Source organism: Leuconostoc citreum (assembly GCF_004354555.1).
In the GTDB taxonomy this organism is placed as follows: Bacteria; Bacillota; Bacilli; order Lactobacillales; family Lactobacillaceae; genus Leuconostoc; species Leuconostoc citreum.
The window spans coordinates 172,725-230,395 of the sequence record NZ_PUFH01000005.1 but is presented as its reverse complement, the minus strand read 5'-3'; the positions used below and the strand labels follow the sequence as shown (position 1 = coordinate 230,395).

The window sequence follows — 57,671 nt, the reverse complement described above, 5'->3', positions numbered from 1 at the left end:
ATTTGATGAATTTTATTGAGATCTTTTAATGTAACAGCACGTATCATTATTACTCCTATTCCTATTTTTATAACTTGGCGTCATTGATTGGTGACAAAAATTTTAATTCGATTTAATATGATCAAGATGATAGCTGTGACACAAAGGTTTCACAATAATCTAGATAATTTTTATCAATTAAATAGTATTTAGGCAGTATCACACCCACGAGATTAATTAAAAAATCTGAATTAGCTATATCAGGATTGATCATTCGATGTTCAACATTGGGAATCGTTTTTATCCTAAGTTGTTTAGCGTCTATCACTTTTGAATAAACATTTTTTGTTTCCACTGAATCAACATTTTTATCTTTTGCAGCTAAGACGAGACCTATCTTCCCATGAACTTGAGATAAATCGGCAGTGGCATCTTCATTCAACAGTTTACGAACAAAGCGATATCTGTCTGCACTAATCTTTTCACTACCCCCATGCATTTTGTATTCCTGATAAGTATTATATTTTTGAATTAAATAACTATCGTTGATAAAATTTCTTTTGATTCTGTTTATTTCTTGATTCGTAGCGCCCGATTTTTTTGCCTGCCAGACGTTATAATATATACCCTGTCGCATGACATTAATGGCTGGCGCTGCCAAGAGCGCAAAGCTAATTTTATTTTCCTGTTTCATTACTTTAGGGATAACCCACCCGGCTTGACTAGCGCCCCATAAGCCTATCCGATAGTTTGCATTCGGATAGGCTTTATGAACCCAGTCAATAACTTCGGTCACCTCATTTGCCCTATCAGTCATCGATTGATGAAGCCAATTACCCGTTGATTTCCCAACACCAGGTTTATCCCAAGAAATTGAGACATAACCCTGCTTAGCAAATCTTTCCATTAACGGCTTGTAACCATCGTCTTGCGTTGCATTTTGAGCCCCGTCGCCGTGTACAAATACAATAAAACCCTTAATTTTTTCATGTTTTGGAAAAGTCATAATAGTTGGCAAGTTGTTAGTTTTTGTATGAATCATTACCTTTTTTTCTGACATTTGGTAATCATTACCAAAAATAAATATTCCAATCATCAGAACTAGCACTATAAAAATAGCAGCAAATATTTTTTTCTTCATTACATCTTTACCTAAAGTTAATTTTAAAAAATAGCAAATTTAACGCCTAACTGAATCAAATTGCCCAGTGTACTTATTCTATTACTGCAGCTGTGCCTCTAGCTGTGACAACAATTAGCATGATATCAGAATTGACAAATTGATTATAATCCACACAAACATCAATAATGATATTAGCAGACAAAAGCGCCGCTTGGCTTTTTAACGCTACAAGTGCTAGTTCTCGGCCTTTGCTGAATTCTTCTGAGTAACTATTAGATTTGCCCCCCAAAATACCCTTGATACCACTTATGGCATCCTTAACGATATTTACTGACAATACTTGTTCACTAAAAACCGCTTCCTTGACTTCGACAATATCTTTATTACTAAACATTTCGGTCGTAACAATCTTCATTTGATTTCTTCCATACCATAAAACACCATTTTTCATGGTTAACACAAATTCTGGAAAGCATGCTATGTTGAACTTTCCGAACGACAAAATTATTTTTTTGATATAACTTAATGGCTCTTGTATTTTCCGCAGCAACATATAGCGTTAGTTTTTTGGTTAACAGTTGCCTTTGACAATATTTTATTAATTGCGTGCCCACGCCCTGCCTTCTACATTTATTTGAGACTACCAGAAACTCAATATAAGTTTCATTGCTTAGTGGTTTGTATCCTAGTATCAAAAAGAACAAAATCACTTTAAGGCGCGTCGTACCAGAGTAAAATTTTTTTATTGCATCATAAAGTGAGGAACCTGCTTCTTTGCTTGAGTAAAATAAGCAACCGTAAATGTTAGTATTTTGATGTGCAATAATTAATTGGTTATTATTTTCACTGACATAACGCGCTAAAAATTTAGCAATGTCTTTAGCAACATTAACGTTAAAAAGTTTTACTGTAAATTTACGTTCAAAACCATCCAAAATTAGCATACTCAGTTGCTGACGCATGTCTTCTGAAAACATGTCACGTTTGCTGAGTGTTTCAACAATCATAATTTAACCTCTAACGTAAAAACTGTCGCCTGATTATAAGCTAAGGAACTAAAAATATTTTCATAGCATAGTATTACACTATTGTCAGTAGATAAGGCATTTTTTATAAAACTATCGTTTTTAAATGATTCAATTTGATTATACAGCTCCTGTTCTTCCTGAATCAATACATTTTTATATGCATAATCTCCCTTTGGCATAACATAATGATAGTCATCTGATTTACCAAGAAAGCATGTGTCATAATTGCCATTACTTTTGATAAGATAACATACATTCTCTGGTTGATAAGAATCAAATTTAGCAATTTCTAATAAATTTAACTGTTCCTCTGCCAACAAATTGTCTGGCACTTGTTTGAAGAAACGACCATCTCTTTCTGCAAAGGCAATTTTGTCAAATTTTGTATTTTCTTGTGCCTGAATAATCGTATGAATAATCCGTTTAGTTGCCAATAGTGAATTAATTTGATCTTGAACTTTAGCTTCAGCAACCCTAAAAACGTCAGTAAAATTATCTTGTTCTAATAATTTTTTGATATCTTTAACAGCATAGCCAATTTTTCTAAATGTCAAAATTTGATATAACCTATAAAGATCAGTTTCTGAAAATGTATAGTAACCGCTAACAGAATTTTTTTCGGGTGAGAGTAATCCTTCATCAACGTAATGCCTAATGGTATACTTTGTAATTTTAAAAATACGAGCTAGCTCGGAAATGGAATAGTTTTGCATAAGCTTCCTTTCTTGAATAGTTAAGTTGATTATATTGTACACTGTGTGGTAACCACGCAGTCAAGTAGTTAGAAAATAAAACTGTATTAAAAATACAGAGATGTTGATTTATCAACATGCCAAACAAAAAAACACTACCTTAATGTAGTGCTTCCAATAAGAAATGATTATGAACTATATGATATAGCCATTACTGAAAATGCTACCCCACTATAATTTACAGAAAAACGTGTCATTAGACATACTGTTAATTCATTGAAAACAAAAAGTGTATTAAATAATTTTGATTTAATACACTCTTCTTGAAATGATATAATTAACAATTACGTCAGGAACGGAATTTAGTTTCTCCCAACTACCTTAATTAACATGCGTATTAATGACCAAGACAAGGTAAATACCACAGAAAAGACAACTAAAACGAATGCAGGTTTTAACATTGGTGGTTCAAACCGCAAAGTAATGGTTTTTGGCACGTGCGATGCGGGTACCTCAATTTGAGTCAAATACCCCCGTAAGGGAGTGATTAACTTAGCACTGTGCCCTATAACATGATAACCCGGCCAGGCAGTTCGTGAAAAGACGACCTTTTCATTTTTATCATGAGCTGGGACATAAATTTTAACTTGATAATTATTGTTAGCAACTTGCTTAATACTATTTAAGCTACTCCAAGCAACACTGCCAACTTGACCAACCGAAACATTACGTTGAATTACGGCAAAATCGCGATTATAAGACGTTAAACGCCAACCATTAGGCACATTTTTTCGATGGATAAGGTTTTGATAAATCTTTTTATCATCTTCGTTACCAACTGCTATCGTATCAATCTTGAGCAAATCAACCAATGGTAATTGCGTTGTCTTATCTAGTGTAAAGAGCTTATTATAGTGCTTTACTGGAATGCGCGTGGGATCTCCACCACGAAAATCGTCGCTAAACTTTTTAAAGCCAACGGGCGTATATACATTCATTGAATCATTGTCAGTAACATACCAATCATTTCCCATAATGATATGACTGCTATTTCCTAATACAACTGTATTGCCTTTGTACTTTTTAGCCATATTTAAAATATCAGCTTTTTTTGCTGGCATATCATAGTCAACATATCGATAGGTAATGTGTTGCTGCTGTATACTATCCCGTTGTCTGCCTATGGTTCTTTGCTGAACAATCATCGAAAAAAATGAGATAACAATAGCTAGCGATAAGATAGTAATTGCCGGTTTTTTGATGTTAAACCGATGATTTTTATACTGAAACTTCTTGCCACCACTACTTATATAAGCAATTGCAATAATTACCAAACCAATAATTAAATTAATAACTAAAACTGATTTCAATCTGGCTGGTGTATTGGACACTTCTAAATATGTGCCAAGCAAAACTATTGATGTGAGGAACCAAATACGTGCTTTATTAAAAGTCAAGCCTACTTGTGAAATCACCATCACCAACATTAGCAATAGTAATTGTCCAAAATAAGCCATCATACGAACTGGAAAGCGTAGCGGACCAACACTGTCTGGGCCAAATAGCAGCAAAAACGCTATTAAGAACGGTACCACCCACTGTATTAAATCAGTCTTATGGTTATTAATAAACGACCGAATAGCCTTGAAGTTAAGAAAAGCGATTAATAACAAAGGCCAACCTATGTACATAAATGGCATGTATGTAACACCGCCTGCGGTCCACCAAGAGTTCATTTCAGAGTAGCCGACTGGTGAAAACGAAAACAACAAATCAGACAAATTGGGCGATAAGAAGTTATTATTAAAGATGCCTGAAGTATTTCTTAATGTCACTGTTGCTATAGCAATACCAGGTAAATAAACAGCTATTGTCGCAGCAGCTAAACTAACACCTAACAATACAGTTTTTTTAACGCTTTGCCAATGTTTGTTCATTATAAATGCGATTAATGAGCCAAGCATTGTCATAATTAGCATAATCGTACCGAACACATAACCTATTGTTATGATGGAATAACCAATCAGGAAAACAAGTATTGGGCCTGTATTCTTTTCTAAAAAGCGACGGAATGCCCACCAAAACCATGGAAATAGCGCAGAAACCATTAAATCAGTGACCCACGATGCTGCGCCTGCAAAAAGTGTAAAGCCAACAAATGGGGTGATAAACCCGTAAATAATTGCGTACTTTTTGTCAACGTGCATGGAATGGGCTAAAAAGAAAGCGCCCAAACCTAAAACAACTAATAAAATAATTTTAAAAACAGTTGAGAATATTACAAAATTAGATGAATGATAAACTGTGAAAGCAATTAACCACACCAAAGGGCTAAAGGTCCCCCATTGACCTTCAGCAAGGTAATTACCTGAGCCCTGCGCTGCAGCATTAAAAATAGGTAAGTGACCTTGTGATAATAGTTTGCCGACTTCATACCACTGACCGATTGCACCACGCTGCGTATCGTCTAAAAAATAAAAACGATGGAAAAATATTAAAGGTATGAGACTTAAACCAACGATGACTAAGGTAATTAGACCAACATTTTTAAAGGTAATAGGCCATTCATTCTGCTTATGCTTGTTCATCATAATCATTCAACTCTTCTGCAATAATATATCTTGGACGATGCTTGACTTCCATGAAAATTTTACCAATGTATTCACCTATAATGCCAATTGCCACTAACTGTAAACCACCGAGCATCCATATTGATACCATCAATGTTGGCCACCCAGTTGACGTTTTACCAAAAGCCCAACCGAAGAAAATATAAATTAAAAATAAAATACTAATACCAAAAATACCAATTCCCAAATTGCGTACAAAAGTAATTGGTGATATTGAGAACGAAGTAATCCCTGTTGCCGCAAACTGTATCATTTTCCTTAATGGATATTTTGTTTCGCCAGCCTCGCGCTCAGCACGCGCGTAATACACGCGGCCTTCATTGAAGCCAATCAAGGGGAAAATGCCTCTCAAAAACATTTCACGCTCTTGATATGCTGAAAATGCTTTGAGCACTTTTTGATTAACCAGTCGAAAATCTGCATGATTTGGAATAGAATTCACTCCCAAAGCACTCATAACTTTGTAAAAGCCCTGCGCCGTGTAACGCTTAAAGAGCGTATCTGTTGTACGGTCATTTCGTACACCATAGACAATGTCTTTCCCTGCGTTAGCCAAATCTACCATATCAACAATGGCTTCCGGATCATCCTGCAAATCAGCATCAATGGTAACCACATAATCAACATCTGTACCTGTTAAATGTGTCATACCGGCAATTAGTGCGTTCTGATGACCAAAATTAGTACTAAAACGAATACCTTGTACTTGGCCGTACTGTGCACGCAGTTGATTAACTAATTCCCACGTTCGATCCTTGGAACCGTCGTCAACATACATAATAAAACTGTCAGATGTGATCTTTTTATTTTCAATCATTGACAACAGCAAGCCATGTAGACGTGCTGTTGTCTTCTCGATAACTTCTTCTTCGTTATATGCAGGTAAAACAATTGCTAATTTTTTCGCTGCCATTTCACTTCATTCCTTTTACTTTATAAACCATTAAACGAGCCAATTGCATGACTTGAGACATAACATTACCACGCCATAAAACGGCGTTTGTCACAATTGTAGGATAGTCTCGATGCATCGCTTTGTTCATGCTAATGACGTGCTGGCTTTGAACATCTTGTAATTCTGCTGTCCACTGCCCCGAACTAACACGGAATTTAACCCCAATTTGATTGTCTGGTACAAAATCACCTTGAGCAAGAACATGTAAATAAGAAGCTAAATCAACAACATAGGGATTTGAAAAATCCCAACCACCGCCTTGCTCAAATGCGTCTCGTCTCATCATGACGCCGCCGGGTTCGCCAAGAGCATTCATGCCTAAGCCAATAACATGCCGCATCACTGCAGTACCACTCATTGGTTTAGTGATTCCCATCAGACCCCATGATTTTTTTAAAATCGTATTTTTATCATCAATGACTTGCCTTAGGCTAGCAGTTAGCACTGCTTGTGGATTTTCTTCAAGCAAATCAAACTGACGTTTTAATGTTCCAGGCAATAAAACATCATCCTGAGGAATTAATTTAATATATTTGCCGGTAGCCTGCTGTGAGACATACTGCCAATTTTCTTTAGCTGCACCAGTTGGGGCATTAAAAATTTTTAATCGCGAATCAGTTTTCGCAATTTCAGCTAATAATTCACGTGTACCATCTTCTGGACCTTGTAATGCTATAGATAAATCAAATGCTACATCACGCTGAGACAAAACAGACAGCACAGTCTCCTCAATAAACGGCCTACCTTTATATACGGGAATAACAACGGATACATCTAGCATTATTTTGTTCTCCTAAATGAAAAGAATTTATGACCAACGAAACTAATCATGGTTGTAACGAGCAAAATTAGGAATTGTGCAATAAGCGGATTCATATGAGTGACGTTGACCAAGAGCGGTAAGACTATTAAATTAATTAAATAGCTCACTGCATTAACCATCGTAAACCTAATAAAGTCAGTCATTGCGTGTCCCTTAGCCTTAAAAGTCACTTTACGATGTAAATAGAAGGCAACAAAATTGGAAACGAATTGAGAAACAATTAAACCAATCATATAACCATGTGGCACATGTTTCAGCATAAGTGTAATGCTGGTAAATATAAGAAATCCAAACGCTGTATTAAAACCTCCAACGACTAAAAAACGGATTCTTTCATCGGCAGCAATTTTTTTGATATTTTCAATCATCTATATTAAAAAGCCTTTCATTAATTGACGCTCTTTTTATGTACTCAGGAAAACCTGATAATTTAAAATGAACAATTCTGTAACCTATAAACCAAAGTCGAACCACTTCACTCATATTACTAGTAAAGTGGTTCGCTATGCGATAGTTTTATAAGTCGTTATGTGATTGTTACCGTTCAGTAGCAACTAAGCGCAACAGATATTGGCCGTAATCATTTTTTTTCAATGGTTGTGCTAATGCTTCTAATTGCGTTAATGTAATATATCCCATGCGGTATGCTATTTCTTCTAAAGAAGCAACCTTTAAATTCTGCTGTTTTTGTATTGTTGCAATAAAACTCGATGCTTCCAATAAAGAATCATGTGTACCAGTATCTAGCCAAGCAAAGCCCCGGCCCATGACTTGTACATCAAGATCACCACGATCCAAATATGCTTGATTAACATCTGAAATTTCTAGTTCACCACGTTCTGAAGGTGAAATTGACTTAGCAATATTAATGACATCATTATCATAAAAATAAAGACCTGTTACCGCATAATTACTTTTTGGTTGTTCCGGTTTTTCAACAATAGAAACTGCTTTCTGATTTTCATCAAATGCAACTACACCAAAACGTTCTGGGTCGCGTACTTGGTAACCGAAAACTGTTGCACCATTTTTTTTGGCAGCAGCAGCTTGTAGCATTTCTGATAAGTTTGCCCCGTAAAAAATATTATCACCAAGTATCAGTGCAACTGAGTCATCCCCAATAAATTCTTCACCAAGTATAAATGCCTCTGCCAATCCGTTCGGCTGAGGCTGTACTTTATATTGAATGTTTAAGCCCAAGTCACTACCATCATTAAAAAGTTGTTCAAATTGGTTCGTGTACTCTGGAGTTGAAATAATCAAAAAATCTTTGATACCTGCTAACATTAGAACAGACATGGGATAATAAATCATAGGTTTATCATAAATTGGGACCAATTGTTTAGAAGTCGACTTTGTTATAGGGTATAACCTTGTACCTGAACCACCCGCTAAAATAATGCCTTTCATGATAAAAGCTCCTTTGATTAACTTTATAATTATTTGGTAACTGACACATTATCTGACAATAAATTACTAGTACATACTCGTTCATTATACCACAATCCCCTCTCTTTTCTATCCTTAAATATCAGCAAGTAACGTGTGATGAAGAAACGGTGCAGAACTAGTGAAATAAATGTTTAAACATGATAAAATGACATTATGAAAGCGTTTACAAAAACAACTGAATGGGACTGGTTAGCGGTTAAAAATGTACCTATCAAACCACTTGAAGAAGATCTTGTGCCAATTAATTTTTTTCCAGAAAAAATACAGATTAGTCCACAATACTTCTTGCAAAAATTACCAGGTGCCATACCCGAACTATATCTCAGACAAGGAGTTTATGAAAAATTAATTACAGCAAGTAATGATTTACCTTCTGGCTATAAGTTCTTAATTTATGATGCTTGGCGTGATATAAAAACACAACAGGCTTTATTTGATATACTCTACGAACGCTATCGGCAACAAAATCCAAACATGACTGTTAATGAGTTACAACAATTGACGCTTAAAATTGTTGCATTACCCTCTACTAACTTGTTGAAGCCGTCTCCTCATAATACAGGCGGTAGTGTTGATTTGACTATTATCGATTCTGTTGGCCGTTTGCTCAATATGGGTACGCCCTTTGATGAAGCAAGTGTTCGTGCCCAAACAACTTATTTTAATGATCCATTAAATGTTATAAGAAAAAACCGACAACTACTATACGACATTATGACACGACATGGCTTTACGAATTATAGTGAAGAATGGTGGCATTATGACTACGGTAATCAAAATTGGGCATGGGTATCAGGTCAATCCTATGCTGTGTATACCGGTACTTCTCCTCAGTTTGCTTGGCACTCACCTTTTTAATCAATAAAGAAACGGTAATCACAATGATTACCGTTTCTTTATTGATTAATAGCCTGTCCCTGAACATATTCACGATACAATGGATGATTTGACATCAGTTCTTGGTGTGTACCAAAGCCACTCACACGACCGTGCTCAATGAAGTAAATTTGATCCGCTCCGACAATAGTTGATAAGCGATGTGCAATCACTAACGTTGTACGATTAGCCATCAATCTCTCCAAAGCTTTTTGCACCATCGCTTCTGATTGTGAATCTAAACTAGCCGTTGCCTCATCCAACATTAAAATCTTAGGGTCTCGTAAAAAGGCACGTGCTATAGCTAAACGCTGACGCTGGCCACCCGAAACTTTAATACCACGCTCCCCTACTTGGGTTTCCAATTGCGCTGGCATTTCAGCCACAAATGTTTTAGCATAAGCTAATGACAAGACATGCCATAGCTGCTCATCAGAGTATTCCCCAGACAAACCAAATGTTAAATTATCACGAATAGTTCCCGCTAAAATAGCCGAATCTTGAGAAACAAAACCAATTTGTGAACGCCAACTGGCAAGATTCACTTGATTTAATGGACTATCGCCTATGCTAATAATGCCTGAAGTGGGTTCATAAAAACGTTCGACAAGACTAAATATTGTTGACTTACCGCCACCAGAAGGGCCGGCAAAGGCAATTACCGTATTTGGTTTCGCTTCAAAAGAGACATCTGTTAAAATATTTTCTTCTGTTGTATACCCAAAGTCTACATGTGACGCCCTAAGTGTTTGCCCTTCAACATTTATTGAATCACCAGCCGTGAAGTCTTCCTGCGGTTCACGTAAAATTTCCCAAATTCGTGTCGTTGCACCTGCAGCTTTGCTCATTTCACTAAATACAGTACCTAACAGAGGTACTGCACCAATCAAATTAAAGATGTACATCAAAAATGATGTGAGTGTGCCAATAGTCATAGCGCCATGAGACACACGATAAATACCAAATGCTAACAACCCAAATACCATCCCCATCATAATCATCATCATAATAGGACCCATAGCTGCATCGTAAACCGTTTCACGTAAGCCGATTTGGTATAAACGACCAATAACACCATTTGTTGATTGCGTTGCTTGTTTTTCAGCATTAGAAGATTTTACTAAGCGAATTTCTCCCAATACTTCTGATGCACTACCATTAAAGTCAGCGATAGCATCTTGCCGCTTAAGCGATAACCGACCCGCATATAGCATCAAGGGTGTCAATAAAACCACTGCCACTGGTACCGAAGCAACCACAACCAGTGACATATGCCAATCCATTGTAAACATCATAAAGACTGCACCGATAACTGTTAATATAGCAGATAGCGCACTTGGTATTTTTGAAGCTAATAGTTCTTGTACTTGAGAGGAATCATTCACAAGTCTCGAAGACATTTCACCCGCTTTGACCTCATCAAAATAACTCACGCGTAAGATCATTAATTGGGCCCATATTTTCTGACGCAACTTTGATACAACATCTTGGCCGAAAAAGCCTAGTAACGCACCACCCACAACAGAAAGCGCGCTTGACAAAATGAATAATATGATAACAGTTAATAATAAATGATAATCAATTCCTTTAGAAAAAGTATTGATTAGATTAGCTGCAATTTTAGGCACGACTAAGTTAATGGCCGTGCCGACCAAACCGATCAATACGCCGATGCTCATCAGCCAATATTTTGGTGAAACTTGATTAATTAGTGAGAAGAACTCACCAAACTTAAACTGTCCCTTTGCGCGATGTACTTCATGTTCGTCCATTATTTTATGTTAACGGTATTATACCGCTACTCCTTTACTATCTGTTTAATCATTATGATGGTGCCAGTAATCATGGCTCATATGTTGACGTAAATGATTGATATGACGTCGATCTCGGCTCACATCTTGTAAATGTTCCAACATACGTTGAGATTGCCGGTCATCAGAGACCAATTGCCGCATTGCATCTAGATAAGTATCAGAACTTAGATACGTAGCCATTTTTTGCAGCAATTCAAATAATTGTTGTCGTTCTTTGGCAGATAACGGCTTAAAAAAAATACTATCAATTAATTCTAAGCGCTCCTGTAATGCCACTGCTTTTGATCTACCGTTATCTGTTAATTTAATGCGCGTAATACGTGAATCAGCCATATCTTTATGTTTAGTGACATACTGTAATTTAGTAAGTTGTTTAATAATTGCTGTGGTACTTGATGGCTTAATATCAAGTGTTTCGGTAATTCGCCCAGCAGTCAAGTCATCATTTTCGAGTAAGACTTCTAATGTACGTCTTTGGTTGTCAGATAAATCGTGATCCAAAGACTTTGCATTGGTCAAATAGAGAAGATGTACCATCACCGTTCGTGCTTCGTTAAAATAGTCCTCTAATGTCATAGGTTATCCTTTTATTTAGTTTATTATATATATAACTAACTAAATAGTAAAGCATTGACACTATATTGTCAACTTATATTTTGACTAATTATAATACGTAATACACTGCATTTTAACCTATATTTAGGCTCACTGATTAGCAAAAGAACCTAGCGCTTCGGCTAGGTTCTTTTGCTTACTTTGTTTGTGTAATCGCGCCATCTTCAATATGATAAACATGATCTGCGAATTGCTCTAACCGTAAATCATGCGTCACAATAACAACAGCTTTATCTTCTGCTGTGGCAATTTGTTTAAATAATTCGCCCACCTTTTTAACACGACCACTATCCAATGCTGCGGTTGGTTCGTCTGCAAGAATAAAATCAGGATTAGTATATATGGCTCTAGCGATAGCAACGCGTTGAGATTGACCACCTGATAACTGATTTGGATATTTATCCAATAATTGGTCAATCCCTAAAATTTGCAGGTAATGATTAAATTGTTCGGTTTGCAAATTATTTTGTTTTTTAACACGATCAGCTAATTCAAATTGCTTTTTCACAGTTAAAAAGGGGACCAAGCTATGAGACTGTAAAACAAAACCAACTTGATTCAACCGAAAAAAATCAGAACTTTTGACGTCTTTAACATCTACTAACTGACCGTTTACATAAACTTCACCCGAGGTTGGTGACTGTAATCCCCCGATAATGGTCAATAATGTACTTTTGCCAGAGCCTGATGGTCCAAGTATCAGGGTTAATTCTCCTTGACGAGATTCAAAATTAACACGATTGAGCGCTACAACCTCATTAGTTCCCTCGCCAAATACTTTAGTAACGTCAACCAGCTTCAAACTAGCCATCTTGTTATCCTCCTATCCCTTGTTTGGGTTCAATCTTCATAATAAGTCGAATTGGGATTAATGCGGCAATGATACCGGTAATGACTAGGCCGAATGCTACAGAAATAATGAGATACGGGTCAAAATACATCGGTACAGCAACCGGTAGCAACCAACTACTGATAGCACATAAAACGAGTCCCAGGCTAACTGCAATCGTCATGATGATTGTCGTTTCACTAAGCGTATTGACGATCAAATAACGACTAGGTATACCTTGCGTTCTTAATACTGCCAAGTTAGGCATTTTTTGAATTGTTAAAATATACAGGAAAATAGCAACCACAACAATTGATATAATTATTAAAAATGAAATCATAAACAAAAAGGTACTATTTTGCGCCGTATACCCAGGCATCTTATTAAATAATTGTTGTCTTGTTAAAACCGAGACATTCTCTTTATCCTCAATTGCGATATTTTTTTGACTAATCACGCCACTTGCTGCATAATGTGACGACACACCTTTAACACCGGACCAGTTACTCAAAGAGCCATAGACAATCGGAGCCATATTATAAGTTGCTTGTTTAACAAAACCCACAACAACTAATTTTTTTGGTAGCATGCCTATCGTGATGTTATCGCCAAGCGATAGGCCTTTATTTTTTAGCTTGTCAGATACTAATACCTCATCTTGATTCGTTGGCTGATGACCTGAAACAATTTTGAGCGTTTGATAAATAGCTTTACTTTTATCCAAGCCAATATAAGTTGCAGCGTCACGATGGTTTTGTTTATATTTTATAATCGCTGGCGCGATACCCACAGTTTCAGCATGAGATTGTTTCTTTAAGTTAGTTACCATACTTTGAGTCATCAAAGATTGGCTCAAATTACCATCCGCATCTTTATTCAAAGCAACACTTTGCGTATGCCACGAATTAACCGCAGCAGTATTTTCATTTGACAAGCCCAATGCTAAGGCACTCAAAATAAAAATTAAAAAGCTAATCAATGTAATCACTGCAATGACTAACGTATATCTCACCTTTTCTTTTAACATTTCATTAATGGCTAAAAACATTGCTCAACTCCTTTTTTGCCAAACCTTCAGGGCTTGAAACGACTGTATAATGTCGGCTGATTTTTCCGGATACATAAAATAGCTTCTTATTAAACGATGTATTGCTTGAGCAATCAACCAATCGCTAATCTCATTGTCATCTTTAAGATGACTCAAATCGTCAAAATAACCACTACTGGGTTTTTTTTGACTGTTCATCACAGCATCGTTAACAGTATAATATTGGCACAAAAAATTATAGTAAGGACTATCTTTAGCTTCTAAAATGAAGTTTTCAGCCGCAGATAAACTGTCTTGCGTTTGTTCTAGGCTTTGATGGATATTTTTAAATACAATACTTGCAAGCCACTGGTAAGCATCATAAATATCCTCAAAATAAGTATAAAAAGAACCTCGAGATATCTCTGCCAACGTGACGATGTTGGCTACTTTTGCTTCTAATAATGACACGTTAGAAAATTCTGATAGTAAGGCCTGCTTAATCTTTTCCTGTTTTCGAGTACTTAAATTTAGTAATCCACTTTTCATAGTTTACTCCTTACAAATTAATATGACACAATGTCAATATATTGACATTGTGTCATATTAGACCAAAAAAGTCAACAAAAAACGCGTGTCAGACATTGCCACACGCGCGTTTTTTACTATTCAGATATCTCATTTGCGTTCAAAATATGTTGCGTCACATCTGCCAATGATATATGTCGCATTTTTTCGTACGCTGCTACTTCAACTTCTGTATAAAAATTATTTAATGTATCCTGAATACGACTTCCCACCAAACAATTCGGATTTGTTTTAGGATCAATATGCAGTAAAGTATGAACCATATTAATCGCAATATAAACATCATAGAGACTAATATCTTCAGGTGATTTAGCTAATATTGGTGCAGCAGCACCTTGTTTCGTCACGAGTAATCCCGCGACACGCAAATCACGCATTAAGTTTCTTACAACACTGGCATTGGAGCCTATACTGGCTGCAATAGCTTGACTTGATAAATCATTCCCCTGAAAGATGTCAATGTATGTCAAAATATGGATTGCATCACTTAATTTATATGAAAAACGCATTAGTCAGCTCCCTATTTTATAAATTACGACACCACGGGCATTATTATATCATAAATCAAACAGCAAATTATGCCTTCAATATGTCGTTAATAGCCTCGGGTAATGGTACTAAATTATGTCCCAGAACGTCTATCAAATCTGTTGTACCATAATCTAATGATCCTTCTTCGATTGGTGCTTGGAAAGAAGCAAACAGACTGGCCATATCATGGTTCAAACCAGTATGTTCCAATGCCTCAATGTATTCTGTTCGTGTTTGTGCTAAAATATCAATTTTCTTACCAGTTGCTGCAATCAAAGCACTACCAAGTGCCTGATAGTCATTAATTGGTCCAGCAAATTCATAAATAGATTTATGGGTTTCAGCAACTAAGAGCTTAGCAGCTGCTTCTGCATATTCTCGTTCAAGTGCCCAACCTGCACGTCCACTAGCCCAGAAAGCAGCAACCTGATTTGTTGCCCCACTTGACAAGAAGCCTTGTTCATTTTCAAGATACCAGTTATTTCTAGCAAACACAGCATTAAGTCCTGATTGCGTTAATGCTTTTTCTGTTTCACGGTGATCGTGAGCCAGTGCACTAATCGCTGTTTCAGCTTTTGGGAAACTCGTATAAACTGTCAACTGCACTTGATTGGCTGACAATGCTTCCACAACGTTCAAATGTTGCGTCAACCGTGGTACTTGCCCACCTGGTTGTGAAGAAATAAATAGCACCCGATTGACCCCATTAAAGGCTTGTTTCAAAGCATCAACATTATCATAATCAGCTTGGCGTACTGTGACGTTACCAAACATTGCTTGCGCTTTTTCCTTATTTCGAGCCACAATCACAATATCTTCAATTGGCACTAATTGCTTTAATTGATTGAAAGCCGCTTGTCCAAAACGACCAGTTGCTGCAGTAATTGCATATTTCATGACAAAACCTTCCTTTTTCAAAACATGTTGTTTTATTTAATACAAGTAGTATAACATCATGTTGTTTGTAAGACAACATGTTAAATAAAAAAACAAAGACTTAGAATACTAAGTCTTTGTTTTTTATCAATAATTTCCCCAGTATTTAGACATTGATGTCATACCGATACCTGGGTTGAAACTATTTGTAGGGTCGTTGCGCTTGTAATGTGCTACCAAAGTAGAAGCTGCATGATATAAGTGTCCAACATTATGTTCGGCTGGATAAATAGCACCACGTTTGTCTAACAATTTTAGCATTTCTTGTTTTAGCTCATGTGCATCGACACCTTTTTTGAGAATATAGTCTTGATGCATAACATGATCAAGAAAATGACCATAATAAATTTTGTGTTCAATTTTATCTTCAATTTCCTTAGGCAAATGTTCAAACCAATCAAATTCATTACGTGGTAAAGCAATATCTAACGGTAGAATCTGGATATGCTGCTTTTGGAAAACTTCTTCATATCGAATGGCCACACCTGCGGTAACATAGCGGTGCGTCGCTATTCTATCTGCCTCTTTTGGTGTTGCTTCAAAGTAATCACCTGCTTCTTCAGCAAAGAATGGCTTCAAAAAGCGTCGCGCCTCTTCAATTCCTGAACCCGTCATCTTTAACTGCAAATAGTGATCATACTTTTGACTGTATTCTTCCATACGCTTTGGCAGTTGATTGGGGAATAGTTGACCCATATGTTGTAACACGCGATCTGGGAAGTATGGCTTAAATGTTGGAATATGACTCAGTATCCGCTCGGTTGTGGCTTTCATACCAAACAAATAAGGTAATGTATTTGTACCCAACGCATCAATAACAATCAGAGAGTCTTTACCATATTTTTTTGCTAGTTGATATGCATCTTTATGCATATACTCACCAGACACTGGTAAATTTTTAAACTCTGATAATATATGACGCCGTAACTTTTCTAATACGCTAGGATCGTTGGTTCCAATGTAAAATACTTGTGAGTCACCATCTTTTGGGAAAGTATCTAGTCGCACGGCAAACGCTGCCAACTTCCCTGATGCACCAGACACTTCGTAAAGTTCATTAGGATCTGCATTATAACGTGTAGGTGTATGAGATGATACATCACGTACACGCGCTTCATAATTACGATTATGTCCAACGCGCTTGTTATCAGCAGGGACATTGTCAATATTAAAATTACGATGTTCGATATTGTAAATCATTTCTTCAGGTGTCTTGCCTAATTCAATTCCCAAATGGTTTACCAAATGAAGCTCGTCATTTTCGTCGATCTGAGCATAAAGGGATAACTCAGTGTAAGCTGGACCACGTTGGATTAGCGCGCCACCCGAATTATTGTTAATACCACCAATAACTGAGGCACCTAGATTTGACGACCCAATAACTGAGTGGGGTTCACGATTAATCGGCTTTAATGCGTTCTCCAATTTAAACAACGTTGTGCCTGGAAAGGCCAATACTTCGTCCCCACCATTAATAAGTTGTACACCCTTAATTCTTGTCCCATTGACAACAACACAATCACGGTCATATCCTGGTGCAGGAATTGATCCTTCAGTCAAACTAGTGTTTGAAGCTTGCATAATAATAATTGTGTTGTTATCGTGCAAGACTTTTAATACTTGCCACAATTCCATCAAATTACCTGGTAGTACAACAGCTAATGCTGAACCTTGACCACTACGGTAGCCTTTACGATAACGCAATGACTTTGCAGGCGACGTGATAATGTGACCTTTTCCAACAATGTCTGTTAGCTCTTCAACAGTAGACATAATATATTACCCCCAAAAATTTGAAAGTGCCCTAAAGACACCTTATAAATTCTATTATGCCACTTTAGGATTATAAAAACAGAATTTATTTTATCAAAATTATAAATTCATACGTGAATAGAATAATAATTATCAATTACACTCTTTTTAGTACGGATTTAAATTGAATCGCATTGTGATAATTAATACAAAAAATTGTTATTGACTGATCATATAAATGATTGAACACCGGCATAATAAAAGACAGCATTGCTGCCGTCTTGTTTATTTTATATTTTCAAGCCTCATCATACCAGCCATAATGATACATTTCACCAGCAGTTTTGTCTGTACGTTCATACGTATGTGCGCCAAAATAATCACGTTGTGCTTGGATTAAATTAGCTGGCAAAACTGCTGAACGATATGAATCATAATATGCAATCGCTGCGGACAAAGATGGTGTTGGGATACCAGCCTGTACAGCTAATGCAACCACTCGACGGGTTGCTGCCTGGTAATCTTGCGCAATATCTTTGAAGTATGGATCTAATAGCAAGTTATGCAGCCCCGTATTATTAGTAAATGCATCAGTAATACGCTGTAAGAATTGTGCTCGAATAATAGCCCCTGCTCGCCATAATTGTGCTAGTTCGCCAAATGGCAAATGCCAATCATAGTGTTCAGATGCCATTCTCAATTGGTCAAATCCTTGCGCATAAGACATAATTTTTCCAAAGTACAGTGCTTTGCGGACATCTTCTATTGCTGCCTTTTCATCCCCTGTAAATGAAAATTCTGGTCCTGAAAGGACTTCAGAGGCTGCTACACGATCGGCCTTCATAGCTGATATATAGCGTGCGTAAACTGATTCAGTAATCAGTGATTGTGGTGCACCTACCTCTAATGCCGACTGAGATGACCATTTACCAGTTCCCTTGTTACCGGCTCGATCTAAAATCATATCAACAATTGGCTTATCTGAGCCTTGATCGTCTTTTCTGGTCAAAATATCAGCCGTAATCTCGACAAGATAAGAATCAAGCTCACCCGTATTCCACTCTGAAAAAGTGGTTGCGAGTTGTTGCTGATCTAATTTGAGCACACGCTTTAGAATATCATACGATTCAGCAATTAGTTGCATGTCACCATATTCGATGCCATTGTGTACCATCTTCACATAGTGTCCAGCTCCATTCGGTCCAACATATGTTACTGTTGGCACACCATCTTCAGGAGCCTTGGCAGCAATTTGCTTCAAAATTGGCTCAACTAAGTCGTAAGCATCGCGTTGACCACCAGGCATCAATGAAGGGCCTTGTAATGCCCCCAGTTCGCCACCTGAAACACCCATACCAATAAAGTTGATGCCCGAAGCTGCCAGTGTATCTGATCGTCTAATTGTATCTTCAAAGAAAGTGTTCCCACCATCAATAAGTGTGTCCCCTTTTTCAAGGTGTGGTAACAGCTCGTTAATTACAGCATCAGTTCCTTTACCAGCTTTTACCATCAATAAAATGCGTCGAGGTGCCTTAATTGCTTTCACGAACGATGCCACAGTGTAACTGGGCACAAACTTTTTATCGGCATGTTTTTTAACGAGGTCATCTGTTCGTTCACGAGAACGATTATACACAGCCACACGATATCCTCGCGATTCAACATTTAACGCTAAATTTCTACCCATTACTGCTAAACCAACAACACCAAAATCTGCTTCAACCATTTTTGCCTCTTTTCGTATACTATCATTATCTGATTTAAATCGATGTAAATACTGCAGCAACACAACTAATGCTATGTCATTATAATTGCCTACCTTTCTTTATCTAATAATGCACAAGACATTGTGTAACCGCTTTCAATATAAACCAATTATCGCGTTAAGTCAAATCATTTATAACATGTGAGGTTTACTAAAAACTATATAAAAACACCTATCTCATAAGTAACTATGAGATAGGTGTTTTGTATTAGTTTGTTTATTTAACACCATGCGCAACATCTGCTTGATAAATGTATGCACGTGTCATTGGTAAGTTTGTTGCAGAAGCACCCTTGGTTAATAGGTACTGTACAACGTCAATATTCCCTGATTCAAAGGATGAAGCACATGCTTGTAAGTACAAGTCCCACATTCGATAGAATCGTTCACCATATTTGGCAATAACAGACTCTTCAACGTCATGAAAGTTTTTAGTCCACATTTCCAAAGTACGTTGATAATGACGTCGTAATGGCTCGATATCATCGATTTGCAAGCTAGCCTGCATAATGTGATTAACATTTTCGGCAATATTAGGAATATAGCCACCGGGGAAAATATATTTGTTGATCCAGGCATCAACTCCTGCACCATCATGTTGTCCAGTGATACCATGAATTAGAGCCGTTCCATTGTCAACAAGACGTGCATTCACTTGTTCAAAATAAGTTGCAAGATTTTCTTTACCAACATGTTCGAACATGCCAACAGACGTAACATGATCATATGTCTCTGTTAATTCACGATAGTCTTTCAAGTAAACGTGTACTCGACCTTCTAAACCTTCATCAATAATCTTTTGAGAAACGTAATCATATTGTTCTTGGCTAAGAGTGACACCAGTTGCCTCTAGGTGATATTCTTTGGCCGCTGTGAAAATAAGCGTACCCCAACCACAACCAATATCCAAAAGCGTTTCACCTTCTTGCGCGTGCAATTTATTCAAGATATGACGAACTTTATTCCATTGTGCCGTTTCTAATGAATCTTCTTCACTAGCAAAATACGCGCATGAGTATGTTAATGTGGGATCTAGCCACATCTCATAAAAATCATTACCAATATCATAATGACTCTGAACATCCTGCTTACTTACTTTTTCCGTGTGTGCATGCTTTGGAATAAATTTCGAAAACTTCGAATTATTCATAAAGCTATCTTTAGACTGATAGATAGTAGTGACCAACTTTTGTAGGTCACCTTGAATGTCGATTTTACCGTCCATATAAGCCTCACCAAAGGTTAGTGAAGCATGGGCCATAATATCTTTAATTGGAATAACGTCATGGAGAATAATTTTGGCAATTGGTTCTCCTTCACCATAGCTGACCTGCTCGCCATCCCAGAATTCAACGTCGATTGGGGCGTTAAAACTAGCTTTAAAAATTTGTTTGTAGATTGTTTTATCTAACATCTTTTTCCCCTTTACTTATACATTGCATTTTAGAAAAAAATGTCACAAATGTCAATCATTTTTTTGTTTAACGTTGAACAAACATTTTGTATTAACAATTCTTTTTAATCAAAACACTACTTTAAAACACCTGAACCAGCAGTTTGCAAAATGCTTTCTGGCAATTGTTTTGATGCTGTCAGTGGTCCTGACCAGCCTAATGTGCTCGTAGTTGGTGATGTATGGCTAATAGACGCAGCCGAAACAAACTTTGTATTAAAGATTGTACCGTCATCTGATAATTGAGTGCCTTTGAACTTATTAATGATGGCCACTGGTGATTTTTTAGCAATGACGAATACATTATTTTTGGCGTTAATTTGCGCCTTTTTGCCCAGACCCCAAGCGTATTTGAATTGATATGTGCTCGTGCCATCATTTTGATAGAAATTATTAATCACCTGCACATCACCAAAACGCACACGGGGTGTACGCTGGACCGTATTTTGAAATAAATTTCTTACTAAGGTAACGTGTAATTTACCGGTATCACTTGTTTTACTGTCACTATTACCTATTAACATAGTCTTATCATGATTTCGATAAACACTATCTGATATCGTAATGTTATCAGCACCATTTGTGATATCAGTCATACCATCGTGGTGTTGATACTCACGCCCAAAGTACGTACCATTTTGACTATCGTGGTAGCGTCCATCATCAAAAGTGTTATGATCTAACCAGACATTGCTAGCCCCTTGAACTGATATAGCATCATATTGTGAATTCCAGTTGCCAGTGCGCTCATCAGTCGGATCCCACTGCGGAAAATCATCATACGGTGTTTCAAAAGTAATATTCCGCACAATAATGTTGTTTTTTTGCAAAATCAAATTGCCACCCACAAATGACGCCCCTGGCAACCCGATAATTGTTGTGTTGGCCGGTACTTTAACTTCAATTTGCTCTGTTTGTTTTCTTTGAGCGGCAAGACGATTTATCTCTTGCTGGCCGCTAACTTTCTTTTTACCCCATGTGCTAGGGTTGTAAGCTGTTAAATAACTTTCCAAGTGATAGCCTGTTCCTTGAGCATAGTCATCTTCCGTCAATGTGCGCCCTTGACTATCTTTCGTCATGTCAATAGTACCTGAAAGGTATATGATTTTGGGCACATCATTCGTCGATTGACCCAAGGCCTTTAACAAAGTTTGACGGCTATTGACGGTGTAAATATGTGTCGCATCAGCTTGACTCCCGCCAACTGCGTTGCGACCAAATCCGCCTACCTGTGTTGCGGACTGGCGACCAAGACTTGTTATATCTGCATGTACTTCCTGTAATACCACAAAACTCGACACCAGCAATCCCATCACGATACTCGCTGGCAATAACTTATAATTTTTCTTACTGAACATGTTTTTTCTCCTGTCAACTATCACAATAGTCCATCTAGATCGGTAAAATATATCATAAATAATCGGTAAGACGCCTATATTGTACAACAAAACAAAGCTGATTAAACGATTGTTTTATAAACTTCTTTTTACTGTAATATTTTTTACATCAGACGATTATTACCATGAATAGCAGCGTAAGTCTTTTTCTAACAATCACACAGTTCTTCACGCTATAATTAAATAAAATAATAACCTATCTTTATTAAGGAGCACTATTGTAATGGTTGAAACAAAACCAGATAGATTTTACAATCTCACTTTGCACACCATTGGTTTAATTGCTAAATTACCAGTCATTCGTGTTAATCGCAAAGCATTTCTAAAAAAACAGTTTTCTGATTCCCCTGACTTAAATATTATTTTAAAGCACGGCCCACAGGCCGTCTATCCTGTCTCAGTTTTAGAAGAAAAAGCGCACGACATCATTAACAAAAGTACAACAAAAACATCAATGGCTTCCTTTGCTGCCGGCTTACCAGCCAACCCAATAATTATGGCAGCTGTCGGTAGTGCCGATGTTGTACAGTATTTTGCCTTTGCCATTAATATGGCCCAACAAATTGCCTACATCTTTGGTGAAGATGAACTTTTTGGTAGCAACACAGATACCTTGCCAGAAGAAGACAAAGTTAAGCTGATTATTTATCTTGGTGTCATGTTTGGCACTGCGGGTGCTGCTTCTATGATTGCTACGCTATCAAAGAAATCTGGTGAGTCGATTGGTAAAAGAGTAGCTATCCAAGCAGCTGTAATGTCAACACGTCATCCATTGGTTAAAAAAGTTGGTAGTCGTATTGGTCATAAAATCACGACAGCACACATTGAAAAAACAGTTACCAAAGCTATCCCAATTATCGGTGGCATAATTTCTGGCGGTTTAACATATGTCACATTCAAGCCGTTGGGGTATCGTCTGGCAAAAGTATTAGCGCAGAATTTAAAAAATAATCCGCAGTCGTAACTTAATTATAAAAAGGTCACTCTTTGCGAGTGACCTTTTTTTATTTTGCTGTCGTCGCTGTTGCCTTTTCTTGTTCTACTAAAATCTTGTCGTATTTCTTTGCAAATGGCCAGTAGACACCAACGGTGACACATAGCATTAACGCTTGCCACAACATCACTTTCCAACCACCTACAATAAATCCAGAGATGATTGGCGGCGTTGTCCATGGAACATAAGCACCATTTAAGGGTGGAATGACACCAAATTTAATGGCGTAATACGTACCGAAACCGGTAATAACTGGTGATAAAATGAAGGGTAAGATCATGACTGGATTCAAGACAATTGGAATACCAAACAAAATTGGCTCATTAATATTGAACATAGCCGGGCCTAATTCGAGCTTAGACAAAGTCTTCATCTGCACGGATTTAGCGCCCACCAACATGAATACCAGTAAACCGACCGTCACTCCGGCACCAGTAACCGTAATAAACTGTTCGAAGAATGATTGTGTGACAATATGCGCCCCGTTGGCCAACGATAATTTACCTGCGCGATACAATGCTAAATTATCTGCGTTATTAGCGAGTAACAACGGCTGCATAATGCCGGAAACAATAATTGAACCATGGACACCAAAGAACCAAAGAAAGACTGGAATCACAGTGATAATAAACACACCAGCCGGGCCATCTGAAGCATGCTGCAGTGGTGTTTGAATAACCGAATAAATCCACTCTGCAAAGGTTGTGTGCCAAGCCTTTGAGAAGATGGCATACACAACTGTTGCACCTGTTATAATCGCTGCGGCTGGAACCAATGCAGTAAACGAAGCTGCGACATTACTTGGGACTTGTTCTGGTAATTTGATCGTAATGCCTTTCTTCATAAACCAAGTATAAATCCAACCAACAATCATACCCGCAATAATGGCAACAATCATACCTTTTCCACCGAGCCAAGCTTTGTCAATGGCGTTGTTAGCCAACCATGCGGTAGATGTTTTGCCGGGATGAATGGCATTAGTCACTGTATTGATTGTATTGGGCTGTAGGATAACATCAACAACAATGGCAAGCAAACCCGCTGGTACACCATCATAACCAGAATCGTGTACCCATGAATAAGCAATGCCAAAGACTGCAAACAAAGCCATGATGGCAAATGAACCATTATATGCCTGCATAAAAATACTATCTAAACCAACGCTAGTAAAATAGCTAGCGATTGGCTTGTAAGGGAACTGACCTAAAATCAAGAAAATGGCACCAACAATAATGAATGGTATGGGATACAACATCCCATTTTTCATCGCAGTAATCGCACGCGTATTAACAAATTTCATTATTATCGGAATAACTTTATCATTTAATACTTTTGAGATATTAGCCATAATTATTACCTATACCTTTTGTATCGGTTGTAATACGATAATTATCGCATCACAACAACAGATGTTTTATCATGCTTGTTGTTTTAATACCTGACCGTTTGTTTCAATTACTTTTCGATACCAATAAAAAGAGTCCTTTTTAATACGGTTGCCCGATCCTTCCCCCTCATCATCTAGGTCGACGTAGATATAACCGTATCGCTTCTTCATTTCACCTGTGCCGGCAGAAACAATATCAATTGGGCCCCAACTAAGATAACCTATTACATTGACACCATCGATTTCTACAGCTGTCATCATGGCTTGAATGTGTGCTGATAAATAGCTGATTCGATAATCATCGTGGATTTGTTCACCATCTTCAATCTTATCGTAGGCACCTAAGCCGTTTTCAACAATCATAATTGGTGTATCTGGATACATCTCGCTTAGTTCGTTTAATGTATAGCGTAAGCCTTCAGGGTCTAATCCCCATCCCCAGTCTGATGTCTTAATATAAGGATTAGTAACATCTTCATAGTCGGTATAACCGACTTTAGGCTCATCAGTTGTTGTTTCAACCGTACTGCTTGCATAGTAAGACACGGCAAGATAATCAACTGTTCCTGCCTGTAACACGTCACGGTCTTCGGCTGTGATATCTGGACGATAACCAGTTTTTTCGTAATAGGCTTCAAGTTCGTTTGGGTACTTGCCACGGACATGAACATCACTGAGCCAGTCTCTAAACTGACGTGCTTTTTGATAAGCTAACATATCTGCTGGTTTGGGAGATACTGGATAAAATGGTGCAACGTTAACCATACCACCAATTTTAAATGCTGGATTAATCTGATGCCCAAGCGCCACAGCCTTGGCCGAAGCAACTAGCTCATAATGTGCTGCTTGTGACATGGCTTCAATACGTTCATCAACTGACATCTCTTTGCCATCAATACCCGAATTAGTCCACAATAGAAAACCGCTAGCCTCATGTTTCATAGCCGTTTGATTAGAAATTTCGTTATGCGTCATCCAATAAGTAACTTTATCTTTATAACGATTAAAAACGACCTCAGCATAACGGACAAAAAAATCAATAACACGACGATCACGCCAGCCACCATATTTTGTAACTAGATGATATGGCATTTCAAAGTGATTAAGTGTAATTACCGGTTCAATGTTTAGCCGTCGCATGGCGTCGAACATCTCATCATAAAAAGCAAGGCCTGCCTCGTTAGGCTCAGCGTCATCTCCGTTAGGGAAAATACGTGTCCAAGCAATGGAAGTTCTAAAAGCCTTAAACCCCATCTCTGCCATTAATTGCAAATCTTGCTTATAAGTATCATGAAAATAAATGCCATGATGATTTGGATAGTTTTTTCCTGCTATCACACCATCTGTTATTTCTCGTGGATGTGACACATCGCCTGCTGTAAGAACATCAGCAATTGACACACCTTTGCCATCCACATTCCATGCACCTTCTGCCTGGTGTGCTGCGATAGCGCCACCCCACAGAAAATCGTGACTTAAAGTTTTCAAAATAAACCTCTTTTCTACAATAACTACTAGGAATGTTTTCTTGTAAGCGCTTACATTTATACCTATATATTATCATGTCAGTCATTTATATGTCAATCTATTCCCGTGTTGTTAACCCATGATACTAACCAAATTTAATCAATGCAATGCTAGCAACCATTAAGGCAATGCCAATAATTTGTACACGTGTAACATTTTGTTTTAACGATTGCCACCAGCCGAACTGAGCGACAACTATCGACCCAATGATTGAGCCACTTAAACTGAGCGTAACTGTCATACCAGCGCCCAATTTTGGTACAAGAAAAGCGGTTGAAAAAACAAATAAGGCACCTAAAATCCCACCTGTAAATAACCACACTGGTTGTTTAGTTATTCGCACTGTTTTTGGCCATAAACGCCTTTCTTTCAATAATACAACAATTAAAATGACCACTGTCCCAGAAAAGAAAGAAATCACAGCACTACCCACTACTGAGTGTAATAAATAGCCTAATCGCCCATTAATCGCTTGTTGTATGGCAGAAAATGCACCAACCAGAATGGCCCACATACGCCAGATATTTATATTAGTATCAGCACCCAATTGCTTTTTCTCGCGTTTTACCTCAAAACGATTAGCAAGAACAACAGCCACATAAATACCACCTAGTAACAAGAGAATACCAATAACCTTAGTTACCGTCAGTGTCCCAATTGGCATATTAAACAAGCCAAAAGTATCGATCACTACACCCATGATAACCTGACCAATAATCGGCAAGATAATGGTTTGAATGGCACCTAATTTCGGAAACATTAAAATATTTGACGTTAAAAAGATAACGCCCAATAAGCCACCAAACCATATCCACCATGGATTATTGGAGGCCACATTTATCAGGTTAACTTGTTGTTGTCCACTAACAAAATAAATAAGTATCAAAAAAAATGTTCCCACTGTAAAAGAAAGCAAGCTAGAACGCAAAGGTGATTTTAAAACAAAACCCAGTTTTGCGTTGATAGGACTTTGATTAGCTAATAAAAAACCTGCAAATAACCCAATAAAATACAACATAACCTACTACTCCCAAATATTCTCATGACTACTATAAAGTTAATTTATAAGTAGTCAGTATACGCGCCTTATACGATAAAGTAAATCCACAGCCAAGTAGTAATCATATCTCATTGTCCATTATCATATCTTATGCTAAAATGTCGAAGTACAGACAACGCAATTAACGTGTAATCTGGGGTGCCTTATTGGCTGAGAGATATACCCATATAACCTGATCTAGTTCATTCTAGCGTAGGAAGATTACGAAGCAATCAATAATTTTGTGTCATCATGCTTCAATATTTTGATGTGGGATTTCAATGTCGCTTATGGGAGGACTTCATTTAACATGTTCTATTGCACCATTTCAATGCATAGAACCCAAGGAGAAGTATGATGGTACAAATTAACGCAAGCATAGCTGTTCAAGTATTACCGATGACATCCGATAAATCCGATGTCATCCGTATAGTCGATCACGTTATTGATTATATTAATGACACACGCATTGCTTATCAGGTTGGCGCTTTCGAAACCACACTTGAAGGCGATTATGACCAACTGATGACTATTTTAAAGGCCTTACCACTTGTTGCGGCAGAAATAACCGATATTCCTGTTATGATTTACAGTAAAATTAATATGTCACCACATGGCAATGTATTAACAATTGCTGAAAAAACAGATAAGTATCGCTAACAAACATTAATAAAAAAAGCACACCGCAGAATAGGTGTGCTTTTTATTCGCTTTCAACCTTATCTAGGGCTGCTTGCGCTAAAAGATTCAAGTAGTTAAATGGTCTATCAAACCAAGGCTGGAATAGCATATCCACGAATGCTAAATCGGTCAATGTCATGCGATTTTGAATGGCAATTGAAGCAGCATTGGCAGACTGTGCAATGTCATATTTACTTTGCAATTGTACACCTAAAATACGGTGTGTTTGACGTTCCCATGTAATACTCATCAAAACTGGCTCCGTTGATGACATGAATTCTGGTCGGAAGTTATCTGTCATCGTGATGCTATCCGCATCGATTCCTAGTTCTTGCGCGTGGGCTGCAGTCAAGCCAGATGAAGCCATATTTAAATCATATAACTTTAGTCCGGATGTTGATTGCGTTCCCATATATTTAACTTTCGGTGACATAAGATTGTAGCCAATTAATGTTCCCTGACGTACTGCATTTGTCGCTAAGGGGATGTACGCATTCTCTCCTGTTGGATTATAATGCACCGCGACTGAATCACCAGCAGCAAAGACATCTGGATTACTTGTTTGCATGTAATCATTGACTAATAGCGCGCCATTGCCAGTCATACCTAGTTGTCCCGCAAACAATCCAGTATTTGGTTTGAAGCCAACCGACATCACAACTAAGTCAGCTGAAAAATTCCCGTCATTTGTTTTGACAATAACCGCATCATCTTGACTTTCAAAACTTTCAACCATTTTACCGGTTGCCACAGCCACACCATGAGATTGAAATAATTCAGCGACATTTTCAGTAAATTCGTGATCAAAATACCGGTTTAACACCGTTGGCTGGTTATCAATCAACGTCACTTCACGCCCCTTGACATTGAAAGCTTCGACTAATTCTGTGCCAATATAACCTCCGCCAATGATAACCACTCGCTTAATACGATCATCATTAGCATAATTAATTAAGGCTTTCGCATGCGTATAGTTTTTAGACAATACAATACGTTGATCTTCTATCCCAGCAATTGGCGGTATAATTGGCCAAGATCCAGTTGTCGCAACTAATTTATCATAACTTTCAACTGATGATACGCCTGTCACCAAGTTAGTGACTGATACTGTTTTATTAATGGTATCAACAGCAGTTACTTCATGGTTCATGTGAATATTAGCACCTGCTTCTTCAAGTATAGCAGGCGAAGAATAGAACAAATCATTGATTTCTTTTACTTCACCTTGTACTGTTAAAGCAATGCCACAAGAAAGAAACGACACATTATCATTTTTCTCATAAACATCAATTTCTACCCCGTTATTATGCTTTAAAATAGATTTTATTGTTGCTGTGCCTGCGTGTGTCGAACCAATAATAATGACTTTCATATACTACCTCCAAAAGATTACCAACTAATTTTATATATCTATTGTATAATCAAATGAATAACAAAAAATTGACTCATGTCAAGAAAGAGTGAAATATGTCACATTCTGAATTTGCTTGTGTGAAAGCTGCTCCGATTTTTTCGCATTTGCCTGACGATATTATTGCACAACTGGTCACTATCTCAACACATCAAAAGAAATATTCAGCTGGAAGCTATATCTATGAACCAGACGATGATTTATCAGCGCTTTTCGTCGTCGATTCTGGTCAAGTTGACATTTTTAACGTGAACGATAACGGCCAAGAGTTACTGCTTTATTCACTAACTAATCACCAAATGGATATCGAAGCATCTATTTTTACAGATGCTAAACATCATCATTTTGCACGCGCTAAAGTTGATTCTGCCATTTGTATGATTCGTCGAAAAGATTTCCAAGCATTATTACACCGAAATACTTCATTGGCTTTAAAAATGTTGAATACTTATGGAGAACGTCTGACGGCGCTTGAACAACGTCAAATTAGTTTATCATTACAAAATGCTGATGAACGACTCGTACAATACTTTGAAGATTTATCTGCAATTCGTATGAGCAAAACATTTCATCTAGACGTTACCAAAAAAGAACTTGCTGCCTCGCTACATATTACACCGGAAACACTAAGCCGCTTATTTAATAAACTAACGCGAGACGGTAAAATAAAACTTAATAAGCGAGAAGTCACTTTATTGTAAATAAAAAGAACTGCTTTAACAGTTCTTTTTATTTACAATCGCATCATGAACAGGTTGAAATGACCGCCTATGAATTGGTGTGACCCCAAGCTTATCAATCCCTGCTAAATGCTTTTTAGTCCCATACCCTGCATTTTGGGCAAAATCGTAACCTGGATATACTTTATCATAGTCCGTCATCATTTTGTCACGTATCACTTTCGCAACTATACTAGCTGCACCAATTGAATTACTTCTGGCATCCCCTTTGATTAAAGATTGTTGTGTTATATCCAAATAAACTTGCATGGCATCAATTAATAGTGCCTGTGGCTGTGGTGCCAAGTTATTGATTGCTTCCGTCATCGCTTGACGCGCTGCCTCATAAATATTAATTTCATCAATCGTCTTCGCATCAACACTACCAATACCAATTGAAACAGCTTGATCTAGAATAATTTCGTATAACTGTTCTCGCTTATGCTGGGCTACTTGCTTTGAGTCTATAACATCAACGATGTTAAAATCGTGTGGTAAAATAACTGCTGCTGCAACGACAGGACCCGCTAATGGTCCGCGACCCACTTCGTCAACGCCTGCTACTAATTCAACGCCTTTTAGCCAGTAATCTCGTTCAAAATTAAAGCGTTGGTTAAAATCAGCCTGCTTTTTTCGTGCTAGCGCCAACCGCTTTTCCCAAAGCGCTATTGCTTTTTGGACACCACACCGCTTATCCTGTCGCCAGGTCTGCAAACGTGCATCATGAGGGTCTGCTAGACTGGCTAGTTTTTCTTTAATTGTCGCAATTGTTTCAGTCATGTGAAGTTTACAGTTCATCCAATGTGAACGCGCCTAGCTTACCTTTACGTAAATCGTTTAGTAGTCGCTCACTAGCTTTGTCATAATCGTCCTTAAATCCAAGCTTGTTAGTAATAGCTAATAAAATTTGAACATTGTCTTGTTCAAAAGCATTTTCTTCTAAATGATACCGCGCTACAATTGCTTCTGGGCGATAATCTCTGAAAAAACTAATTAAAAAGAGCGCTGCGTCATCTTTTGAAAAAATCGTATCTTTTACTGCACCAGTTAATGCAAGCTTCATACCAATGGCCTGATCTTCAAATTTTGGCCATAAAACACCAGGCGAATCTAACAGTTCTAATTTTGTCGGTGTTTTTAGCCAAGCCACTTTTTTCGTGACACCTGGTCTGTCAGCAGTTGGCGCCACATTTTTCATGACCAAGTGATTCAACAAGGTTGACTTTCCAACGTTTGGGATACCAGTAATCATCGCACGTATCGGTTGATCTTGAATACCACGTGCTAATTGCGCTGCTGTTTTTGCTTCAACAGCACGACGTGCCGCCTTGGTTACTAATTGTGGCGTTCTTGGATCTCGTGTATCTAAGACAAGAACAGTATGACCGTCTGATTCGAACTTTGCTTTCCATTGTCGTGTTTGCTCAGGATCAGCCAAATCGGCTTTGGTCATAATCAGTAAACGTGGTTTTCCACCGATTAATTTGTCGACTTCAGGGTTACGAGAACTGTCCGGAATGCGGGCGTCAACCAATTCAAAAGCAACATCAACTAACTTTAAATTTTCCCGCATGAGACGAAAGGCTTTCGCCATGTGCCCAGGGAACCATTGAATAATTTGTGCCATGAGATTTTTTATATTGCCATATATGCTGGCAACGTTACTCCTTTTTTATCGTTGTGCTTGAAATAATTCCCATGCTTGATCAAAAGTCACCATACTCATTAAGTAGGTTGTGTTTTCTTCTAAATAATTGGAAATATCATCAAAGTCAACACTCTGTTTTGGAAAAGTAGAATCCAAAAAGGCATTGTTAGCAAATTGCTGTATATCATCTGTTGCAACTGGGTTACGTTGCGTCATCAGCCAGTTATAAAATGATCGATCACTTTTGATCATGAACTAATCCTCCCTGAAAAACAAATTGATCTGTCTTAAGGTCAATTATCTTAGCACGAAATGACATGCCCTTCACAACGGGCAATTTCGTCATATCAACAAATATTTGTTGCTTACTTGGATTGATAGTGACAAATTTAGGTGCATGATAATTTGTCTTAACATAAGACATCACAGTGCTGATAGGTAATGGTAAATTGCCAATGGCCATTTTTTTAGCTGTTAAAATAATATTGCCGTTTTTGGTCACCTCAGGTGATAAGATCATCCCAATTTTAAAAGTCTGCCCCAAAAATTTAGAACTGCCATACATCATAATATTATCTTCGACCCGGAATTGATAGTTTGATGTGCGGGAATCATTAAGATAGTATGCTACTAAAGCATTAACCTGCTTCTTATTCAAAGTAACGTCAAATGTGGCATCTGTACTAGCAATTTTTGATTGGCTATCTGTCACTTTAACAGCTTGGGTGGCCACGAAACCACTGCCTAGCAAGGTGATAATAATAATTCCTAATAGCGTCCAAAAAGCCCAGAACCATGGTGACTTTTTTTGACGCGGTTGACTTCCCCTTGTTAATGTTTGGTTAGCCATGTGACTTGTTCCTTTCGCAAATATTCAAAAAGTTGTGTGGCCATATAATTATAGCCGATATGATTAGGATGGTAATTATCTATCGTACTAATCCATTGATTTGACACGTTATTTTTGTCTTCTAAGACAGCTTGGATATCTTTAAAATCAGCATTCCCCAAATCTGATTTATCAAATTCTTCAACTAACCGTTCTCTATCGGCTTTTGTCTGATATTGACCGTACGTTAAATCAAATGTCCCAACATAATAACTAGCTTTATCATGTCGCGCAACCTTCTGGTTAACCGCATTAAAAAGCATCACATCTTGATTAAAGTCTGTACGTTTTGGAAAGTGCACAAATAAAGGATTATAATTTCCAAAAATAAAGATAGGGGCCTGCGCATTTAGTCGACGAATATCACTAAATAATGATGTGAGTTTCCCTTGATATGCCTGTTTACCCCTTACCACAGTTTTCGTCAAATCTTCCGGTGTTTTGGAAAACATGTTTTGCAACAGTAATTGTTGTAAATCATTGCCCCCCACCGTTAAAATAATAGCATTAGCATGTTGTACTGCGACCTGTATATTGCCTTTTTGATTCAGCCGCTTTCTTATCTGATCTGAACGATCACCAGCTAAACCAAAATTTTGCATTGTGACTGAAACACCATAGGTCTGTTTAACTTTTTGAGCAATTCGTCCCGAATAACCCTGCTCGTTTTTATCGTCGCCAATACCTTCTGTTAATGAGTCCCCTAATGCCACAAAATTAACGGCGCTTACCTTGGCTACTTTTGCTGCTTGTCTTGGTGTTGCACGTTGTATTGTGGCATTTGTTTGCCAATGGTACCAAAAGTATCCTAACCCAATTAAAATTACTAGTATAGGAAGATATATCATTAGTATTTTTTTCTTCATACTAAATTCCCCCAAAAAATGTTCTACTCTTTATTGTACCAAAAAAGAACTATTGCGTCTTCAAACAATAGCTCTTACTAAGATAGATATCATATTAGTCAACTTGTGTTGTGTCTTGTGCCATATCAATAATTTTCAAGATAGTCTCGGTTGCTTGTGTCATAACAGTTGTTGAAATGAACTCAAAGCGACCGTGCATGTTTTCACCACCAGCAAAAAGATTTGGCGTTGGGAGACCCAGGAATGTAATCTTAGAACCATCAGTGCCACCACGAACTGGTTCGATAATTGGCTCAATATTCAAAGCCTGCATTGCACGCTCAGCCAAATTAACAGATTGCATGTCATCTTTAAGTATCTCACCCATATTATAGTATTGATCATTAAGTGAAACTGTCACACGTTCTGTACCAAAGACTTTATTCAAGTTTTCAGCGATATGCAGCATTCTTTGTTTGCGTTCTTCAAACTTAGCACGGTTATGATCGCGCACAATATAACGTAACTCAGCTGTCTCTGGATTACCTGTAATTGACATCACATGCCAAAATCCTTCACGTCCACTAGTATGTTCTGGGCGCTCCTTTTCCGGTAACTGTGCATGAAAATCAAAGGCAACTTGTATCGCGTTTACCATCGTATCTTTGGCTGTGCCAGGATGAACATTACGCCCCTGTATGGTAACAGTTGCACCGGCGGCAGAGAAAGTTTCCCATTCTAGTTCGCCAACGGGCCCACCATCAATTGTATAAGCAAAGTCTGCGCCAAAAGTCTCCGTGTCAAAATGATCCGCACCAATACCAATTTCTTCATCCGGACCAAAAGCAAAACGGAGATTACCGTGCTTAATTTCTGGATGAGCTACTAAATACTCGGCAGCTGTAATAATTTCTGCCACACCTGCCTTATCATCAGCGCCCAATAATGTTGTGCCGTCAGTCGTAATCAAGGTATGTCCGGTATACTTTTTAAGATTGGGAAAGGCTGAAGGACTGAGTTCATAACCACTATGTCCTAATTTAATTGTTGAAAAGCCATCATAATTTTCAATAATTTGTGGTTTAACATTTTTACCGTTAAAATCTGCTGTATCTACATGCGCAATAAATCCAATTGTAGGCACTTTGTCATTGTTAATGTTACTTGGTAATTCAGCAAATACATAACCATCTGCCATCGTACGAACATGTTGCAAGCCAATTGCTTGAAGCTCCGCAGATAAATCGGCTAGAAAAGCTACTTCTTTTGATGAGGAAGGGATGGTTTTAGCCTGCTCGTCTGATTGTGTATCTACTGCAACATAATTCAAAAAACGATTAATTAATTTAGGAAATTTCTCTGAAGTCATAAGTTTGTATCGCACTTAAATATGCTTTATCCTTTCAAGTTTTGGTCGACAACATGTCCGGACGTCCCCATAATATTTAAATATAGGTATAAGGGTCGGTATTGATACCCGTTTCAAAGGCCACTAACTCATCCCCAAACCAAGCTGTGATTTTTTTTGCCATATAGCGGTTAGCAATGGCTTCCATATGATGATCGGGATCGATAACCGTAAAGTCATGAGCTAATATATCATGTCCTGTATGATAATAAACATCTGCCGTAACGTAAGCATCTGCGCCTGCACGTTGTGCTACTGTCCACCATTTACCACCGTCACCGCCAAGCACCGCCACTTTTTTTACGGGTTTGTTCAAATCTTTTGTGATGACCCGAACTGTTTTAACCTGAAATAACTGACTCATAGTTTTTGCAAATGCCTTCACTGATAGTGCCTTGTCTAATTCACCAATCCGTCCTAATCCAGTCACTTTATCATCATTAGGTATTAAGGGTACCACATTTTTTATGCCTAATGTTTCAGCTAACCAATCATTTAATCCACCTTGTGCACTATCTAAATTGGTGTGTGATGCATAAACAACAATGTGATTATTAATCAGGTCAGCATACATCTTATTTTGTGGTTGGCTTAAATCTAAATTTTTAGCGGGAAAGAACATTGCCTCATGATGTGCCCATATAAAGTCGACATTTTTTGCAATTGCCTCCTGAACAACTTCTGGTCTGACATCCAAGGCTGTCATCACTCGCGAAATTGATTGATTGGGATCCCCAATTTGTAACCCTGTTGGGTCGCCAGACTCTGCTAATTTTTTGGGGGCAAATTTTTCGATAGCAGCAATCAAATCTTGTGCTTGAATCACGATAAGACCTCCTGTATTTGTGTATAACGTATATGCCATTCTTGATAGGCAGAGGTTTCAACTTTATCAGCAGCTGCTAAATTATCAAATATGGTTTCAATGCGTTGTAACTCCTTTTGCCATTTAGCAAAAAAAGCCGGTGCTTGTTGTTTTCTCAGCAGTGGGCCAAATAATCTATCCGTTTCTGAAAGTACTTGTTCCCCTGGTTGCGCTACAATTACCTCGTAAAAATGCTTGCCCTCTTGAACAATATCTTCGGCTGTAATCTGGTAATGATGTTGCTCAAGCCAAGTTCTCAGAACCTGCTCATCAGTATTTGGCTGTAAAATCAGTTTTTCGAATTTTTGATGTCGCTGATATCCTGCTGACAAAATTTCAGAAATTAAAATACCGCCCATACCAGCAATGGTGACTTCTGTCACGTTATCTTCTGGTAATATTGCGGCTAATCCATTGGCTAATCGCACTTGTGTGTAAGCGGTTAAATGACGTCTGTCAAGCTCATGCTTTGCATTTTCAAGTGGTCCCGATGCCACTTCACCAATAACAGCATATGTAATGTTCTGATTGAGCAAAAGATGTGCTGGTAAATAGCCGTGATCAGAGCCGATGTCAGCAATCCGAGCACCAGGCGTGACAAAGCGGGCGACCATTGCTAGGCGAGGCGATAAATTTAAACTATCCATAATTAAAAATCCTTAATAATATTATATCATGCTACTTGGTTTTATTGTTTGATTCTCATAAATTACTTAAAAAGCCAACCTGTCATCAATTTCTTGATACAGTTTAATGCCTATACCAGGCTGATTAGGGACGGCTATGAAGCCATTTTCTTGCGTAAAAGATGTTTCCGATACATCTTGTTCAAAATATCGTTGACTATCGGAAATGTCACTTGGAAAAGCGATTTCTGGTAAACTGGCCAGAGCTAAATCAACGGCTCTGCCAATGTTACTACTTAACATGCCCCCAATCCAAGGTCTTATGCCAGCTTGATGGCAAAGTTTGATGGCACGCAAAGCGGCGGTAATACCACCAATTTTCCCTTGCTTAATCGTCACTGCTTGTGCAGCTTGCAAGGCAATCAGTGTCTTAATATCATCTAAGTTGTTGATACTTTCATCTAAACTCAATACTTGCTTTGTTTTTGCCTGAAAAGCTGCATGCCGAACAAAATCATGACTTGTAAATGGCTGCTCAATAAAACAAATATTTTGTGGTAAGTCGTATAATAACTCATTTGGTGACTGCGCAAAACTGCCATTTGCATCGAGCGAAAATTTTTGCTCAGGAAAATGCTCAAAATAATGTTGTGCTTTTAATTGCCTTAATACTTCTGGTGTAATTTTTAATTTAATTCGACGATAGCCATCGACCATCGCCTGTTTTATCTCAGTCGGGCTACTATTAACACCAAGCGCGATGCCAACCGGTACTTGCAGGTTAATACCATTAACCATTTCTCTCAATGACTGCTGTGTCAATTGACCGATAGCATCCCAAACAGCCATTTCCACCCCAGCCTTAGCAAATGAGCCGTGGGGGATTTGATTGGCAAGTTGGTCTGCAAATTCTATTGGTGTATGAAATGCTATTGTTTTAATGAATGGCGTGATTATTGATGTGATTATTTCTCGGCTCGTTCGTTGATTTTCTAGCGCGTAACCAAAATCAGTAAACGACTGCACCTCACCAATCCCAACCGCGGTACGATGACTTATGGTATCGACAACAGTTAATTTGATAAGTGTTAATTCACGATTAGTAGTATATTGTTGCGCTGTTTTGAATGGTTGCTTGAGTGATAATTGAATCGGCAGCCATATTAGATTTGCTATCTTATACATACTGCATTGCCTCTATAAATGCTTTAGGCTGTTCAAAATGAACATTATGACCAGCACCAGCAATAACTATTTTCTTTGCCTGGGGTATTAAGGCCATCATTTTATCACCTATTAGGTTAAATTTTTGATCATGCTCTCCTACAATAATTGTAGTTGGAAAGTCTATTTTATCCAAGTATGGCCAATAATTAGGTTGTGACCCAGTACCCATATAGATTAAAGCCTGTGCAACATTTTTGGGGTTTTGTGCCATACGTTGTCGTCGCATTTTCTGTTTACTTTCTAAAGGCATATCTTGCTGTGTTTTAAATAAAGGCAACTTTTCCCATCTCAAAACAAATGCCTCAAAGTTGTCCAATATTAACGTTGCTTTCGTCAAATCTGCTTGTTGTCTTTGTTGCCGAGCAGTTACTGAATCAATACCTGCTGTTGTACTTTCAAGTAACAATTGACTCACTCGTTGGGGGTGCGTTAAAGCAAACCCCAACGCCAACCTGCCACCCATGGAGTAACCTAAAATAGTCACTTGCGACCATTGATATTTATCTAAAATCATAGTTAGATCTTTTACCTGTTCAGACATTGTAAACCGCTGGCAATCGTCTATGGTAGGTGCTTGATTACCAAAGCCTAACAAATTCAGTGCCAACACTTCACCAGGCAGTTGCGTGATAATATCATCAAAATCATGCCATGAGCCCATGAAGCCATGGAGCAGTAACCAGCGTTTTGGTACATTACTATTTTTTTGGTAGTGGATTTGATATGGATAGTGACGTATTATCTGGATTTTATTCATGTTGGTTTAATTCCAATAACTCACGATGGTTGGCAACATTTTCTTGACGATCAAAGTTAATTTCTATTAATCTAGGGCCATGTACTTGATGAGAGAGACATTCTCCCAACGCTGCTGCCCCTTTCAACTGTATGTAAGGCATGTCATATAAATAAGCAACTTTAGACATATCAAGATCTAAAGGTGTCCCAAACATGTCTTCAAAGTACTCATCAGCCTGAGATTGCGGTAAAAAAGAAAAAATTGAACCACCATTATTGTTAATCACAATAATATCAATATTCAATTGATACTTTTTCGCCATCATTAAGCCATTCATATCATGAAACAACGTTAAATCACCGGTCAACAAAATACTACGTTGTGAGCTCACTGTGCTCATGCCTAATGCGGTTGAAACTACCCCATCAATACCATTAACACCACGATTAGCATAAATTTTTTGTGTTGTTCTTCCGGAAAATACATCATCCATATCACGAATAGCCATACTATTTGCTACGAATACTGCTGTATTTTCAGGCAATATGCGATTGAGCATACACGAAACACTTGCTTCACCCACAGCGTGACGTGGTATATCATTGAGCTGCTGCCATCGCTGATAAAATGTCATATCGTTAGTCAATGCCAACTGGGTTAAAAATGCTGTTGGCGTCATTTGAAAAGCGCGCGTCACGTGCCTTGAATGATCATTACCAGCATGCCCATCAACATGCCAAACAGGTATATTTTCTCGTTGTAACCATTGCAAGACGCGAGCTGAAACTGGCGTCCCACCAAAACGAATGACTAAATCAGGGCGATACTCATCTGTTAAATAGTGTGCTTTAATCAATGAATCAACGCCGAAAATTGTATCTGTTGTTCTTGCTCGGCTTAAAATATCTGCGATAACCGGTACCTGATGATCACGTGAAAACTGTAGTAATTCATCTTTATAATCGGCCGCCTCATTGGGTCCTGCAAGAATGACAACATGTGTTTGTTTAATAACTATTGGTAATATATGAATGTGAGTTTTTTCAAATGTCAATGGCGTAATTGACACATCATGACTATCATGTAATTTAGGCATTAGCGGTTTGCGCAAAGGTAAATTAATTTGTAGTGGTTGTCCCGTATCCATTGCCGAATGCACAAGCTTTTGCGTCATGTAATCAATATATGCAGTATTATCTTCATGCTCATCTTGCAAGGTAAAAGAAACAAAATAAGGCGTTAATTCACCAAACAGGCGATGTTGAGGCAACGTCTGTGGCGCCCCATTATCTTGTAACTCAGCTGGTCTATCAGTAGAAAGTACGATTAATGGTATATGTGAGACCTTGGCTTCGGCCACGGCAGGCATATATTCTGTAATGGCTGTCCCTGAAGTACCCAAAACTACTACTGGCTCTTGTCTGGTTTTGGCAATACCCAAAGCAAAAAAGCCAGCTGAGCGTTCATCGACATCAATATACACCACAATTTCTGAATTTTGACGTTCATATTCAGCTAACATGAGCGCAATTGGTGTGGTTCTTGAGCCCGGTGACACAACAAAATGTTTGACCCCACTTGCATATAAAGCATATAGTAAATGTTTTGTATTTATCGTTAATGTATCATTCACCATGATTATAATCCTTTAGTAATTGTTGCATAGGCTCAAATTTTAAGCCTGTTTCTTCGTATTCCTCTTCTGCAATTGAATCAGCTACTATGCCAGCACCTGCAAATAACGTTGCTATTCTGGTTGTCTGGTTGATTAGCATCGACCGAATGCCAACAGCAAATTCTCCATCACCACTGCCAGTATAATAACCAATTGGTGAAGCAAATAGACCACGAGGCTGTTTCTCGTGTGCGTTAATATAAGCCAACGCCAGTGCTTTTGGCACGCCCCCGAGTGCGGGTGTGGGATGCAATGCTGTCATGATATCAGTGATACCATATTGCGCTAACTTGCCATTAATGGGTGTGTATAAATGTTGCACCTGCTTATTTTTTAGCAGAATAGGTGTTTCCGGAACATCTAAACATGTTGTCATCGTTTGAAGTTTTTGCTTAAGTTCATGAACAACATAGGCATGTTCTTGTCTGTTTTTAACACTACTTAACAATGATTCACCAAGTAACTGATCTTCAGATGGTGTTAGGCCACGATTAATTGTGCCAGCTAAGGCAGCTGTTTCTAAATATCCTGACGATACCTTAACCAATCTTTCTGGTGTGGCAGACACAAATAATTCGTTCTGATTCTTCAAGACAACATGATATGTATTTTGCTGCACAGACAATGCCATAATAAGCTTAGCAGCATATAGCGGTCTACTTAATTGATTTTGCCGTTGTCGACCAAAAACGACTTTTTTTACTTCTTCATCGCTATTTAAATCAGTAATTAGCATTTGAGTGCGTGTCGGCCAATCTTCTTCATCCTTTGTATTAAGTATGCTAACCTGCTGTTTGAGAAGCTGTTTTGTCTTGATTAGCCAGCTGTCAAAATCATTTATGGTCTCAGAATGAAAAGTGAGACTTGACTCCGTCAATTCAACGTATATGGTTGGTAAAAACCAAAAGCCATTCATCAAAACTGAGTCTTTAAAATAAGTTTGGTTAAACTGTTGTCCACCAAATATAATTTCTCCATTAATATTGTTAAAATCGTTAGAGATTTTTTCTGCACCATAAGCAAATAACTTTTTGTCTTGATTAGGTGTTTCAAAATAAGCACTAATAGCATAAGTATCAAGCATAACTAACAACGAATGCTCATCATTAGACTTTAATGGCCGTGTAAAAGTATACTGCATGTTGAATCTACCTACCTCATCATATTAAAAAGCAACAGGCAATCGTACCCGTCGCTTTTTTAATTTTATCATTTTAAATTAATTTGCGGCAGTCGCTTGAAAATAGGCATCAATATTAAGGCAACAATTAACCCCATAACTGCTTGCACGACATTTCCAATAATCGAAGCAACTCCGGCAGTCCAGTTATATAGTAACGTGCCTGCTAACATATAACCAATCACCATGATATTTGAACCAACAACTAGTCCAACAACTTGACTTAACAGTTGTTTTTGGAAACCAAAATAACCAACAACTAAACCTTCAAGTCCATGAATGATTAGAGAAAAAAACATCCACTGTGGGTAACCAGCAAACAAATCAAGTAACAGGCCACTTAAACCACCAACAATCATACCACTTTTAGCCCCGCCTAACATAGCCGCAACAAAAATACCTGCTTCGACTAAGTTGACAAAACCATTCGTTGCTGGCACTGGAATTTTAACCACATAAGAAAGTGCCACATTAAAAGCAATAATCACAGCTATAATTGCTAACCACCTAGTTTGATGTTTTTGTCCCATCACAAAGACCTCCGTGCGCCTTGCCAAACATTACCAAAATCAAATTGATTATTCAACTTAACACCATGTTTAATACCCTGCCAAACAAAATCTTTTGCGTCTGATAGCGCCAGATTAACAGTCACATTATTTTGACTCAGATTGGCAGCCAAACTTGCTGATAAGCTACATCCAGCACCACTATGATAAGGCTGGCTTCTTACTATCTTGTCTTGTTTAAATAGACTAAACTGGTGCCCATCATAAAGAACATCTACGGCCTGATTTCCTAAAATTTGACTGCCACCTTTAATAACAACATATGTTGGCCCTAGCTGAAATATTTCTTTCGCAGCATTTCTCATGTCATTCACATCACTGATATCATGACCAGACAATATTTCAGCCTCCTTGAGATTAGGTGTCAATATCGTCGCAAATGGTAATATTTTTTCAGTGAGTGCTTTGGCTAAAAAATGCGTGTCAACTATCTGTGTTTCTTTAAAGGCCATCACTGGATCAACAATAATTGGTATATTTTTAATGTGCTGAAGATGTTCAGCAACAATCTCAATACTGGCTACAGTAGGCAAAAAGCCAATCTTAATAGCTCGAATATCGTCTAAAGCCAAAACAGAATTAAGTTGTTCAGCAATAATATGCGGTGCTATTGGAAAAACCTGAAAGTCTTTAGTCGTCACGGTAACAATGGCAGTTGTTACTGCTAAACCAAAATAACCATACTCTGAAAATGTTGCTAAATCAGCTTGAATCCCGCCACCACTCAGTGAATCGGAGCCAGCAATTGTTAAAATTTTATCTGGCATATCAATATATTCCTTGTTCTTTATTTAGCAGATGCCACAAAGCTAATATTATGTCCGTCATCATGAACACTTGTTACAATAGCATCTTGGCCGCCCGAAGTAATCGACCATGAGTAGTAACGGCCATGGGCTTTAGCCCAATTAATGGCTTCAGAAATTGATTTACCTTTTAATTGTGCTGATTCCTTAATACTGTCATCTTGCTTATCTTGACGACTTGAAGCATTTTGGTGACTTGAACTGCTTGCCGATGACTCCGACCGGCTAGACGATGCTGGCTGACTACTTTCTGCTGATTGGCTGTTCTGGCTACTGCCCGAATCAATCGTCTCATCAATGGTCTTACTCTGGACCGATTTTTGAACGATTGGTGCAGTCGTTTTGGGAGAAGAAGTATAACCAACAATAATGAAAACAACTAAACTTATAATAAGTAACGCCGCAACACCTATAAAAGTATTGCGAACGCGATGACGCTTTTGACGGAATTTTGGGCGATGATAATTATTATCTGTCATAAATACACCTCTCAGTTTCTACTATTATACCAAATAACAACTTAATACTGCCAATAGTTTTTATGATAAGATTAAGGTAATGCTTTCTAGGAGAATTACTGCGTATGAAGAACACAAACTTAGCACGTATCGCAATAAAAGATATACTCATGATTGCCATTGGTACGGGCTTCTACGGTTGGGCGCTGATCAACATTAATATCCCTAACCGTCTTGCAGAAGGCGGTATTTCTGGTATTACTTTGATTTTACGTGCCTTATTTCAATGGAATCCTGCTTATACCAATTTGATTTTAAATATCCCACTGCTTATATTAGGGTATCGGGTATTAGGTCGTCGCTCACTGATTTATACAATTTGGGGAATTTCATCGTTGTCCATATGGCTTTATGTTTGGCAAATGATACCCATGCCGCCAGCGCTTCATCAAGATATGCTAATCGCCGGTCTGTTAGCTGGTTTAATTGCCGGTATCGGCTTAGGTATAGTCTTTCGTTTCGGTGGCACGTCCGGTGGTACGGACGTCGTTGCGCGTATCATGGAGCAAAAATTCGGTATCCAAATTGGACGTACAATGTTTGCTTTAGATGCGGTTGTGTTGTTACTATCATTAGTCTACATTGATATTGTGCATATGATGTACACCCTAATTGCTTCGTTTGTTTTCGCACAAGTTGTTGGTTTAACACAACAAGGCGCCTATGCTGCAAGGTCATTTATGATTTTTACTGATTATCCCGAAGAAATTTCACATGCCATCATGGATGAACTTGAGCGCGGCACGAGTTTACTAAAATCCGAAGGTGGATACTCTCATCGCGAACAACGCGTTGTATACGCAGTTGTCGACCCGTCTGAAGTTAATACAGTGCAACATATTATTGAAGAAATTGATCCTAAAGCTTTTGTGTCCATTTTTGCTACACAGGAACAGTTGGGCGAAGGCTTTTCTTACTTACGTCCAAAGAAAAAATTTATACTATTTTAACGTCCAAAAAAGCAGGTCTGCCAGATTAAAGGTAGCCCTGCTTTTTATAATTGTTTTTGCATATGTGTATAAGCATGTGCACCTATTCTTAAACGACCAACTGCTTTAAATCCTGAACGTTCATACAATTTTTGTGCCCTAGGATTACTGTCATCAACATTCAAGCCAATCAGTTGATGGCCTTTCTGTTGCGCATGATTACTGGCTGCGGCAATTAACGCTTTACCAATACCCTGGCCTCGCGCATATGATGCAACAACGATAGAATCGATATACCATTCATTCTCAAAAACTTCAGAGTCACTAAACAACCAACGATGATAGCTATACTTGTCAGCCAAAACGTTTTGAACTGCCTCATCTAAAATAGGCTCATCGGTGTCGGGATAACCAAATAAGACGCCTAACAGCAAGCCCTCATTATCCTTGGCAACTATGGCGCGACTATAATGATAACGGCTTTTATCAGATTGCCTAACGGCAATTTGCCAAGCATTTTGAACCTCAGTAACCGTTAGTTCATCGTAAACTGCTAGTTCCATATCATTAAAAATGACCTGTTCCAGATCTAAAATAGCCTGTTGATCTTCTTCTGAAGCATAGGTTATTATCATACTTTCTCCTCTGGGGCGATCATTGTCAACCCAATACGTTGCCTTTTTTGATCAACTTCAACAACCCAAACGTTAACAATATCTCCAACTGAAACAATCTCAGACGGGTGCTTAACGCGGCGTTTAACTAGCCGAGATATATGGACTAAGCCATCATGCTTCACTCCCAAGTCAACGAAGACACCAAAATCAACAACGTTACGAACTGTGCCTTGTAATTTCATGCCTGGTTGCAAATCTTCAATATGCAATACATCAGATTTTAATAAAGCGCCCACCATTTCTGAACGCCCATCACGGCCCGGCTTTTTTAGGCTGCCAACAATATCATGTAGTGTTTCTATACCGATACCTAGTTGATTTGCTGTCATTTGATTGTCATAGCGCATCAAACGTTCATTTGCAGGGGCCGTCGCTAATTGCTGTGCTTTAATATCTGCGAGGTCTAATAATTTTTTAGCAGCAGTATAACTTTCTGGATGGATATCTGTATTATCTAAGATATTTTTACCATCTAAAATACGTAAAAAGCCAGCGGCTTGTTCATAAGCTTTAGGTCCAAGTCGAGGTACCTTTTTCAAATCAATACGTGATGTGAACACGCCATTATTATCACGATAGTCTACAATATTTTGTGCTAAGGTTGTATTGAGACCAGCAATATGTGTTAATAATGGTGCGCTAGCCGTATTTAAATTGACACCAACTTGATTGACCGCTTTCTCAACAACTTGGCCTACTTGTTCATCAAGCATTTTAGTATTCAAATCGTGTTGATACTGTCCAACACCAACTGACTTTGGATCAATTTTAATCAATTCAGCCAAAGGGTCTTGTATACGCCGACCAATCGATATAGCCGATCGTTCTTCAACATGAAGCTGTGGGAATTCTGAGCGTGCTTCTTCAGAAGCAGAATAAACAGAAGCCCCAGCTTCATTGACAATACTGTATTGCACGCCACTTGGTAAGTTATTAGCCACAAATTCCTGCGACTCTCGAGAAGCTGTGCCATTGCCAATTGCAACTAATGCCACATCAAACTCGTGTATCAAACTTTGAAAACGCTTGGCTGCTTCTTGTCGCTGCTTTTCACTAGCTGGCTTATGTGGATAAATAACTTCTTTTTTTAAAAAACGGCCATTTGCATCAATAATCGCTAATTTGGAACCAGTCCTAAATCCGGGATCAAATCCCATAACAATTTTATTTTTCAGTGGTGCTTGCATCAGTAAATGATATAAGTTGTCCCCAAAAACCTTAATTGCTTGTCCTTGAGCCAACACTGTTAACTCTTGACGTAATTCACGCGCGACTGCCGGTTGGATAAAACGTTTGTAAGCATCGTCAATTGCTGAAAGTAATACTTGATACCCTTCACCACTGTCGCCTTGCCCGTTGCGCTCCTTAATTTGTATAAAGTGACGCATACGCTCTTCAGAAAAATCAATTTTTACACTTAAAACACCATCTTTTTCACCGCGGTTCACAGCTAAAATACGAAAAGTATTCTTTTGGAGTGATTTTAATGATTCACTATAATCATAGTACTGCGCATAAACACCTTGTTCATCTTTCTCTTCACCGTCACGTTTAACTGTAACAGTTAAAAAACCATCACGCTGCATACGCTCACGCAACCACTGACGATAGATGGCTTTTTCACCAATTTGCTCGGCTATTATTTCATGTAAGCCAGCCAAGACAGTAGCAGCATCAGCCAACGCGTCATTAATATATGCTTCTGTTGGTATTTCTTCAGATAAATGTGTCAGGACAAAATCAGCTAGTGGCTGTAACCCATTTTCTCTGGCAATCATGGCTTTTGTACGCTTTTTTTGTTTATATGGTAAATATAAGTCTTCAACATCTTGCAGGGTTGCTGCTGTGATAATAGCCGCTTGTAAGGTTGCTGTCAATTTTTGTTGTGTGGCAATGGCTTTCAACACTGTCTTCTTGCGATCAGTTAGATCCTTTATATGGCGTGCTGTGACTTGAACGTCATGAATTTGGACTTCATCAAGGCCACCCGTCATTTCTTTGCGATATCGTGAAATGAATGGTACTGTTGCACCATCACGCAAAAATTCTAGCGTCGCAGTTGTTTGCTTAACACCTATTGTCAAGTGCTTGGCTACCTGCTTAGCTAAATCGGTATCAGTTATATCATAATTTATTAAATCGGTTACGCTAGTCATTATTTATTTTTCTTTCTAGAAGTGATTAATTAATTGTCATTCAGCTTTTATCGTACGAATAAGTCCATTATAACTTATTTTCATATTAGGCTTCAAATGTCTAATTTAAAAGACGTATCGCTAAAGTCAACACGTCTTTTTAAATATTATTTTTTATTTTTCAAATCTATTTCTTGTGCATTACGTAATCGATTAATATGGACAATCAAAAAAGTGAGTTCTTCTTTTGTCATTTTCTTATCGTAAACTGTTGTTAGATAATCTTTTATTGTAAAAGCAACTTCCGTTGCCTTTGGATAAGCAGTGGCCACAGTTTCAAATAGTTTACTGTTATCATCAATGAGCATCTTATCGGCAAAAAAACGTTCCGCAAAGAATTTTAAATGTGTAATAAAGCGTTGATAATGAACACTTTCAATATCAATATTTTGCCCCATACTATGTCTTAAAATAGTTGTCATACTTGAAATTAAATTGGCGTAATTCAAACCATCTTTTTTAATACCCTCTGCTGTTTGCGCATTGATAAGGTGAAAAGCAATATTAGCAGCTTCTTCTTCTGGTAAGACAATGTTCATTTGTTTTTCTATAACTTGTAAAGCAAAAAGACCTAAATCAAATTCTTCAGGGTAATAGTTTTTCATTTCCCAAAATGCACGGTTGGTAATATTTATGCCCGTCATTGCTCTTTCAATCGCAAAATTAAGATGATCACTTAGCATGATGTATAGCATTGGGTTAAGCTTGGTATTGAGCCGTTTTTCTGCCTCAGATACAATACGCCGGGTCGCATCTAAAATTGTAATTGGAATTGCTTCTAAGAGCTGAACATACTCTTTTATTTCCGTATTGTTTAACGGCATAAATGTTTGGTTGACAATAGATTCGTCCACTTTGTCCCCATTTTTTTTACCGTACCCGATGCCTTTTCCAAATAGAATAAACTCTTGTTGCTGGTTATCTACAGCAATAACCGCATTGGCATTTAATGATTTTTTTACCAGCATCAGCTTAACCCCTAATCTAGGTCCGCACCGTTTGATGCAATAACCTTTTTATACCAATAAAATGACGCCTTTTTTGAACGCTTGCGCGTACCCTTACCATAATCATCTTGATCAACATATATGAAACCATACCGTTTCGACATTTGAGACGTGGAAACACTGATACTATCAATTGGCGCCCAACTCGTGAAACCAAACAAATCCACTCCTTGAGATACGGCACGCGACATCGCTGCAATATGTGCTTTTAACTAGTTAATGCGATAATCATCATTAATTGTGCCATCGACATTAGTTTTATCAGTTGCGCCCATGCCATTTTCAACCACAATCAATGGTACACGGTATCGATCGTAAAGTTCTAATAGTGAAATTTCTAAGCCAACTGGGTCTATCTGCCACCCCCATTCAGTTGAAGCTAAGTAAGGATTTTTGACGCTCATAATCGTGTTACCAGCTGCTTTTTCCTTTGTTGGGTCGGCAGATTCGGTTCTTGACATATAATAGCTGAAAGCAAGATAATCTGCTGTCCCTTTTTTTAAAACGGCATCATCATCTTTGCCCTTTTTAATTTCAATCCCTTTATTTTTTAAGTAACGTTCATACAGTGGTGGGTAGGTGCCAAATACTTGAACATCTGCTGGCGCATAATTGTCTAGGTTACGCTGTAAAGCAAGTAGGACATCATCTGGATTAGCTGTGTTTGGATAGGTCGTTAATTTTGTCAACATCGAGCCCATCCGACTACTTGGACTCATTTGGTGCAATAATGTTGTAGCTTTAGCTGCCGCAACATATTGATGATGTAACGACTGATAGACAGCTGATTCTAAATTATCATCAGGTATTTGATCGGGTATTAATCCCGCGGTGATAAATGGATGCCTACCGACACTATCAATTTCATTAAAGGTCAACCAATATTTAACGTACTCGCCAAAAGATTCAAAAGCTGCTTGCGCATATGTCACAAAGAAATCAATCAACCGACGATCTAACCAACCGTGATATTTTTTACTTAAATATAATGGCATTTCATAATGTGATAAAGTCACAATAGGTTCGATATGATGCTTTTTTAATGCCTTAAACACTGATTGATAATAAGCCACACCTTGAGGATTAGGCTCAATTTCTTCGCCTGTTGGAAATAAACGTGTCCAAGCGATGGAAATACGTAACGTTTTAAATCCCATCTCAGCAAATAGCGCGATATCATCCTCATAATGATGGTAAAAATCTATTCCTCGACGTTTGGGATAATAAGTTTCGTCGCTAGACTTTTCAGCTTGTATAATATCCTCATATGTCACCGTGTTATGGCCTGCATAATCACTGACATCCAAATGGGGTTTAAATTTAGCAACATCTGCGACAGATATGCCTTTCCCACCTTCACGCCAAGCACCTTCGACTTGATTTGCCGCAATAGCGCCACCCCATAAAAAATCTGCTTTAAAACTCATTAAACTGTCTCCAATCCTTTTACATTATCATGGTTCTTTGATTTTGTTGATTTTTTTGCATCCTTGCTTAGTTGCAATGATGCACCCTGAGGGTTTGTAATGATTATCATTGTTGTATCGTCAAACCCAGCCGCTTTAATACCTTCACGGTTAAAACGAACTAACAAATCACCCTGTTTGACTTTCTGACCAGCTGTAACAGCAACATCAAAGAACTGGCCTTTCAAATTAACGGTATCTATACCAATATGAAACAAGATTTCATCTCCTTCGCTTGTTTTCATACCAATAGCATGATTTGTGTTGTAAACCATCTCAATAAGACCATCAGTTGGTGCATATAGTTTCCCCTCCGAAGGTATAATCGCAACACCATCTCCTAATGTTTTATTCGAAAAAACAGCATCATTAACAGATGAAAGTGGTATGATTTTCCCCGCCATAGGTGATGGCAAAATCACACTACGGTTAGTGGGCGCTTCGTTTTCAGATAATAATGCGTCTTTTTGATTAACAGGATCTTGCCATAATATTGCTACAGCAGTAAATGAAGCAATGAAAGAAACAATTAAACCAATAACGGCAAACAAGAGGTTGTTTGGTAAAGTTTTAGAAATAAACATTGATAAACTGGCTAAACCAGGCCCAACTGCGACATATGCCTCAACACCCATTAATCCCAATGAAGCGCCACCAATAAAACTACCAAGCATTACACCATATAGTACACGCTTATGCAAAATAGTTACACCGTAAATAGCTGGTTCTGTGATACCAAACAGTGCTGATATACCAGCTGATAAAGCAGTCGCCTTAAGCCCCTTATCTTTTGTTCTTAAAGCAACAGCGAATGAACCACCAGCTTCGGAGATATTATGTGCCAGTGAAGCAGCATTATAAATCACTTCTTTACCAGTTTGACCAAGCGAGGTGACCACATAGGGAATCATTGCCTTATGCATGCCTGTGACAACCATGAATGGTAATACAGCCGCTAATATAGCCACAGCAATCCAACCAAATTTTGAGAAAATAAATAGAATAACAGCTGCAAACCCTTGCCCAAAAGTATAACCAATTGGTCCCAAAACGAGTAGTGTTAAGGGGACAACAATCAATAAACTAACCATTGGTACAAAGAAGCCTCTAATAACTTTAGGTGTTACTTTGGTGAGGTATTTTTCTAACTGCGCATAAACCAAGATAGCTAAGATTGCTGGGAACACTTGGTATGCGTATGTAATGTTTTTAATACCAAACGAGAAGAGATGTCCACCCCCGCTACTAGCTAACATCGTTGCGAGATTTGGGGTAAGCAATGCTGCAACTGCTGAAACGGCTACTAAAGGATTCACTTTTAGTTTATTAGCTGTTGTAATTGCTACTAATAACGGTAAAAAGTACAATGGTGCGTCACCAACAAAATAAAGAATTTTATAGGTTTGTGTCGTGTCACTCATTAAGCCTAACATATTAGCTAACATTAAAAATGACTTTAAAATACCACCACCTGCAATCGCTGGAATTAGTGGTTGAAAAATTCCAATAATAAAATCAAGCACAATAGCAGATAATTTTTTGTTTTGCTTAGTTCCTGTGGCTGTTAGGTTATCATTATTACTTTCAGATAACAGTTTTTTCACAGCGTTATAGGTATCAGCAACATCATTACCAATAACTACTTGAGTCTGACCACCGGTTTGTGCTAAACCTAAAACACCAGTTAATGATTTAATTTTTTCTTTGTCAACAATACTGTCATCTCTTAATGTAAAACGTAAGCGTGTCGAACAATGTACCAAATCTTCAACATTCGCCTGTCCACCAACTGCAAGAAGTATGTCACTTGCTAGTTTATTCTGATCTATTGCCATTTTCTGCCTCCAAATTGATTATTTTTATTTGACGTGATCAAGGTCAAATAAAAAGCCGAATCCATAAAACAACTTAGTAATCACTACTTAGTCATTTCATCAATTCGGCCATGCCTGAATTTCTCAGTTACATACCAGATATTTAACTTATCTACACTTTATCATGAAAAAAACATCTAGTCAACATATTTTGGAAGCGCTAACATTACATTTTTATCATTTTCTATTTTTGACATAAAAAAACGCCGTTAACTCGTAAAAGTTAACGGCGGGTAGGTAGATAGATACTACCCAGTTGGTCTACTTCATTGTATACTATTTAAAGATTAATCGCAAGCTTTTAATGTGTCCAAAAACTTTTTTCAATGGCTCTCACAACACGTGTCATTTGAAAAGCTGACTTCGCATCATGAACACGCAGTATACGTGCACCACGATGAAACATTTCATTGGCGGCAATCAGCGACACATCAGCACGCTCACCCTTTGGTAATTCTAACAAAAACTTGGCCCATCCTTTATTCGCTACGGCTGTCATAATTGGTCGCCGAAACAATTGAAGGTGGCTAATAGTATTCATCATAGCTAAATCTTGATCAACCTCAGCATTTTGCGAATAACCCACACCAGGGTCAAGCGCAATACGTTGTCGCGAAATACCAGCTTCTACCAAAGTACGTATATTCGTAGCAAACCAATCATGCATTTCCTGCCTTAAATGTGTCACCTTCTCAACGCGTGGGTTCCACATTGTCAGTAGTCCAACCGATGTTTTTGATAATAGCGCTAACTTACGTGGGTCATCCGTAAAGCCATTCACATCATTAACAATGTCAACGCCTAGTGCAACAGCTTTTACCATGACTTCATACTTATAGGTATCAATGGCAACTAAAGCATTTGGAAATGCTGCTTTGATGCCTAAAATAATCGGTGCAACACGTTCAATTTCAGCTATTGGTGATAGCTCAAGTCCAGATTCAATATAACCTGGTTTTGTCGTTTGCCCACCAACTTCAATGACATCTGCCCCTTCAGCTAATAATAATCCCGCACGTTGAATCATCGTTTCATTATCTGCAACGTTGTCACCGTTGTAAAAAGACTCTGGACTGACATTAAGAACAGCATAAACAATACCCTGTTCATCATGTAATTTATGCTGATTAACTTGCCAAATATAATCATTTTGATTTAGCCATTGTGCTAATGTTGGCACATCAAAACGTTGTTGCAACTCGCGTGCTGCACCACGTGTTACCCAATATACCAACGGGCTAATTGCCACAGCATTTAGCTCTGATAACAGAACCATCAACGACTCGGGTATCTCATCAAAAACTACTTGGACACCCTCCCCTTGCTGTTGCATATTAGCTAAAACTGGCGATTCTGGCTGACACACTTCAATCTTCATTGGCTATTTTCTCCAATAACATTTTTGCTGCACGACCACGGTGTGAGTAATTGACACGTTCTGACATCTGCATTTCTGCAAAAGTTTTCCCATTTTCAGACTCAAAAAGTGTATCAAAACCGACTGAATATGCCCCACGTTCAGATTGCGCCAGTGTTACACCACCACGTCCGATACTATGATAAACGCTCCCATCAGGCATGACTAAGACGAATAGCGCTTCTAAATAAGCATGTCGATCCATATTATCATGGTACAAACTTAATAAATATGCATCTTCTTCACGGATTGTTTTTAACCCTAGCGACTTCAGTTCTCGGGCAATCGTCAAACCAAATCTATTTGGAAAAGCCTTAAAATAAGCAGCTGTATCATCTGCTAAAATGGCAGAATCTGGTAAGAACTGACGAATAAATTGTGCCTTTGCAAGCGCATTTTGGTATTGATCCGTTGCTGTTTCAGTCGGAAAAATTTTTTCCGAAATTAACTCACGATAGTTTATCACTTGAATACCAAATTCAGCAAAAACACGCTGAATTTCTCTTGTTTTTGCTGAATTATTTGACGCAACAACCATTTTTTTAAGCATAGTGTTCCCCCACTGAACGTAATGTATAAAATGACCCAGTAATCATAATATACTGATTTTTTCCTTGCTTTTGTTGTGCTAGAGCTAATGCTTCTTGGCTTGCAACTGGCGTAACAATCATATTCGGCGCTAATTTTTTTATGCTATCAGCTAAATCTTCTGCTGCTAGTGCACGCGGATTATCAGGGGTAACTGCTATTATCTCAGAGAAAACTGGTAACAAATATGCTAACATATCATCATAGTTTTTATCAGACAGTACACCCAGTATCAAAATTGGGCGTGTTGATAATTGCCATACCTTAACAGTTTCAAGCAGGGCACGAACGGCGTCAATATTATGTGCCCCATCCCAAACTAGTCGGTTTGTCGTATCGACTTGCATGCGACCGACCATAAAAGAATTTGCTAATCCTTTTTGTCTAGCTGCAATATTAAACGAAACCTGATAACGTAATTCTAGTGCCGATAAAACTTGCCAAACGACAGCGGCATTTCGTCGCTGAAATGCCCCATTTAATCCAAGTTGATATCGTTGCTGGTTAATCACAAGACATAGGCCATTGACTGTCTCAGATTGGATGCTAATCGTATCATGTTGTTCAAACCAATGTGCCCCTTCACGTTTAGCCGTTCGTTTTAATATTTTGGTAACTGCTGACACTTGTTCTAAATCACTCACAACTAACGTGCCACCTGTGATTAAATCAGCTTTATTCTGTGCAATTGATTCAATGTTATGACCAAGGATATTTTGATGATCCAATCCAATTTCAGTATAAGCAACAATATCCCCGTACGAAATCATGTGCGTTGCATCATCTCTGCCACCCAAGCCCGCTTCGATAATGGCATAAGTCACCTTATTTTGTCGAAAAATTAGTAAAGCAACGATGGTCCACACTTCAAAATAAGACAAATTTGCAATCGTCAAATTATGTTGCGTTAATTGATGATTAAGGTCTTCATAAGCTGTTACCCACGCTTCTTGAGAAACAAAATTCCCATTCAACCAGATTTGTTCACAATCATTAAAAACAGCTGGACTAGTAAAATGACCGACTGTTTCACCGCTAGCTAAAATAATTTCGCGTAGCATCGCACCAGTCGATCCTTTGCCGTTAGTTCCAGCAATCTGGATGATGCGTATATCCTTATCAGGATGTGATAACCAAGTCATCACTTCACATAAGAAATTAATTCGTTCTGAATCAAAAAGCCGCCAACTTTTATCTAGTTGCTGTTGTATTATCTCGTATGACATGATTAATGCCCACGCACTCTACGAGAAAAGCTATCTTTCAAAAAGGTATCTGTTTGAAGTAAGCCACGATGAATTGTCGTGTTTGTTTGCGTCCCTGGTCGATTAATACCACGCATTTCCATACACATGTGTCGCGCAGTCACATTTACCACTAAACCCTTAGGGTGGACAATACGCTGCATTTGATCTGCAATCAAAGCCGTTAAATTTTCTTGCACACTTGGACGTCGACTAGCCCAATCAACCAAGCGAGGTATCTTACTCAGTCCGATAACCTCACCATCTGGGACATACGCAACATCAATTGTACCAAAAAAAGGTAATAGATGATGTTCACACATCGCATAGAACGGTATATCTTCAACAATTACCATGTCTGCATCATCTGTTGTGTCAAACAGCTTATAATCCTTAAATGTTGTTTCACCGGTATGCGCATAAATCTCAGCATGTGCTTTGATAACACGTTCTGGTGTTTCCAGCAAACCCGTACGCTCTGGATCATCGCCAACTGCTGTTAATAAATATTTGACGCCCTGCACGAGGGTTTCAGTTTGTTCTTGATTAAATGTTTTCATTTTCTACCTTCGAACCAGTCACAACACGCACCCAATTTGTGTCTGTTGTGCTAGCTAATAAACGTTCAACTTCTTGCCGTCGATTATTTGTGACCACATCTAATAGTGGCTCTAAAACAAAACGACGGTTTGCCATTTCACGGTGCGGTATGGTTAATATGTCATTTGACCATACTTCATTACCAAATACTAAAATATCGAGATCAATTGTGCGTGGTCCCCAGTGCACATGACGCACCCGCTTCAGACTTTGTTCAATATCATGTAACATATCTAATAAAAGCAAAGCTGATTGCGCTGTTTGGATGCGTAAAGCGACATTATAAAAATCATCTTGTGGTACACCACCGACGGGCTGTGTTTCATAAACTTGTGATACAGCACAAATTGTCGTCCCTGCCGTCTGACTTAACAAATCAACTGCCGTCTGTATATTGCTTAGACGATTACCGATATTTGAACCAAGACTTAAATAGGCTTCTGTCATTGATCACACCACTTAGCTAAGTCAGCAGGTGTGCCACTGACGCTTATAATAAATGGATCATAAATGCCAGCTAACGGAATATAATCTTTGCTGATTGCGACATCGATGCCTTCTACCTGGTGCCACTGCTTTAATAATGCCATTAAAATCGCATTTGCCAAACTTTCCATTAAATTAAAAGACTGCTGAGTTGTAACATCTTTGACAAGCTCATAAATATCAACATAAGAAATCGTTGTGTTCAAATCATCATCTCTCACTGCTGTTTCTATCGGATAGTGAATGACGACATCCACTGAAATCTGCTGGCCAAGCTTTTTTTCTTCATCAAATACACCGTTATACGTATAAAACCGCATATTTGGTAGTTTAATCATCCCCATTGTTCGCCTCCGTAACAAGTACTTTGTTTATTTTACCACGCAATACCATTATCGCCAATAATGATTTTATGCAATAAAAAAACTATCTCTAGATAGTTTTTTTAACAAATCGGCGCTTTGCTCGCCAAATAGGATATGCCACAGCGCTATTCACAATATAGTATAAATACTTGCCAACATTAGCAAAGTTACCTTGCGTTACAGCTTTTGCCAGTTGAACAAAATTATAGACAATCCAAAATAGCCATTGATCTTCAATTTTGAATACGTTTAATAGGTTTGGAATTAACGATAAACTAAACACTGCACTGGCTAACCAAAACAATGGGCCGGTATTTTGAAAAGCTAAATAGTTTAACGTGACACTTAATAGTATGGCCATTAAGATAATCAACGGCAACCATTTCTTAAAATCTTTTGCACGATTAACCTGATTATCACCATAATAATGCCAGCCACGAACTGCTGCAGCATTGATAATAAAGGATACTGGGTAAGTTAGTATGGCACCATTGTTACCAAGCAAAAAATCTATTATGCCTGAAAGCACTGTATTAAAAGTTCCCAATATATTTCCAAACTTATTTAACCGCGCGGTCAAACGAGTTGATAAAATTGAAAAACTAGATGATATGACGGATATCATACCAAAAGGTATATATCTGGCCCAGGCATGTAGCCTAAACAATGGTACCTGTTGTAAATTTGAAAACAAGTAACCCGAGAAATAAGCTGCAATAAGCACAGTGACAACACCAAGTGCATCAAATAACCAAGATTGGTTGAGTCTTTTTAATATATGAAACATGATTTTCTCCGTTTGTTTTTGAACACCGAAACGGCAACGTGTTCAGTTAAAATATCCAATAATTGTCTTGTTAAAAAAGTCATTTGGTATAACTTGCCAGTCGTAAGTTATGCCAAATGACTTTTTTGTACTGCCATCATTTAAACGGTCATACGTTTTAATATTTTGGGCGTTCGAAGCATTATTTAGAAAAAATGCAAACTATAAGTGCCATTAAAGCTATCCCCGGCAGCTAAAACATTCACACCAAACTTTTCTTTAAAATTACCCGTTGAATCAACTGTGTCAGCAATTCCCCACCATGGTTCTAGGGCGATAAAAGGCGCTTCTTTCCCAGCTGGTGTCCAAATGCCAAGGAATTGCGCATTGTCAACCGTCATTCGTAAACCATGCTGATTGGCTAAACGTGCTAACAAAAAGGATGTTTTTTGACGATCCAACTTTAGTATAATCGCATCATCATGATAATCTTCTTGACGCAGACGCAACGGAATATTAGCATTAAATGGTGTTGGTGTATTAGGATTAGAATAGGGTCCAGTCAAACGAATACGATCATAAATTTTTTCCGGCTCAATTGAAACATAATAGTCCGAAAACTTACCACCATCCATTGGTAAATTAAATGCTGGATGACCTCCAACACTAAAGAACAATGATTCTTCAGTATCTGTATTCGTCACAAAGTAAGCTATTTTGAGTTCATTATCACTTGTTAGCTCATAACTAATATCTAGTTGGAACTTAAAGGGATACACGCGATGCGTTGAGTCGGTATCATGTATGCGGAATATTGCGTGATTATCACTTTGATCTATCACGTCAAAGGTTGTGTTCCGAGCAAAACCATGTTGATTCATAAAATAAGTTTCGCCAGCTACCTTGAACTGATCGCCTCTTAAACGACCAACGATTGGGAATAAATTGGAGGCGTGACGACCCCAATACTTCGGATCCCCGACCCAAATATACTCAAGCTCGGCTTGCTTATGCCAAACACTAGTTAATTCAGCACCAT

The 57,671-nt window shown here is 38.1% G+C and carries 57 protein-coding genes, 1 pseudogene and 1 riboswitch (2 of these 59 cut by a window edge); of the genes and pseudogenes, 5 read left to right on the top strand and 53 right to left on the bottom strand.

The genetic code is table 11. From position 1 onward, the window contains the following. The 10 genes from C5L21_RS05530 to rfbA all read right to left on the bottom strand — a co-directional run. On the bottom strand, window positions 1-47 hold the beginning of the coding sequence (locus tag C5L21_RS05530; protein WP_085699138.1) for a GNAT family N-acetyltransferase. Its footprint begins 397 nt before the window's first position; the window shows 47 of its 444 coding nt (coding positions 1-47); its start codon is at window positions 45-47; its stop codon lies beyond the left edge, outside the window. A 74-nt stretch (window positions 48-121) separates the two neighbouring features. Next, window positions 122-1,120, bottom strand: a complete 999-nt coding sequence (locus tag C5L21_RS05525) for an alpha/beta hydrolase family protein (protein ID WP_133286142.1) — start codon at window positions 1,118-1,120, stop codon at window positions 122-124. Between the two features lie 73 nt (window positions 1,121-1,193). Continuing rightward, a complete protein-coding gene (locus C5L21_RS05520; protein ID WP_085699142.1) occupies window positions 1,194-1,517 on the bottom strand; it encodes a YbjQ family protein in 324 nt (107 codons plus the stop codon). Continuing rightward, window positions 1,489-2,109, bottom strand: a complete 621-nt coding sequence (locus C5L21_RS05515) for a GNAT family N-acetyltransferase (protein WP_133286141.1) — start codon at window positions 2,107-2,109, stop codon at window positions 1,489-1,491. The genes C5L21_RS05520 and C5L21_RS05515 overlap by 29 nt, the downstream gene beginning before the upstream one ends. After that, entirely contained in the window at window positions 2,106-2,843 is a 738-nt protein-coding gene (locus C5L21_RS05510; protein WP_133286140.1) for a MerR family transcriptional regulator, read from the bottom strand. The genes C5L21_RS05515 and C5L21_RS05510 overlap by 4 nt, the downstream gene beginning before the upstream one ends. 341 nt (window positions 2,844-3,184) lie before the next feature. Continuing rightward, complete coding sequence (locus C5L21_RS05505) at window positions 3,185-5,413, bottom strand: hypothetical protein (protein ID WP_241652879.1); 2,229 nt, start codon at window positions 5,411-5,413, stop codon at window positions 3,185-3,187. Continuing rightward, window positions 5,397-6,365, bottom strand: a complete 969-nt coding sequence (locus C5L21_RS05500) for a glycosyltransferase family 2 protein (RefSeq protein WP_004902752.1) — start codon at window positions 6,363-6,365, stop codon at window positions 5,397-5,399. Before C5L21_RS05500 ends, C5L21_RS05505 begins: the two co-directional genes overlap by 17 nt. A gap of 1 nt (window position 6,366) precedes the next feature. Further along, entirely contained in the window at window positions 6,367-7,188 is an 822-nt protein-coding gene (locus C5L21_RS05495; protein ID WP_004902753.1) for a glycosyltransferase family 2 protein, read from the bottom strand. Beyond that, window positions 7,188-7,598, bottom strand: a complete 411-nt coding sequence (locus C5L21_RS05490; RefSeq protein WP_004902755.1) for a GtrA family protein — start codon at window positions 7,596-7,598, stop codon at window positions 7,188-7,190. Before C5L21_RS05490 ends, C5L21_RS05495 begins: the two co-directional genes overlap by 1 nt. 169 nt (window positions 7,599-7,767) lie before the next feature. Beyond that, entirely contained in the window at window positions 7,768-8,640 is an 873-nt protein-coding gene (rfbA, locus tag C5L21_RS05485) for a glucose-1-phosphate thymidylyltransferase RfbA (RefSeq protein WP_004908661.1), read from the bottom strand. A gap of 195 nt (window positions 8,641-8,835) precedes the next feature. Between rfbA and C5L21_RS05480 the strand changes: the two genes are divergently transcribed. Further along, entirely contained in the window at window positions 8,836-9,540 is a 705-nt protein-coding gene (locus C5L21_RS05480; protein WP_085699147.1) for a M15 family metallopeptidase, read from the top strand. A 38-nt stretch (window positions 9,541-9,578) separates the two neighbouring features. On the opposite strand, the gene C5L21_RS05475 is transcribed toward C5L21_RS05480, so the two are convergent. The 11 genes from C5L21_RS05475 to C5L21_RS05425 form a co-directional block, all read right to left on the bottom strand. Further along, window positions 9,579-11,330: an ABC transporter ATP-binding protein gene (locus C5L21_RS05475; RefSeq protein ID WP_133286139.1), complete on the bottom strand. Its 1,752-nt coding sequence runs from the start codon at window positions 11,328-11,330 to the stop codon at window positions 9,579-9,581. 45 nt (window positions 11,331-11,375) lie between these two features. Continuing rightward, complete coding sequence (locus C5L21_RS05470; RefSeq protein WP_085699151.1) at window positions 11,376-11,948, bottom strand: MarR family winged helix-turn-helix transcriptional regulator; 573 nt, start codon at window positions 11,946-11,948, stop codon at window positions 11,376-11,378. Between the two features lie 175 nt (window positions 11,949-12,123). Next, window positions 12,124-12,798 (bottom strand): ABC transporter ATP-binding protein, encoded by a 675-nt coding sequence (locus tag C5L21_RS05465; RefSeq protein WP_085699153.1) that lies wholly within the window; start codon window positions 12,796-12,798, stop codon window positions 12,124-12,126. A gap of 4 nt (window positions 12,799-12,802) precedes the next feature. Further along, complete coding sequence (locus tag C5L21_RS05460) at window positions 12,803-13,864, bottom strand: ABC transporter permease (RefSeq protein WP_085699154.1); 1,062 nt, start codon at window positions 13,862-13,864, stop codon at window positions 12,803-12,805. 3 nt (window positions 13,865-13,867) lie between these two features. After that, complete coding sequence (locus C5L21_RS05455) at window positions 13,868-14,392, bottom strand: TetR/AcrR family transcriptional regulator (protein WP_085699156.1); 525 nt, start codon at window positions 14,390-14,392, stop codon at window positions 13,868-13,870. 116 nt (window positions 14,393-14,508) lie between these two features. Continuing rightward, window positions 14,509-14,940 (bottom strand): Rrf2 family transcriptional regulator, encoded by a 432-nt coding sequence (locus C5L21_RS05450; protein WP_004905190.1) that lies wholly within the window; start codon window positions 14,938-14,940, stop codon window positions 14,509-14,511. 67 nt (window positions 14,941-15,007) lie between these two features. Then, a complete protein-coding gene (locus C5L21_RS05445; protein ID WP_004902773.1) occupies window positions 15,008-15,859 on the bottom strand; it encodes an NAD(P)H-binding protein in 852 nt (283 codons plus the stop codon). A 126-nt stretch (window positions 15,860-15,985) separates the two neighbouring features. Continuing rightward, window positions 15,986-17,671: a D-lactate dehydrogenase gene (dld, locus tag C5L21_RS05440; RefSeq protein ID WP_085699160.1), complete on the bottom strand. Its 1,686-nt coding sequence runs from the start codon at window positions 17,669-17,671 to the stop codon at window positions 15,986-15,988. Window positions 17,672-17,948: 277 nt separating this feature from the next. Then, window positions 17,949-19,376 (bottom strand): NADP-dependent phosphogluconate dehydrogenase, encoded by a 1,428-nt coding sequence (gene gndA, locus C5L21_RS05435; RefSeq protein WP_133286138.1) that lies wholly within the window; start codon window positions 19,374-19,376, stop codon window positions 17,949-17,951. Window positions 19,377-19,632: 256 nt separating this feature from the next. Beyond that, the gene (locus C5L21_RS05430; RefSeq protein WP_004902779.1) at window positions 19,633-20,829 is read right to left on the bottom strand and encodes an SAM-dependent methyltransferase; all 1,197 of its coding nucleotides are present in this window, start codon (window positions 20,827-20,829) and stop codon (window positions 19,633-19,635) included. 116 nt (window positions 20,830-20,945) lie between these two features. Then, window positions 20,946-22,226 (bottom strand): pectate lyase family protein, encoded by a 1,281-nt coding sequence (locus tag C5L21_RS05425; RefSeq protein WP_085699162.1) that lies wholly within the window; start codon window positions 22,224-22,226, stop codon window positions 20,946-20,948. 262 nt (window positions 22,227-22,488) lie between these two features. On the opposite strand from C5L21_RS05425, the gene C5L21_RS05420 reads away from it, so the two are divergent. Next, window positions 22,489-23,229, top strand: coding sequence for a hypothetical protein (locus C5L21_RS05420; RefSeq protein WP_085699164.1), 741 nt, complete (start codon window positions 22,489-22,491; stop codon window positions 23,227-23,229). Window positions 23,230-23,269: 40 nt separating this feature from the next. Here C5L21_RS05420 and C5L21_RS05415 read toward each other — a convergent pair whose 3' ends face one another. The 3 genes from C5L21_RS05415 to C5L21_RS05405 form a co-directional block, all read right to left on the bottom strand. Continuing rightward, the gene (locus tag C5L21_RS05415) at window positions 23,270-24,598 is read right to left on the bottom strand and encodes a PTS sugar transporter subunit IIC (protein WP_176608532.1); all 1,329 of its coding nucleotides are present in this window, start codon (window positions 24,596-24,598) and stop codon (window positions 23,270-23,272) included. A gap of 78 nt (window positions 24,599-24,676) precedes the next feature. Beyond that, a complete protein-coding gene (locus tag C5L21_RS05410; protein ID WP_040190267.1) occupies window positions 24,677-26,134 on the bottom strand; it encodes a 6-phospho-beta-glucosidase in 1,458 nt (485 codons plus the stop codon). A 124-nt stretch (window positions 26,135-26,258) separates the two neighbouring features. Then, window positions 26,259-27,191 carry a DMT family transporter gene (locus tag C5L21_RS05405; RefSeq protein ID WP_004902788.1) on the bottom strand — a complete coding sequence of 311 codons (933 nt, stop codon included), beginning with the start codon at window positions 27,189-27,191 and terminating at the stop codon, window positions 26,259-26,261. Window positions 27,192-27,357: 166 nt separating this feature from the next. Then, window positions 27,358-27,449: riboswitch (TPP riboswitch) on the top strand. A 129-nt stretch (window positions 27,450-27,578) separates the two neighbouring features. Between C5L21_RS05405 and C5L21_RS05400 the strand changes: the two genes are divergently transcribed. Next, window positions 27,579-27,872: a thiamine-binding protein gene (locus C5L21_RS05400; protein WP_222591210.1), complete on the top strand. Its 294-nt coding sequence runs from the start codon at window positions 27,579-27,581 to the stop codon at window positions 27,870-27,872. A gap of 43 nt (window positions 27,873-27,915) precedes the next feature. Here the strand turns inward: C5L21_RS05400 and C5L21_RS05395 are convergent, their stop codons facing one another. Beyond that, window positions 27,916-29,265, bottom strand: coding sequence for an FAD-dependent oxidoreductase (locus C5L21_RS05395; RefSeq protein WP_085699166.1), 1,350 nt, complete (start codon window positions 29,263-29,265; stop codon window positions 27,916-27,918). A 95-nt stretch (window positions 29,266-29,360) separates the two neighbouring features. Here C5L21_RS05395 and C5L21_RS05390 point away from each other — a divergent pair, with 95 nt between their 5' ends. Next, window positions 29,361-30,005 (top strand): Crp/Fnr family transcriptional regulator, encoded by a 645-nt coding sequence (locus C5L21_RS05390; RefSeq protein ID WP_004900572.1) that lies wholly within the window; start codon window positions 29,361-29,363, stop codon window positions 30,003-30,005. Between the two features lie 15 nt (window positions 30,006-30,020). Here C5L21_RS05390 and C5L21_RS05385 read toward each other — a convergent pair whose 3' ends face one another. From C5L21_RS05385 to C5L21_RS05315, 15 genes are all read right to left on the bottom strand, one after another. Next, window positions 30,021-30,803, bottom strand: coding sequence for a ribonuclease HII (locus C5L21_RS05385; RefSeq protein WP_085699168.1), 783 nt, complete (start codon window positions 30,801-30,803; stop codon window positions 30,021-30,023). A gap of 7 nt (window positions 30,804-30,810) precedes the next feature. Then, window positions 30,811-31,650: a ribosome biogenesis GTPase YlqF gene (ylqF, locus tag C5L21_RS05380; protein ID WP_012305246.1), complete on the bottom strand. Its 840-nt coding sequence runs from the start codon at window positions 31,648-31,650 to the stop codon at window positions 30,811-30,813. Between the two features lie 45 nt (window positions 31,651-31,695). Then, window positions 31,696-31,923, bottom strand: a complete 228-nt coding sequence (locus C5L21_RS05375; RefSeq protein WP_004900582.1) for a YozE family protein — start codon at window positions 31,921-31,923, stop codon at window positions 31,696-31,698. Next, window positions 31,910-32,521, bottom strand: coding sequence for a YpmS family protein (locus C5L21_RS05370; protein WP_004900585.1), 612 nt, complete (start codon window positions 32,519-32,521; stop codon window positions 31,910-31,912). The genes C5L21_RS05375 and C5L21_RS05370 overlap by 14 nt, the downstream gene beginning before the upstream one ends. After that, entirely contained in the window at window positions 32,503-33,426 is a 924-nt protein-coding gene (locus C5L21_RS05365) for a GDSL-type esterase/lipase family protein (protein ID WP_004905210.1), read from the bottom strand. Before C5L21_RS05365 ends, C5L21_RS05370 begins: the two co-directional genes overlap by 19 nt. A gap of 94 nt (window positions 33,427-33,520) precedes the next feature. Further along, window positions 33,521-34,774, bottom strand: a complete 1,254-nt coding sequence (gene pepT, locus C5L21_RS05360) for a peptidase T (protein ID WP_085699170.1) — start codon at window positions 34,772-34,774, stop codon at window positions 33,521-33,523. Window positions 34,775-34,850: 76 nt separating this feature from the next. Then, window positions 34,851-35,639: a Nif3-like dinuclear metal center hexameric protein gene (locus C5L21_RS05355; protein ID WP_004908723.1), complete on the bottom strand. Its 789-nt coding sequence runs from the start codon at window positions 35,637-35,639 to the stop codon at window positions 34,851-34,853. Continuing rightward, window positions 35,636-36,325: a tRNA (adenine(22)-N(1))-methyltransferase gene (locus C5L21_RS05350; protein ID WP_004900595.1), complete on the bottom strand. Its 690-nt coding sequence runs from the start codon at window positions 36,323-36,325 to the stop codon at window positions 35,636-35,638. The genes C5L21_RS05355 and C5L21_RS05350 overlap by 4 nt, the downstream gene beginning before the upstream one ends. 66 nt (window positions 36,326-36,391) lie before the next feature. Then, window positions 36,392-37,489 (bottom strand): o-succinylbenzoate synthase, encoded by a 1,098-nt coding sequence (menC, locus tag C5L21_RS05345; protein ID WP_004908724.1) that lies wholly within the window; start codon window positions 37,487-37,489, stop codon window positions 36,392-36,394. After that, window positions 37,482-38,288 (bottom strand): 2-succinyl-6-hydroxy-2,4-cyclohexadiene-1-carboxylate synthase, encoded by an 807-nt coding sequence (menH, locus tag C5L21_RS05340; protein WP_004900598.1) that lies wholly within the window; start codon window positions 38,286-38,288, stop codon window positions 37,482-37,484. Before menH ends, menC begins: the two co-directional genes overlap by 8 nt. Then, on the bottom strand, window positions 38,281-39,906 hold the full coding sequence (gene menD / locus C5L21_RS05335) for a 2-succinyl-5-enolpyruvyl-6-hydroxy-3-cyclohexene-1-carboxylic-acid synthase (RefSeq protein ID WP_040176957.1): 1,626 nt from the start codon (window positions 39,904-39,906) through the stop codon (window positions 38,281-38,283). Before menD ends, menH begins: the two co-directional genes overlap by 8 nt. Beyond that, a complete protein-coding gene (locus tag C5L21_RS05330) occupies window positions 39,896-41,086 on the bottom strand; it encodes an isochorismate synthase (protein ID WP_085699174.1) in 1,191 nt (396 codons plus the stop codon). Before C5L21_RS05330 ends, menD begins: the two co-directional genes overlap by 11 nt. Window positions 41,087-41,154: 68 nt before the next feature. After that, window positions 41,155-41,655, bottom strand: coding sequence for an ECF transporter S component (locus C5L21_RS05325; protein WP_085699176.1), 501 nt, complete (start codon window positions 41,653-41,655; stop codon window positions 41,155-41,157). After that, on the bottom strand, window positions 41,655-42,461 hold the full coding sequence (locus C5L21_RS05320) for a bifunctional hydroxymethylpyrimidine kinase/phosphomethylpyrimidine kinase (RefSeq protein WP_085699178.1): 807 nt from the start codon (window positions 42,459-42,461) through the stop codon (window positions 41,655-41,657). The genes C5L21_RS05325 and C5L21_RS05320 overlap by 1 nt, the downstream gene beginning before the upstream one ends. 20 nt (window positions 42,462-42,481) lie before the next feature. After that, window positions 42,482-42,979 carry a hypothetical protein gene (locus tag C5L21_RS05315; RefSeq protein WP_085699180.1) on the bottom strand — a complete coding sequence of 166 codons (498 nt, stop codon included), beginning with the start codon at window positions 42,977-42,979 and terminating at the stop codon, window positions 42,482-42,484. 104 nt (window positions 42,980-43,083) lie between these two features. Between C5L21_RS05315 and C5L21_RS05310 the strand changes: the two genes are divergently transcribed. Next, on the top strand, window positions 43,084-43,968 hold the full coding sequence (locus tag C5L21_RS05310) for a YitT family protein (RefSeq protein WP_004900620.1): 885 nt from the start codon (window positions 43,084-43,086) through the stop codon (window positions 43,966-43,968). A 44-nt stretch (window positions 43,969-44,012) separates the two neighbouring features. On the opposite strand, the gene C5L21_RS05305 is transcribed toward C5L21_RS05310, so the two are convergent. From C5L21_RS05305 to C5L21_RS05245, 13 genes and pseudogenes are all read right to left on the bottom strand, one after another. After that, complete coding sequence (locus C5L21_RS05305; protein ID WP_085699182.1) at window positions 44,013-44,582, bottom strand: GNAT family N-acetyltransferase; 570 nt, start codon at window positions 44,580-44,582, stop codon at window positions 44,013-44,015. Next, the gene (locus C5L21_RS05300) at window positions 44,579-46,780 is read right to left on the bottom strand and encodes a Tex family protein (RefSeq protein ID WP_085699184.1); all 2,202 of its coding nucleotides are present in this window, start codon (window positions 46,778-46,780) and stop codon (window positions 44,579-44,581) included. Before C5L21_RS05300 ends, C5L21_RS05305 begins: the two co-directional genes overlap by 4 nt. Before the next feature lie 146 nt (window positions 46,781-46,926). After that, window positions 46,927-47,787: a PRD domain-containing protein gene (locus C5L21_RS05295; RefSeq protein WP_085699186.1), complete on the bottom strand. Its 861-nt coding sequence runs from the start codon at window positions 47,785-47,787 to the stop codon at window positions 46,927-46,929. An 11-nt stretch (window positions 47,788-47,798) separates the two neighbouring features. After that, window positions 47,799-49,253 (bottom strand): annotated as a pseudogene (locus C5L21_RS05290) (family 1 glycosylhydrolase). Next, window positions 49,253-51,127 (bottom strand): beta-glucoside-specific PTS transporter subunit IIABC, encoded by a 1,875-nt coding sequence (locus C5L21_RS05285; RefSeq protein ID WP_133286137.1) that lies wholly within the window; start codon window positions 51,125-51,127, stop codon window positions 49,253-49,255. Before C5L21_RS05285 ends, C5L21_RS05290 begins: the two are co-directional and overlap by 1 nt. A 340-nt stretch (window positions 51,128-51,467) precedes the next feature. Continuing rightward, the gene (folP, locus tag C5L21_RS05280; RefSeq protein WP_085699192.1) at window positions 51,468-52,544 is read right to left on the bottom strand and encodes a dihydropteroate synthase; all 1,077 of its coding nucleotides are present in this window, start codon (window positions 52,542-52,544) and stop codon (window positions 51,468-51,470) included. Next, window positions 52,534-53,133, bottom strand: a complete 600-nt coding sequence (locus tag C5L21_RS05275) for a non-canonical purine NTP pyrophosphatase (protein WP_012305258.1) — start codon at window positions 53,131-53,133, stop codon at window positions 52,534-52,536. The genes folP and C5L21_RS05275 overlap by 11 nt, the downstream gene beginning before the upstream one ends. Next, on the bottom strand, window positions 53,126-54,397 hold the full coding sequence (locus C5L21_RS05270; protein WP_085699194.1) for a bifunctional folylpolyglutamate synthase/dihydrofolate synthase: 1,272 nt from the start codon (window positions 54,395-54,397) through the stop codon (window positions 53,126-53,128). The genes C5L21_RS05275 and C5L21_RS05270 overlap by 8 nt, the downstream gene beginning before the upstream one ends. A 2-nt stretch (window positions 54,398-54,399) precedes the next feature. After that, window positions 54,400-54,975, bottom strand: coding sequence for a GTP cyclohydrolase I (gene folE, locus C5L21_RS05265; RefSeq protein ID WP_133286136.1), 576 nt, complete (start codon window positions 54,973-54,975; stop codon window positions 54,400-54,402). After that, window positions 54,962-55,462 carry a 2-amino-4-hydroxy-6-hydroxymethyldihydropteridine diphosphokinase gene (gene folK / locus C5L21_RS05260; protein WP_085699196.1) on the bottom strand — a complete coding sequence of 167 codons (501 nt, stop codon included), beginning with the start codon at window positions 55,460-55,462 and terminating at the stop codon, window positions 54,962-54,964. The genes folE and folK overlap by 14 nt, the downstream gene beginning before the upstream one ends. Next, window positions 55,459-55,845, bottom strand: coding sequence for a dihydroneopterin aldolase (folB, locus tag C5L21_RS05255; protein WP_004905257.1), 387 nt, complete (start codon window positions 55,843-55,845; stop codon window positions 55,459-55,461). The genes folK and folB overlap by 4 nt, the downstream gene beginning before the upstream one ends. An 88-nt stretch (window positions 55,846-55,933) precedes the next feature. After that, window positions 55,934-56,653, bottom strand: a complete 720-nt coding sequence (gene pnuC / locus C5L21_RS05250) for a nicotinamide riboside transporter PnuC (RefSeq protein ID WP_085699198.1) — start codon at window positions 56,651-56,653, stop codon at window positions 55,934-55,936. Window positions 56,654-56,838: 185 nt separating this feature from the next. After that, window positions 56,839-57,671, bottom strand: the 3' portion of a protein-coding gene (locus C5L21_RS05245) for an aldose 1-epimerase family protein (protein ID WP_133286135.1). It continues 46 nt past the right edge of the window; only the last 833 of its 879 coding nucleotides appear in the window; its start codon lies off the right edge, out of view; the stop codon is at window positions 56,839-56,841.

What these genes read in the sequence shown, in the direction of transcription:
- folE (WP_133286136.1), bottom strand. Translation starts at nt 54,975, where the DNA reads ATGAAAACATTTAATCAAGAACAAACTGAAACCCTCGTGCAGGGCGTC.
- C5L21_RS05480 (WP_085699147.1), top strand. Translation starts at nt 8,836, where the DNA reads ATGAAAGCGTTTACAAAAACAACTGAATGGGACTGGTTAGCGGTTAAA.
- C5L21_RS05310 (WP_004900620.1), top strand. Translation starts at nt 43,084, where the DNA reads ATGAAGAACACAAACTTAGCACGTATCGCAATAAAAGATATACTCATG.
- C5L21_RS05510 (WP_133286140.1), bottom strand. Translation starts at nt 2,843, where the DNA reads ATGCAAAACTATTCCATTTCCGAGCTAGCTCGTATTTTTAAAATTACA.
- C5L21_RS05430 (WP_004902779.1), bottom strand. Translation starts at nt 20,829, where the DNA reads ATGTTAGATAAAACAATCTACAAACAAATTTTTAAAGCTAGTTTTAAC.
- C5L21_RS05305 (WP_085699182.1), bottom strand. Translation starts at nt 44,582, where the DNA reads ATGATAATAACCTATGCTTCAGAAGAAGATCAACAGGCTATTTTAGAT.
- ylqF (WP_012305246.1), bottom strand. Translation starts at nt 31,650, where the DNA reads ATGGCACAAATTATTCAATGGTTCCCTGGGCACATGGCGAAAGCCTTT.
- C5L21_RS05420 (WP_085699164.1), top strand. Translation starts at nt 22,489, where the DNA reads ATGGTTGAAACAAAACCAGATAGATTTTACAATCTCACTTTGCACACC.
- C5L21_RS05350 (WP_004900595.1), bottom strand. Translation starts at nt 36,325, where the DNA reads ATGGATAGTTTAAATTTATCGCCTCGCCTAGCAATGGTCGCCCGCTTT.
- C5L21_RS05500 (WP_004902752.1), bottom strand. Translation starts at nt 6,365, where the DNA reads ATGGCAGCGAAAAAATTAGCAATTGTTTTACCTGCATATAACGAAGAA.
- C5L21_RS05300 (WP_085699184.1), bottom strand. Translation starts at nt 46,780, where the DNA reads ATGACTAGCGTAACCGATTTAATAAATTATGATATAACTGATACCGAT.
- C5L21_RS05450 (WP_004905190.1), bottom strand. Translation starts at nt 14,940, where the DNA reads ATGCGTTTTTCATATAAATTAAGTGATGCAATCCATATTTTGACATAC.
- dld (WP_085699160.1), bottom strand. Translation starts at nt 17,671, where the DNA reads ATGTCTACTGTTGAAGAGCTAACAGACATTGTTGGAAAAGGTCACATT.
- C5L21_RS05405 (WP_004902788.1), bottom strand. Translation starts at nt 27,191, where the DNA reads ATGTTGTATTTTATTGGGTTATTTGCAGGTTTTTTATTAGCTAATCAA.
- C5L21_RS05495 (WP_004902753.1), bottom strand. Translation starts at nt 7,188, where the DNA reads ATGCTAGATGTATCCGTTGTTATTCCCGTATATAAAGGTAGGCCGTTT.
- rfbA (WP_004908661.1), bottom strand. Translation starts at nt 8,640, where the DNA reads ATGAAAGGCATTATTTTAGCGGGTGGTTCAGGTACAAGGTTATACCCT.
- C5L21_RS05370 (WP_004900585.1), bottom strand. Translation starts at nt 32,521, where the DNA reads ATGGCTAACCAAACATTAACAAGGGGAAGTCAACCGCGTCAAAAAAAG.
- C5L21_RS05470 (WP_085699151.1), bottom strand. Translation starts at nt 11,948, where the DNA reads ATGACATTAGAGGACTATTTTAACGAAGCACGAACGGTGATGGTACAT.
- pnuC (WP_085699198.1), bottom strand. Translation starts at nt 56,653, where the DNA reads ATGTTTCATATATTAAAAAGACTCAACCAATCTTGGTTATTTGATGCA.
- C5L21_RS05390 (WP_004900572.1), top strand. Translation starts at nt 29,361, where the DNA reads ATGTCACATTCTGAATTTGCTTGTGTGAAAGCTGCTCCGATTTTTTCG.
- C5L21_RS05275 (WP_012305258.1), bottom strand. Translation starts at nt 53,133, where the DNA reads ATGCTTAAAAAAATGGTTGTTGCGTCAAATAATTCAGCAAAAACAAGA.
- gndA (WP_133286138.1), bottom strand. Translation starts at nt 19,376, where the DNA reads ATGGTTGAAGCAGATTTTGGTGTTGTTGGTTTAGCAGTAATGGGTAGA.
- C5L21_RS05505 (WP_241652879.1), bottom strand. Translation starts at nt 5,413, where the DNA reads ATGATGAACAAGCATAAGCAGAATGAATGGCCTATTACCTTTAAAAAT.
- C5L21_RS05365 (WP_004905210.1), bottom strand. Translation starts at nt 33,426, where the DNA reads ATGAAGAAAAAAATACTAATGATATATCTTCCTATACTAGTAATTTTA.
- folK (WP_085699196.1), bottom strand. Translation starts at nt 55,462, where the DNA reads ATGACAGAAGCCTATTTAAGTCTTGGTTCAAATATCGGTAATCGTCTA.
- C5L21_RS05325 (WP_085699176.1), bottom strand. Translation starts at nt 41,655, where the DNA reads ATGGGACAAAAACATCAAACTAGGTGGTTAGCAATTATAGCTGTGATT.
- C5L21_RS05475 (WP_133286139.1), bottom strand. Translation starts at nt 11,330, where the DNA reads ATGGACGAACATGAAGTACATCGCGCAAAGGGACAGTTTAAGTTTGGT.
- folB (WP_004905257.1), bottom strand. Translation starts at nt 55,845, where the DNA reads ATGGGGATGATTAAACTACCAAATATGCGGTTTTATACGTATAACGGT.
- C5L21_RS05445 (WP_004902773.1), bottom strand. Translation starts at nt 15,859, where the DNA reads ATGAAATATGCAATTACTGCAGCAACTGGTCGTTTTGGACAAGCGGCT.
- menD (WP_040176957.1), bottom strand. Translation starts at nt 39,906, where the DNA reads ATGGTGAATGATACATTAACGATAAATACAAAACATTTACTATATGCT.
- C5L21_RS05520 (WP_085699142.1), bottom strand. Translation starts at nt 1,517, where the DNA reads ATGAAGATTGTTACGACCGAAATGTTTAGTAATAAAGATATTGTCGAA.
- C5L21_RS05490 (WP_004902755.1), bottom strand. Translation starts at nt 7,598, where the DNA reads ATGATTGAAAATATCAAAAAAATTGCTGCCGATGAAAGAATCCGTTTT.
- C5L21_RS05270 (WP_085699194.1), bottom strand. Translation starts at nt 54,397, where the DNA reads ATGTCATACGAGATAATACAACAGCAACTAGATAAAAGTTGGCGGCTT.
- C5L21_RS05525 (WP_133286142.1), bottom strand. Translation starts at nt 1,120, where the DNA reads ATGAAGAAAAAAATATTTGCTGCTATTTTTATAGTGCTAGTTCTGATG.
- pepT (WP_085699170.1), bottom strand. Translation starts at nt 34,774, where the DNA reads ATGACTTCAGAGAAATTTCCTAAATTAATTAATCGTTTTTTGAATTAT.
- C5L21_RS05295 (WP_085699186.1), bottom strand. Translation starts at nt 47,787, where the DNA reads ATGCTGGTAAAAAAATCATTAAATGCCAATGCGGTTATTGCTGTAGAT.
- menC (WP_004908724.1), bottom strand. Translation starts at nt 37,489, where the DNA reads ATGTATAAGATAGCAAATCTAATATGGCTGCCGATTCAATTATCACTC.
- C5L21_RS05425 (WP_085699162.1), bottom strand. Translation starts at nt 22,226, where the DNA reads ATGTTCAGTAAGAAAAATTATAAGTTATTGCCAGCGAGTATCGTGATG.
- C5L21_RS05320 (WP_085699178.1), bottom strand. Translation starts at nt 42,461, where the DNA reads ATGCCAGATAAAATTTTAACAATTGCTGGCTCCGATTCACTGAGTGGT.
- C5L21_RS05465 (WP_085699153.1), bottom strand. Translation starts at nt 12,798, where the DNA reads ATGGCTAGTTTGAAGCTGGTTGACGTTACTAAAGTATTTGGCGAGGGA.
- C5L21_RS05315 (WP_085699180.1), bottom strand. Translation starts at nt 42,979, where the DNA reads ATGACAGATAATAATTATCATCGCCCAAAATTCCGTCAAAAGCGTCAT.
- C5L21_RS05330 (WP_085699174.1), bottom strand. Translation starts at nt 41,086, where the DNA reads ATGCAGTATACTTTTACACGGCCATTAAAGTCTAATGATGAGCATTCG.
- C5L21_RS05375 (WP_004900582.1), bottom strand. Translation starts at nt 31,923, where the DNA reads ATGATCAAAAGTGATCGATCATTTTATAACTGGCTGATGACGCAACGT.
- C5L21_RS05395 (WP_085699166.1), bottom strand. Translation starts at nt 29,265, where the DNA reads ATGAAAGTCATTATTATTGGTTCGACACACGCAGGCACAGCAACAATA.
- menH (WP_004900598.1), bottom strand. Translation starts at nt 38,288, where the DNA reads ATGAATAAAATCCAGATAATACGTCACTATCCATATCAAATCCACTAC.
- C5L21_RS05460 (WP_085699154.1), bottom strand. Translation starts at nt 13,864, where the DNA reads ATGTTTTTAGCCATTAATGAAATGTTAAAAGAAAAGGTGAGATATACG.
- C5L21_RS05515 (WP_133286141.1), bottom strand. Translation starts at nt 2,109, where the DNA reads ATGATTGTTGAAACACTCAGCAAACGTGACATGTTTTCAGAAGACATG.
- C5L21_RS05285 (WP_133286137.1), bottom strand. Translation starts at nt 51,127, where the DNA reads ATGGCAATAGATCAGAATAAACTAGCAAGTGACATACTTCTTGCAGTT.
- C5L21_RS05455 (WP_085699156.1), bottom strand. Translation starts at nt 14,392, where the DNA reads ATGAAAAGTGGATTACTAAATTTAAGTACTCGAAAACAGGAAAAGATT.
- folP (WP_085699192.1), bottom strand. Translation starts at nt 52,544, where the DNA reads ATGAAGATTGAAGTGTGTCAGCCAGAATCGCCAGTTTTAGCTAATATG.
- C5L21_RS05385 (WP_085699168.1), bottom strand. Translation starts at nt 30,803, where the DNA reads ATGACTGAAACAATTGCGACAATTAAAGAAAAACTAGCCAGTCTAGCA.